46 protein-coding genes are annotated in these 48,461 nt (G+C 65.5%); 13 read left to right on the top strand and 33 right to left on the bottom strand.

The window, feature by feature from the left end; translation table 11 throughout:
• From L995_RS11995 to L995_RS12020, 6 genes are all read left to right on the top strand, one after another.
• Positions 1 to 788, top strand: a 788-nt coding sequence (locus L995_RS11995) for a Bug family tripartite tricarboxylate transporter substrate binding protein (RefSeq protein WP_047471975.1), incomplete at its 5' end; no start/stop codon positions are given.
• A gap of 7 nt (positions 789 to 795) precedes the next feature.
• Positions 796 to 1,824: a 4-hydroxythreonine-4-phosphate dehydrogenase PdxA gene (locus L995_RS12000; RefSeq protein ID WP_047471977.1), complete on the top strand. Its 1,029-nt coding sequence runs from the start codon at positions 796 to 798 to the stop codon at positions 1,822 to 1,824.
• A 28-nt stretch (positions 1,825 to 1,852) separates the two neighbouring features.
• Positions 1,853 to 3,025, top strand: a complete 1,173-nt coding sequence (locus tag L995_RS12005; protein ID WP_047471979.1) for an L-rhamnonate dehydratase — start codon at positions 1,853 to 1,855, stop codon at positions 3,023 to 3,025.
• Positions 3,026 to 3,036: 11 nt separating this feature from the next.
• Positions 3,037 to 3,966, top strand: coding sequence for a dihydrodipicolinate synthase family protein (locus L995_RS12010; RefSeq protein WP_047471981.1), 930 nt, complete (start codon positions 3,037 to 3,039; stop codon positions 3,964 to 3,966).
• A gap of 111 nt (positions 3,967 to 4,077) precedes the next feature.
• The gene (locus L995_RS12015) at positions 4,078 to 4,437 is read left to right on the top strand and encodes a DUF6916 family protein (RefSeq protein ID WP_047471983.1); all 360 of its coding nucleotides are present in this window, start codon (positions 4,078 to 4,080) and stop codon (positions 4,435 to 4,437) included.
• The gene (locus L995_RS12020; RefSeq protein WP_047471986.1) at positions 4,427 to 4,951 is read left to right on the top strand and encodes a GNAT family N-acetyltransferase; all 525 of its coding nucleotides are present in this window, start codon (positions 4,427 to 4,429) and stop codon (positions 4,949 to 4,951) included. The genes L995_RS12015 and L995_RS12020 overlap by 11 nt, the downstream gene beginning before the upstream one ends.
• Here the strand turns inward: L995_RS12020 and L995_RS12025 are convergent.
• Positions 4,938 to 5,309: a DUF6916 family protein gene (locus L995_RS12025; protein ID WP_047471987.1), complete on the bottom strand. Its 372-nt coding sequence runs from the start codon at positions 5,307 to 5,309 to the stop codon at positions 4,938 to 4,940. The genes L995_RS12020 and L995_RS12025 overlap by 14 nt on opposite strands.
• Positions 5,310 to 5,451: 142 nt before the next feature.
• Between L995_RS12025 and L995_RS12030 the strand changes: the two genes are divergently transcribed.
• From L995_RS12030 to L995_RS12045, 4 genes are read left to right on the top strand one after another with little or no spacing between them, the layout of a single operon-like run.
• The gene (locus tag L995_RS12030) at positions 5,452 to 5,925 is read left to right on the top strand and encodes a phage tail protein (protein ID WP_047471990.1); all 474 of its coding nucleotides are present in this window, start codon (positions 5,452 to 5,454) and stop codon (positions 5,923 to 5,925) included.
• Positions 5,925 to 6,416, top strand: a complete 492-nt coding sequence (locus tag L995_RS12035; protein ID WP_047471991.1) for a phage tail protein — start codon at positions 5,925 to 5,927, stop codon at positions 6,414 to 6,416. The genes L995_RS12030 and L995_RS12035 overlap by 1 nt, the downstream gene beginning before the upstream one ends.
• A 5-nt stretch (positions 6,417 to 6,421) precedes the next feature.
• Complete coding sequence (locus tag L995_RS12040) at positions 6,422 to 6,943, top strand: phage tail protein (RefSeq protein WP_047471992.1); 522 nt, start codon at positions 6,422 to 6,424, stop codon at positions 6,941 to 6,943.
• A gap of 8 nt (positions 6,944 to 6,951) precedes the next feature.
• On the top strand, positions 6,952 to 11,550 hold the full coding sequence (locus L995_RS12045; RefSeq protein WP_047471993.1) for an IPTL-CTERM sorting domain-containing protein: 4,599 nt from the start codon (positions 6,952 to 6,954) through the stop codon (positions 11,548 to 11,550).
• 47 nt (positions 11,551 to 11,597) lie between these two features.
• On the opposite strand, the gene L995_RS12050 is transcribed toward L995_RS12045, so the two are convergent.
• Positions 11,598 to 12,890: a hypothetical protein gene (locus tag L995_RS12050; RefSeq protein WP_047471994.1), complete on the bottom strand. Its 1,293-nt coding sequence runs from the start codon at positions 12,888 to 12,890 to the stop codon at positions 11,598 to 11,600.
• On the bottom strand, positions 12,887 to 13,879 hold the full coding sequence (locus L995_RS12055; RefSeq protein ID WP_047471995.1) for a Bug family tripartite tricarboxylate transporter substrate binding protein: 993 nt from the start codon (positions 13,877 to 13,879) through the stop codon (positions 12,887 to 12,889). Before L995_RS12055 ends, L995_RS12050 begins: the two co-directional genes overlap by 4 nt.
• Positions 13,880 to 14,030: 151 nt before the next feature.
• Here L995_RS12055 and L995_RS12060 point away from each other — a divergent pair, with 151 nt between their 5' ends.
• Positions 14,031 to 14,942: a LysR family transcriptional regulator gene (locus L995_RS12060; RefSeq protein WP_047471996.1), complete on the top strand. Its 912-nt coding sequence runs from the start codon at positions 14,031 to 14,033 to the stop codon at positions 14,940 to 14,942.
• Between the two features lie 51 nt (positions 14,943 to 14,993).
• Entirely contained in the window at positions 14,994 to 15,713 is a 720-nt protein-coding gene (locus tag L995_RS12065; RefSeq protein WP_016451304.1) for a Crp/Fnr family transcriptional regulator, read from the top strand.
• Positions 15,714 to 15,748: 35 nt separating this feature from the next.
• Here the strand turns inward: L995_RS12065 and L995_RS12070 are convergent, their stop codons facing one another.
• The 3 genes from L995_RS12070 to L995_RS34330 form a co-directional block, all read right to left on the bottom strand.
• The gene (locus L995_RS12070) at positions 15,749 to 17,020 is read right to left on the bottom strand and encodes an amidohydrolase family protein (RefSeq protein ID WP_047471997.1); all 1,272 of its coding nucleotides are present in this window, start codon (positions 17,018 to 17,020) and stop codon (positions 15,749 to 15,751) included.
• Between the two features lie 101 nt (positions 17,021 to 17,121).
• The gene (locus L995_RS12075; protein ID WP_156136049.1) at positions 17,122 to 18,177 is read right to left on the bottom strand and encodes a fimbrial protein; all 1,056 of its coding nucleotides are present in this window, start codon (positions 18,175 to 18,177) and stop codon (positions 17,122 to 17,124) included.
• Between the two features lie 121 nt (positions 18,178 to 18,298).
• The gene (locus L995_RS34330; protein ID WP_231574414.1) at positions 18,299 to 18,484 is read right to left on the bottom strand and encodes a hypothetical protein; all 186 of its coding nucleotides are present in this window, start codon (positions 18,482 to 18,484) and stop codon (positions 18,299 to 18,301) included.
• A gap of 25 nt (positions 18,485 to 18,509) precedes the next feature.
• Here L995_RS34330 and xth point away from each other — a divergent pair, with 25 nt between their 5' ends.
• Positions 18,510 to 19,286 (top strand): exodeoxyribonuclease III, encoded by a 777-nt coding sequence (gene xth / locus L995_RS12080; RefSeq protein ID WP_047472000.1) that lies wholly within the window; start codon positions 18,510 to 18,512, stop codon positions 19,284 to 19,286.
• Between the two features lie 15 nt (positions 19,287 to 19,301).
• On the opposite strand, the gene L995_RS12085 is transcribed toward xth, so the two are convergent.
• The 27 genes from L995_RS12085 to L995_RS12215 form a co-directional block, all read right to left on the bottom strand.
• Positions 19,302 to 20,114, bottom strand: coding sequence for a hypothetical protein (locus L995_RS12085; RefSeq protein WP_227472451.1), 813 nt, complete (start codon positions 20,112 to 20,114; stop codon positions 19,302 to 19,304).
• Positions 20,115 to 20,257: 143 nt separating this feature from the next.
• Positions 20,258 to 21,826: a nitrogen regulation protein NR(I) gene (gene ntrC / locus L995_RS12090; protein ID WP_047472001.1), complete on the bottom strand. Its 1,569-nt coding sequence runs from the start codon at positions 21,824 to 21,826 to the stop codon at positions 20,258 to 20,260.
• 45 nt (positions 21,827 to 21,871) lie between these two features.
• Positions 21,872 to 22,948 (bottom strand): nitrogen regulation protein NR(II), encoded by a 1,077-nt coding sequence (glnL, locus tag L995_RS12095; protein ID WP_016447543.1) that lies wholly within the window; start codon positions 22,946 to 22,948, stop codon positions 21,872 to 21,874.
• 30 nt (positions 22,949 to 22,978) lie between these two features.
• The gene (locus L995_RS12100) at positions 22,979 to 23,482 is read right to left on the bottom strand and encodes a hypothetical protein (protein ID WP_047472003.1); all 504 of its coding nucleotides are present in this window, start codon (positions 23,480 to 23,482) and stop codon (positions 22,979 to 22,981) included.
• A gap of 180 nt (positions 23,483 to 23,662) precedes the next feature.
• Entirely contained in the window at positions 23,663 to 25,078 is a 1,416-nt protein-coding gene (glnA, locus tag L995_RS12105) for a type I glutamate--ammonia ligase (RefSeq protein ID WP_016447544.1), read from the bottom strand.
• A gap of 225 nt (positions 25,079 to 25,303) precedes the next feature.
• Positions 25,304 to 26,122 carry a competence/damage-inducible protein A gene (locus L995_RS12110; protein ID WP_047472004.1) on the bottom strand — a complete coding sequence of 273 codons (819 nt, stop codon included), beginning with the start codon at positions 26,120 to 26,122 and terminating at the stop codon, positions 25,304 to 25,306.
• Positions 26,119 to 27,018, bottom strand: a complete 900-nt coding sequence (locus L995_RS12115; RefSeq protein ID WP_016447546.1) for an EI24 domain-containing protein — start codon at positions 27,016 to 27,018, stop codon at positions 26,119 to 26,121. Before L995_RS12115 ends, L995_RS12110 begins: the two co-directional genes overlap by 4 nt.
• A 15-nt stretch (positions 27,019 to 27,033) precedes the next feature.
• Positions 27,034 to 28,014 (bottom strand): sterol desaturase family protein, encoded by a 981-nt coding sequence (locus tag L995_RS12120; protein ID WP_013801177.1) that lies wholly within the window; start codon positions 28,012 to 28,014, stop codon positions 27,034 to 27,036.
• Positions 28,015 to 28,053: 39 nt separating this feature from the next.
• On the bottom strand, positions 28,054 to 28,872 hold the full coding sequence (locus tag L995_RS12125; RefSeq protein WP_047472006.1) for a polysaccharide deacetylase family protein: 819 nt from the start codon (positions 28,870 to 28,872) through the stop codon (positions 28,054 to 28,056).
• A complete protein-coding gene (locus L995_RS12130; RefSeq protein ID WP_047326700.1) occupies positions 28,872 to 30,143 on the bottom strand; it encodes a YncE family protein in 1,272 nt (423 codons plus the stop codon). The genes L995_RS12125 and L995_RS12130 overlap by 1 nt, the downstream gene beginning before the upstream one ends.
• A gap of 152 nt (positions 30,144 to 30,295) precedes the next feature.
• Positions 30,296 to 30,820 carry a phosphoribosyltransferase gene (locus L995_RS12135; protein ID WP_047472007.1) on the bottom strand — a complete coding sequence of 175 codons (525 nt, stop codon included), beginning with the start codon at positions 30,818 to 30,820 and terminating at the stop codon, positions 30,296 to 30,298.
• 43 nt (positions 30,821 to 30,863) lie between these two features.
• Complete coding sequence (locus L995_RS12140; protein WP_016451293.1) at positions 30,864 to 32,240, bottom strand: adenylosuccinate synthase; 1,377 nt, start codon at positions 32,238 to 32,240, stop codon at positions 30,864 to 30,866.
• A 39-nt stretch (positions 32,241 to 32,279) separates the two neighbouring features.
• Positions 32,280 to 33,428, bottom strand: coding sequence for an ATP phosphoribosyltransferase regulatory subunit (locus tag L995_RS12145; RefSeq protein ID WP_047472008.1), 1,149 nt, complete (start codon positions 33,426 to 33,428; stop codon positions 32,280 to 32,282).
• A gap of 201 nt (positions 33,429 to 33,629) precedes the next feature.
• On the bottom strand, positions 33,630 to 34,520 hold the full coding sequence (hflC, locus tag L995_RS12150; RefSeq protein WP_016447552.1) for a protease modulator HflC: 891 nt from the start codon (positions 34,518 to 34,520) through the stop codon (positions 33,630 to 33,632).
• Positions 34,521 to 34,532: 12 nt separating this feature from the next.
• Positions 34,533 to 35,927 (bottom strand): FtsH protease activity modulator HflK, encoded by a 1,395-nt coding sequence (gene hflK / locus L995_RS12155; RefSeq protein WP_016447553.1) that lies wholly within the window; start codon positions 35,925 to 35,927, stop codon positions 34,533 to 34,535.
• Positions 35,928 to 35,998: 71 nt separating this feature from the next.
• Positions 35,999 to 37,213 (bottom strand): GTPase HflX, encoded by a 1,215-nt coding sequence (hflX, locus tag L995_RS12160; protein WP_016447554.1) that lies wholly within the window; start codon positions 37,211 to 37,213, stop codon positions 35,999 to 36,001.
• A 67-nt stretch (positions 37,214 to 37,280) separates the two neighbouring features.
• Positions 37,281 to 37,532, bottom strand: coding sequence for an RNA chaperone Hfq (gene hfq, locus L995_RS12165; RefSeq protein ID WP_012206813.1), 252 nt, complete (start codon positions 37,530 to 37,532; stop codon positions 37,281 to 37,283).
• Positions 37,533 to 37,634: 102 nt separating this feature from the next.
• Entirely contained in the window at positions 37,635 to 38,981 is a 1,347-nt protein-coding gene (der, locus tag L995_RS12170) for a ribosome biogenesis GTPase Der (RefSeq protein WP_016447555.1), read from the bottom strand.
• A 15-nt stretch (positions 38,982 to 38,996) separates the two neighbouring features.
• Positions 38,997 to 40,154 carry an outer membrane protein assembly factor BamB gene (gene bamB, locus L995_RS12175; protein ID WP_016447556.1) on the bottom strand — a complete coding sequence of 386 codons (1,158 nt, stop codon included), beginning with the start codon at positions 40,152 to 40,154 and terminating at the stop codon, positions 38,997 to 38,999.
• A 20-nt stretch (positions 40,155 to 40,174) separates the two neighbouring features.
• Positions 40,175 to 40,858: a YfgM family protein gene (locus L995_RS12180; RefSeq protein WP_016447557.1), complete on the bottom strand. Its 684-nt coding sequence runs from the start codon at positions 40,856 to 40,858 to the stop codon at positions 40,175 to 40,177.
• A 70-nt stretch (positions 40,859 to 40,928) separates the two neighbouring features.
• The gene (gene hisS / locus L995_RS12185; protein WP_212646543.1) at positions 40,929 to 42,188 is read right to left on the bottom strand and encodes a histidine--tRNA ligase; all 1,260 of its coding nucleotides are present in this window, start codon (positions 42,186 to 42,188) and stop codon (positions 40,929 to 40,931) included.
• 184 nt (positions 42,189 to 42,372) lie between these two features.
• On the bottom strand, positions 42,373 to 43,656 hold the full coding sequence (ispG, locus tag L995_RS12190) for a flavodoxin-dependent (E)-4-hydroxy-3-methylbut-2-enyl-diphosphate synthase (protein ID WP_047472013.1): 1,284 nt from the start codon (positions 43,654 to 43,656) through the stop codon (positions 42,373 to 42,375).
• Between the two features lie 2 nt (positions 43,657 to 43,658).
• Complete coding sequence (locus L995_RS12195) at positions 43,659 to 44,630, bottom strand: RodZ domain-containing protein (RefSeq protein ID WP_047472010.1); 972 nt, start codon at positions 44,628 to 44,630, stop codon at positions 43,659 to 43,661.
• Entirely contained in the window at positions 44,623 to 45,483 is an 861-nt protein-coding gene (pilW, locus tag L995_RS12200; RefSeq protein ID WP_174538864.1) for a type IV pilus biogenesis/stability protein PilW, read from the bottom strand. The genes L995_RS12195 and pilW overlap by 8 nt, the downstream gene beginning before the upstream one ends.
• A 28-nt stretch (positions 45,484 to 45,511) precedes the next feature.
• On the bottom strand, positions 45,512 to 46,636 hold the full coding sequence (gene rlmN, locus L995_RS12205) for a 23S rRNA (adenine(2503)-C(2))-methyltransferase RlmN (protein WP_017404144.1): 1,125 nt from the start codon (positions 46,634 to 46,636) through the stop codon (positions 45,512 to 45,514).
• Between the two features lie 92 nt (positions 46,637 to 46,728).
• Complete coding sequence (gene ndk, locus L995_RS12210; RefSeq protein ID WP_016447563.1) at positions 46,729 to 47,154, bottom strand: nucleoside-diphosphate kinase; 426 nt, start codon at positions 47,152 to 47,154, stop codon at positions 46,729 to 46,731.
• Between the two features lie 124 nt (positions 47,155 to 47,278).
• A partial coding sequence (locus tag L995_RS12215) for a pseudouridine synthase (protein ID WP_047472012.1) occupies positions 47,279 to 48,461 on the bottom strand: 1,183 nt, incomplete at its 5' end.

Below are 48,461 nucleotides of genomic sequence, written 5' to 3' on the forward strand. Positions count from 1 at the left end.
CCGCGTTGATCGTGGAAAACCGCCCCGGCGTCTCCAACACCCTGGCCGTGGACATGACGGCCAAGTCCACGGACGGGCACACCATGGTGATGGGCGTGGTCACGGCCCATGCGATCGCCCCGCACCTGCTCAAGCTGGGCTACGACAGCAACCGCGACCTGGTGCCCGTGGCCTATGTGGGCGCAGTGCCCAATGTGCTGGTGGTGGGAAACAACCTGCCCGCCAACTCGGTGCAGGAACTGGTCGCCCTGGCCCGCAAGGAGCCCGGCAGGATCAACTTCGCCAGCAGCGGCACGGGCAGCACCCAGCACATCGCGGCCGAGATGTTCAAGGACGCGGCCGGCATTGAACTGACCCACGTGCCCTACAAGGGCAGCGCCGCCGCCCTGGTGGACCTGGTCAGCGGCCAGGTGCAGATGAGCTTTGACACCATGCCTTCGGTGATCGGCCAGATCAAGGCCGGCAAGCTGCGCCCGCTGGGCGTGACGTCGCCGCGCCGCAACGCCCAGCTGCCCCAGGTGCCCACGCTGGCCGAGGCCGGCCTGCCCGGCGTGGAGATAGGCGCCTGGTACGGCATCTACATGCCAGCGGCCACACCCCGCGCCGTGCAGGCCCGGGTGCACGACGAAGTCAACAAGGTGCTGGCCATGCCCGAGACGCGCACGCGCCTGGAGGCCGTGGGCGCCGAGCTGCAGCCCATGGGCCAGGCGGAGTTCATTGCCTTGCACAACGCAGAGTACCAGCGCTTTGGCGAAATCATCCGCAAGAACCACATCAAGATCGACTGAGCCGCACATGCCCGCATCCGAACTTCCCGTCGTCGCCCTGACCCTGGGCGATCCCGCCGGCATAGGCGCCGAACTGATCGCACGCCTGCTGGCGCGGCCCGAGGCCATGCAAAACGCCAACATCGTGCTGGCCGGCGACCCCTGGCTGTGGCAGCAGGGCCAGCGCATCGCGGGCCTGCAGGTGGCCACCACACCCATCGCCAGCATGGCCCATGCACGTGGCCGCACCGATACCGCCCTGCCCGCCTTCCTGGCCCTGGACACGGTGGCCCCCGATGCCGTGCACCAGAGTCGTGCCGAAGCCGCAGGCGGGCGCTCGGTGCTGCAGGTGCTGGACCTGTGCATGGACGCGGCCCAGGCCGGCCAGATCGACGCCATCTGCTTTGCGCCGCTCAACAAGCAGGCCATGAAGCTGGGCGGCCTGCGCCATGAGGACGAGCTGCACCACTTTGCCGAGTACCTGGGTGTGAGCGGCTATTTCTGCGAATTCAACACGCTGGGCGATCTGTGGACCTCGCGCATTTCGTCCCATGTGCCGCTCAGGGACGTGGCCGGCTATCTGAGCCAGGAGCGCATCGCCCAGGCGGCCGAGCTGATCTACCGCGCGCTGCTGGCCAGCGGCATGGCGGCCCCCAAGGTGGCGATTGCGGGCTTCAACCCGCACAACGGCGACGGCGGCACCTGCGGGCGCGAGGAAATCGACATCATCGCGCCGGCCGTGCGCGCGCTGCAGGCCCGCGACTGGCCCACGCCCGACCCGTTCCACGGCCCCTTCCCGGCCGACACCATCTTCCTGAAGGCCCAGGCGGGCGAGTACCAGGCCATCGTGACCATGTACCACGACCAGGGCCAGATCGCCATCAAGCTGCTGGGCTTCTCGCGCGGCGTGACCGTGCAGGGCGGCCTGCCGATCCCCATCACCACGCCGGCCCACGGCACGGCCTATGACATCGCGGGCCAGGGCCGGGCCAGCGTGGAGGCCACCTGGCAGGCCTTTCTGATCGCCTGCCGCATGGGCGCCGCGCGCCTGTCCTGACTGACTTCACTCCCCCGCCCTCACCATCATGAAAATCAAATCCGTCCGCGCCCGCGTCTACGAGTGGCAAGGCAAGACCGTGCCGCCCCAGGGCAACTTCTGCTCCAACGCCATGGACCTGCTCTATGCGCCGCAGGAAACCATGTCCACCTTCCGCTTCCATTCCTGGACGGTGGTGGAGATCGAGACCGATGACGGCACCGTCGGCCTGGGCAACGTGGCGCTGGCGCCGCGCATCGCCAAGGCCATCATCGACGAGTACCTGGCGCCCCTGGTCATCGGCCACGACCCGTGGGACTACGAATACCTGTGGCAGCGCATGTACCGCGCCACGCACGCCTGGGGCCGCAAGGGCGTGACCATGGCCGCCATCTCGGCCGTGGACCTGGCCATCTGGGACATCCTGGGCAAGAGCGTGAACAAGCCCGTGTTCAAGCTGCTGGGCGGGCGCACCAAGGAAAGGATTCCCTGCTACTACAGCAAGCTCTACCGCACCGACCTCAAGGCCATGCAGCAAGAGGCGCAAAAATTCCTGGACCAGGGCTTCAAGGCCTTCAAGATGCGCTTCGGCTACGGCCCGGCCCATCTGCAGGAAGGTGTGCGCGAGAACCTGCGCTCGGTCGAGGCCGTGCGCGAAGTCATAGGCTACGACTGCGACCTGATGCTGGAGTGCTACATGGGCTGGAACCTGGAGTACGCCAGGCGCATGCTGCCCAAGCTGGAGAAGTTCGAGCCGCGCTGGCTGGAGGAGCCCGTGATCGCCGACGACATCGACGGCTACGCCGAACTCAGCCGCCTCACCAGCATTCCGATCTCGGGCGGCGAGCACGAGTTCAGCCTCTACGGCTTCAAGCAGCTGCTCGACAAAAAGGCCGTCAGCGTCGTGCAGTACGACACCAACCGAGTGGGCGGCATCACGGCCGCGCACAAGATCAATGCGCTGTGCGAGGCGTTCAGCGTGCCCGTCATCCCGCATGCGGGCCAGATGCACAACTACCACCTGACCATGAGCACGCTGGCCTCGCCCATGGCCGAGTACTTTCCCATCTTCGACGTGGAAGTGGGCAATGAGCTGTTCTGGTACATCTTCGACGGCGAGCCCGTGGCCGAGAACGGCTTCCTGCAGCTCAGGGACGATGTGCCGGGCCTGGGCCTCACGCTCAAGACCGAGTACCTGGACCAGTTCCGCATCGTCGAATGAGGGAGCACGCCATGCCCGGAGTTTCTCGGCCGCGCTACAGCGGCATCTTTCCCGTGGTACCCACCACCTTCCACGAGGACGGCACGCTGGACCTGGCCAGCCAGAGGCGCTGCCTGGACTTCATGATCGACTCGGGCGTGGATGGCCTGTGCATCCTGGCCAACTTCTCCGAGCAGTTCCTGCTGGCCGATGACGAGCGCGAGATCCTCACGCGCACGGCGCTGGAACATGTGGCGGGCCGTGTGCCCGTGATCGTCACCACCACGCACACCTCATCGCGCGTGTGCGCCGAGCGAAGCCGCCGCGCGCAGGACATGGGCGCGGCCATGGTGATGGTCATGCCGCCCTACCACGGCGCCACCTTCCGCTTCGGCGAACCCCAGATCCAGGGCTTCTTCCAGGCCGTGTCCGATGCCATCACCATTCCCATCATGGTCCAGGACGCGCACGCCGCAGGCACGCCGCTGTCCCCCGCCTTCCTCGCGCGCATGGCCCGCGAGATCGAGCAGGTCTGCTACTTCAAGATGGAAACCGCAGGCGCCGCCGGCAAGCTGCGCGAACTCATCGCCCTGGGCGGCGAGGCCATCGAAGGCCCCTGGGACGGCGAGGAAGGCATCACCCTTCTGGCCGACCTGGAGGCCGGCGCCACGGGCTCCATGACGGGCGGCGGCTTTGCCGACGGCATACGCCCCATCATCGAAGCGCACAGAAACGGCGACCCCGACACCGCATTCGCCCTCTACCAGCGCTGGCTGCCGCTGATCAACCACGAAAACCGCCAGGCCGGCTTCCTGGCCGCCAAGGCGCTGATGAAGGCCGGCGGCGTGATCGCCTGCGACGCGCCGCGCGCGCCCTGGCCGCCCATGCACCCCGAGGTGCGCCGCCAGCTGCTGGACATTGCGCGGCGGCTCGATCCGCTGGTGCTGCGCTGGGGGCGCTGAGGGATTGGGTTGTTGGGGGCGCATTAGAGGGGCACCAGAGGGCTGCAGCCGCCTGCGCATGGGCTATGCTGCCGCTCTGCCTGCCCAGCCCCAATGAATCGACTGCCGCCCATGTCCGCCACCTCTTTGCCCCCTTCCGACTTCGAGCTGGACGACGCGCTGTATGCAAGAGTCCTGACCTGGAGCGACGCCCAGGCCCTGGCCCAGCAGACCGTGAGCTTCTTCACGGCGGAGGGCGAGCGCACCATCGGCATCGATATGCAAGTGCTCGGCGCAACGCAGACATCGGCCGACACGCCCGGCATGCTGCAGTTCTCCCTGGTGTTTCGCGGTCCGCGCCAGCCGCAGCTGCCGCAGCGCACTTACCGCGTGCGCCATGCACAGCTCGGTGACTACGCCATCTTCATCACGCCCATTGCGCAGTCGGCAGGCCATGTCGATTACGAGGCCTGCTTTTCCCATGCCATCTGAGCCGTTCGTGCCCGAGCTGCCGCCGCTGAATCTGGAGGATGTGCGGCTGCGCCTGGCCGAAGAAGCCGACTACGCTTTTCTCCGCGCCCTGTACCGCCAGGTACGCGCTGCCGAACTGGCGCACGTGCCCTGGAGCGAAGCTGAAAAGCATGCCTTCTGCGATTCGCAGTTCGCTTTGCAGGACCAGCACTACCGCAAGCACTACGCACACAGCGCGTTTTTCGTGATCGAGAGGGCAGGTCTGCCTATAGGCCGGCTCTACCTCAATCTCGCACCCGGGCCGTTGGGAGTGATGGACATCTCGCTCGACGCCGCTGTTCAAGGCCAGGGACTGGGCACGGCCCTCATGCAATGGCTGGCCGGCTGGGCAGATCAAGAAGGGCGCGACATGCAGCTGTTCGTGGAAGCCAACAATCCAGCCCGGCGCCTGTATACGCGCCTGGGCTTTGTCGAGCAGGACCAGGAAGGCATCTACCTGCGCATGCGCAGGACCGCGGCGCTCAGCCGCGGTTGAACACGGCTTCCAGCAGACCGCCTTGCGCGTCGCTGGGACTCAGGAAAACAGCGTGGCGTCCCAGAGCCGGGTGAGCGATTTCCCAGGTGTTCTGTGGCAAGGCACCAGGGCGGGACAACTCGAACAGTGCGCTGAAAGAGCGGTCGCCCTGCAGTGTGTGCGGCAGCGCTGCCAACGAAACCAAACGTAACTCGGAAACTTCTCCTGCTACCGAGAAGCTATGGCCCAGCAGCGGCTGAAAGTGGCTGCGGCGCAACTCCATGCCAGCCGCACAGGCGATCACTGGAATCCCGGAAACGGCCGCTGCAGCGGGCAAGGCCCCAGCAACCTGCATGAAAGCACGGCGTCCTGTCTTCATCGTGGCCCTTCCTGCCAAAGCAACGGCAGCGAAATATTTTTGCCGCACAACAGGTTGGCATACTAAACTATTTTGCAATTATTAACGTTTTCTAACTTCACCCCACTTTGCCATGGCTCAACCCTATGTTGGGGAAATCCGGATGTTTGCCGGCAACTTCGCGCCATCAGGCTGGATGTTCTGCGAAGGGCAGCAAATGCCCATCTCGGAATACGAAACCCTTTTCACTCTGATCGGCACGACATACGGCGGTGATGGCCAAAGCACGTTCGCCCTGCCAGACATGCGTGGCCGCATCCCCCTGCACGCAGGCAACGAATTCACGCTGGCACAGGCCGCTGGAGTCGAAGAGGTCACGCTGACCGTCAATCAGATTCCAGCCCACACGCACGGCGTCCCCGCGTCCTCCGGCACCGGCTTTCTGGCCTCGCCCGCCGATGCGGTGTTTGCCAAGCACAGGGATCACAAGGCCTTTGCGAACGGTGCCCCCGCTACGCCCATGGCGGCCTCGATGGTGGGCGCGGTCGGTGGGTCACAGCCGCATACCAATATGCCGCCCTATCTTTGCGTGAACTTCATCATCTCGCTGTTCGGCATCTATCCCTCACCCACCTGATGTCTACCCCTTTTCTCGGAGAGGTTCGCGTCTTCTCCTTCAACTTCGCCCCCAAAGGCTGGGCCCTTTGCAATGGGCAATTGCTGCCCATCAACCAGAACCAGGCACTGTTCTCGCTGCTGGGCACCACCTACGGTGGCAACGGGCAGACCAACTTTGCACTGCCCGACCTGCGCGGCCGCATGCCCATGCACATGGGGGCCGGCCATACGCTGGGGGAGAGAGCAGGCGAGCAAGCCCATACCCTGACCCTGCCAGAGATACCGCAGCACAGCCACGCCATGGCCGCTTCCGGCACCACGGGCCAGGCGACATCGGGCAACGGCAACCTGCCTGCAGCGGCGCGCGGCCACTATGCGCAAAGCGGCAATACGAGCATGCCCGCCCTGTTGGCCAATGTGGGCGGCAGCCAGCCACACCTCAATATGCCGCCCTATCTGGCACTGAGCTTTTGCATGGCCATGCAAGGCCTCTTTCCTTCTCAGACCTGAAGACCATGTCCGATCCCTTCGTCGCCGAAATCCGCCTTGGCGGGTTCAACTTCGCACCCAAGGGCTGGGCCTTTTGCGATGGTCAGCTCCTGCCGCTTTCTCAGAACACGGCGCTGTTTTCCCTGCTGGGAACAACCTATGGTGGCGATGGAAAATCCAATTTTTCTCTTCCCAACCTTCAAGGGCGCATGCCCATGCATCCAGGCCAGGGACCGGGGCTGTCCTTGCACGATCTGGGCGAAACCGGTGGTACTGAAACCGTGACGCTGCTGGAATCGGAAATTCCCAGGCACACCCATCAGGCCCTGGCTGCTTCGCCCGCAGATCCCGCCGTGGCAAGCCCGGCCGGCGCAACCCTGGGCGCTGCACCGACGCGCCCCTACATCGCGCCAGCCTCCAACACCTCTGCGGTCACCATGGCTCCCCCTCAAGCTGCGGGCGGCAGCCAGCCACACAACAATCTTCCGCCCTTCCTGGTCATGAATTTCATCATCGCCTTGCAGGGCGTCTTTCCCCCTCGGAGCTGAGTACACCTATGCGCAGTTCCATTGCGGCCCTGACCCTGTTGGCCTTGACCACGGGGGTCCAGGCCGCCCCCCTGGTCCAACGCGAATTCTCCGGCAGGGACAACCGCTTCATAGAGATACCCGGTGCCGGCTTTCGCGCCATGGCCGCAGGCAAGCGCATCAGTTTCGATGCGCAAGGCATGAGCATCGACCTGCCCGGCCAGATCAACGGCGTGCAAGGCCGGTCGGTGGCCGCATCCGGCGTGGCCCGGAGTCTGAGCCTGCGCCCGGATTCGCGCCTGCGCTACAGCTTCGAGAACGGGACCATGTCGACGCCGCAGGGCATGCAGCCTTCGCCCACGCTCTACCACTGGCTGGTCGGCGAAGCCGCGCAATGGCGCACAGGTCTGCGCAGCTTCGGTGCGCTGGGCTACCGCAGTGTCTGGCCAGGCATTGATGCCGTTTTCCAGGGCGAGCCCGGCGGTCTGAAGTACCAGTTTGAACTGGCTCCTGGTGCCGATGCCGCACAGGTCTGGCTGCGCGTGGAAGGTGCGACGGATGCACGCATCCTGCCCACGGGAGCGCTGCAGTGGAGCATAGGCAACGACCTTTTCACCGACGATGCACCGCTGGTTTACCAACCCCGGGGCAATGGCCGCGTGGACGTGCCCGCCCGCTATCGGCTGGAGCAGGTGGACGCCACCACCTGGCGCGTGGGCTTTGAGCTGGGCAGCCATGACAAAGGCCTGCCGCTGGTCATCGATCCGGCCTGGACCGGCTACTCGGGCCTGGTCGGAGGCAACTCGGCCGACCAGGTCAACGCCGTGGCACGAGACAGCGACGGCAACACCTACGCCTGTGGCGTGACGCAATCGTCCGACCTGCCCAACGCGGGCAGCAGCAAAGGTGGCGAGGATGCCTTCGTCGTCAGATTCGATCCCAAGGGTGTCCCCATGAGCGTCACTTATGTGGGCGGATCGGAAGACGACGCCTGCAACGGCCTGGCCGTGGACATACAAAACCGCATCCACCTGGCGGGCAGCACGGAATCCACCGGCTTCCCCCTGCTTGGCACAGATGCCAACCAACGCTTTCGGCGCAGCAAGAGCACGACGGATAGGGATGCCTTCGTCATGCGCCTGGCACCAGACGGTGCCGGCATTCTGTATTCGGGCCTGATTGGTGGAACGGGTGACGATCAGGCCAATGCCCTGGCTCTGGACACCCTTGGCCGGGTCTATGTGACCGGATTCACGGAAGGCAAAGGCTTTCCTGCCGTGAACGGACCGCAGCTCAACCACGGCTCCGGCCCTGCGCAGTCAGAAATGCGGGATGCCTTCGTGGCCCGCATCGACGCTTCAGGCAGCGGGCTGGAGTACGCCGGATACATCGGCGGCGACGGCGGCGCCGACATCGGATATGCCATTGCCGTGGACGGCACCGGCGCGGCCTATGTGGCTGGCGCGACCGACTCTGTCTCGGGGATGCCGGGCGCCACGGGCCTCAGGACACAAATCAATTCGCGCGCCATCGATGGATCAGACGGCTTCGTCGCCAAGATCCGGGCCGACGGCAGCGCCTTCGACTACTTCACGCTGCTGACAGGCTCGGGCGCCGGTGCGGACCGTGCACTGGCCCTGAACCTGATGTATGACGGCTCACTGCTCGTGGGCGGGGAGACCGGGTCCGACTACTTTCCCGCCGACAACAGCGGACGGCGCCAGGGCCTCGGGCCGCAGATCGCGCGCAGCACCGGCATGGACGGCTTTGTGCTGCGCCTGAATGCATCAGGAGACCAGGTGCTGGACGCCACCTACCTGGGTGGCAATGGCTACGACAGCGTGGAAGGGCTGGCCAGCGACGGCAGGAGCTGGTTCGCCACGGGCAGCACCAACAATGGCGCAGGCTTTCCCGTCAAGGCTCAAAGCGGCCTGTCCACCACGCCAGGTGGCAAGCAGGACGGCTTCCTGGTCAGCGTCGCAACCAACAATCCGAACAGCTGGGACTATGCCGGGTTCCTGGGCACCTCGGAAAACGAGGCCATGCGCAGCCTGGCCGCAACCAATGTGCAGGGCAGGACCCTTCTTTCCGTGGGCGGCGCCACCACCACATCGGGCACCAACGGCCTGACCAACCCTGCGAACAGCGCCCTCAGCGCAAACGAGAGCCTTTCGAATGGTCTGGTATTTCGCATTGATCCTTTCGGCCCACCTGCGGCCATGGCGGTGCTCACTGGCTCTCAACAGTCCACCCGCATCCAGCAGCCTTTTGCCACGCCGTTGTCGGTCAAGGTCACCGACATCGACGACCAGCCGCTTGCCGGCATCATGGTGGACTTCAATGCGCCTGCCGCATCGGGGCCATCCACGACCTTTGCCACAAGAACCTCGGTCACGACCAACGCCCAGGGCATCGCATCGCTGAGTGCCACGGCCAACCTGTTCGCCGGCAGCTATACCGTGACGGCGCAGGCAGGGGCGGCCAGCACCTCGTTCTCGCTGACCAATGACAAGAGCCCGCAGGCTGCACTGACGGCAAGTGCAGCACTCCAGACCCTGCCCTATGCCAGCACCACCACGCTGAGCACCAACGGCGGCTCTGGCGCAGGCGCCATCAGCTACGCCGTAACCGCAGGCGCGGCCTATTGCGCCCTGTCAGGCAACACGGTCACAGCCACGGCCGTGGGCGATTGCACCGTGACGGCGACCAAGGCGGGAGACGCCAGCTACCTGGCCGCCACGACCACCGTGGACATCTCGGTGATCAAGGCCCAGCAGCCTGCTCTGACGGCGACGGCAACGCCCAGCACGCTGGCGGCCTTCAGCACGGCCGCGCTGTCAACCAGTGGCGGCGCAGGGTCCGGCGCCGTGGGCTTTTCCATCACGGATGGAGCCGCCTTTTGCTCCGTCAACGGCAACACGCTCACTGCGGAAGGCACGGGCACCTGCACAGTGACCGCCACCAAGCTGGGCGATGCCAACTACCAGGACACGCTGGCCACCACCGTGGTGACCGTGACCCCTGCAGCCCAGGTCACCCTGAGCGTGCAGTCCACGCCTTCGACCCTGACCTTCGGCGCCACGGCAACCCTGGCGACCACTGGGGGTTCGGGCAGCGGCGCCGTCACCTACGCCGTGACGGGTGGTGCCCAGTTCTGCGCGGTGACCGGCAACCAGTTGAGTGCCATTGGCGCCGGCAGTTGCACCATCACGGCCACCAAGGCTGGCGACATCAACCACCAGGCCATCAGCGCCAGCACCACCGTCATCGTGGCCAAGGCTGGACAGACAGCACTGTCGGTGCAGGCCAGTCCTGCAGCCATCAGCTTTGGCGGCATTTCGCAACTGAGCACCACGGGCGGCTCGGGCACCGGCGCCATCGGCTTGAGCGTCGCGGGCCCCTGCAGCATCGCGGGCTCCACGCTCACCGGCCTGGGTGTCGGAACCTGTACGGTCACGGCCACCAAGGCAGCGGATGCCGACCATGAAGAGGCCACGGCCAGCACTTCGGTGACGGTGTCACAGGCAAGCCAGGTGGCCCTGTCCGTGGTGGCATCACCCGCCAGCATTCCCAAAGGCGACTCCAGCACGGTCACCGTCACTGGCGGCAGCGGCAGCGGTGTGCTCACGCTGGCGCTGACGGCAGGCGCTGGCAACTGCACGCTGTTCGGCAACACCGTCACCGGCACGGCCGTAGGCAGCTGCACGGTGACGGCGACCAAGGCGGCCGATGCCAACCATGCACAGGCCACCGGCTCGGTACAGATTGCAGTCGGCAAGGCAATCCAGAACATCACCTTCGATTTCTCGTCCCTGCGTTATCTGAGCCCCCAGGCCCTGTCGCTGGCAAACGCCGCCGCAACCAACTCCAACCTGCCGATCAGCTTCAGCAGCCTCACTCCTCAGACCTGTGTGGTCACGGGCACCTCGCTGCGGCTGATGCGCACGGGAGATTGCACGCTGCAGGCCAGCCAGGCCGGCGATGCCGAGTACGCCGCGGCAACGCCCGTGAACCAGACATTCACGATCACCCTGCCCCCCCACTCTCTGAGCACCATCACCGGTACCGTGGGCGGAACGACGGTCTCAGCAGAGATTGCTGCGGGAAGCCCATGGGTGTTCACACCCATGGGAACAGGCCCGGCGCAGACTGCGGGCTTCATCCCGCTGCAGGGGCACATCAGGTCACCTGCCGACGCACCGCCTGCCAATCTTCAGTTCCCGCTGGGCCTGTTCGATTTCGCTGTCCACAACGGTGCGCCGGGATCCACGGTGAGCATCAAGCTCACGTTCCCGAACAATCTGCCCCGCAATGCACAGTACTGGAAGTACGGCCCCACGTCCGACAACGCAACGCCGCACTGGTATCACTTCACCGGCGCGCAGTTCAACGCCAGCGACAACAGCGTGACGCTGACGATTGAGGACGGCAGGAACGGCGATGACGACCTGGATGTGAACGCCTTCATCAGTGACCCGGGTGGCGTGGCCGTGCTGGCCGCCGCTGCCGGCGGCAGCCCCGCGGCCATTCCCACGCTTTCGCAATGGGGCCAGTGGACGCTGGCAGCGCTGATGCTGAGCGTCGCAGCCCTGGCCGGACGCCGCACGCGAATGCGCAAGCCGCGCTGAGTCCTACACGGTAGCCGGGGCTGCTCACGCGCCCCCGACTACCCGAGTCAAGCCTGCACGATCCCCGACACATCCAGCACATACATCTGCCGCTGGTGCTCGTGCACGGAGTCGATGCAGACCTGGCGCCCGTCACGGCTCCAGCGCGGGTGCAGGTCGCAGCGGTTTTCCTTGCTGAGATCGGGAGAGGCGTAGAAGCTGCCCAGGTCGTGGCGCTCGCCCGTGTGCATGTCGTACAGGAACAGGAAGCGCTCGTGCGTGCGGTCGTCGGGATAGGTATCGCTGAGCAGCCAGCGCGTGTCCACGGGCGAGAAGCTCATGTGGCCGTTCTCCACCAGCACGCCTGCGCCCACCACCTGCACGTCACCGCCCTCCACATCGTCATAGAGGTGATAGTGGATCTCCCCGGCATGCGGGCCCCACACAATGATGTGGCTGTCGTCCCGCCATAGCGGATGCGAGATCTGGTATTCGGACTTTTCGTAGTCGAACGTGCCCACGGCCATCGGGTCGAAGTCGTCGGCCAGCTGGGGCAGCGGATGGTCCGAGCATTCGAGCAGGCGCATGTCGGACCCGTCGGGCGCCATGGTGATGAGGCGGTGCAGAAAGCAGGTTTCGTCCTTGACGCGTTCGGTCCAGCGGTGCAGGAAAAGAATGCGCGAGGAAGACGGGTTGACCTCGATATGGCTGACCCAGTGGATGGCCTTGTCCATCGATGTACGGTGATGAAAGGCCTTGAGCCGCGCATAGCTGGCCAGCAGCCTTGCCTCGCCCGTCGCGACCTCCATGCGCCAGATGCCGTCGTCCTCGGGCGCCAGGGGCAAGGCGAAGGGACCACCCTCTTCGCTGTAGCCAATGGTTTCGTGCGTGATGTAAAGGCGACGGTAGTCCACGCACAGCGCCCAGGCGCTGCTGGGCGCCACCACATAGACGGGCATGGGCAGGGTGCGCCGCTCGCCGCTGTCCACATCGATGACCACGGAGCCGAACCCCGGATAGCGCCCCCCGGAATCTGCCGTCCTGTCGTTGTGGATCAGTTGCCGGCCCGCCAGCCCGTCCAGCCACTGCAGCTGGCTGCCCATCTGCCAGTTCCAGGCGCCGGTCTCGCCCACGGCGTGGAAGCGGTCGCCGTTTTCGGTATCGAAGTAGCCGATGGACGCCCGCGCCTGGGGCGTGAGGTACTGGTCCATCCACGGCGTTTGCTGCGCCAGCACCAGGCGATTGCTGCGGTCCCAGCTGGACTTGTTGTAGTAGCCGAAGAAGTGGTGCTGGCGGCCATCGCCCAGGCGGCGGCAGGGGACGAAGGATGCGGGGGGGTTCGAAGTCATGGAGTGTTTCATTGGGCAGAGATGTGACCTTCGGCGATCACGCGGTCCCAACGCTGCTTTTCGCGGGCAACGAAGGATTGCGCCTCAGGCAGGCTGTTGGCGACGGCGCTCATGCCCTGCTCTTGCAGGCCCTTGCGGAACTCGGGCGTGGCCACGACCTTTCGGATGTCGTCATTGAGCTTTTTGACGATGGCCTCGGGCACCTTGGAGGAGACGGCCACCGTGGTCCAGGAGGTGGCCACATAGTCCTTGAGCCCGGACTCGGCCGCCGTGGGCACGTCCGGCAGGGCCGCCAGGCGCTGGCTGCCCGTGACGGCCAACGCCTTGAGCTTGCCGCCGCGTATGTGCGACAGCACCGTGGGCGGGTTCTCGAACATGAGCTGGATCTGGCCGCCCAGCAGGTCGTTGAGCGCGGCCGAGCTGCCGCGATAAGGCACGTGCACGATAGGCGCGCCCGCCTGCAGCTTGTACAGCTCGCCCATCATGTGCACGGACGAGCCCACGCCGGCCGAGCCGAAGTTGACCGTGCCAGGCGCCTTTTTGGCCAGCGCCGTCAGCTCGGCCAGGTTGCTGGCGGCAAGGCTGGGCGTGGCCACCACCACATGCGGCATCTCGGCCAGCACGGTCACCACGCGCAGATCCTTTGCGGGGTCATAGGCCAGCTTGCCGTACACGCCATAGGCGGCATGCAGGCCGATGGAGCCCACCATCAGCGTGTAGCCGTCGGCCGGCTGATCGGCCACATATCGGCCTCCCAGATGACCGCCCGCGCCGGGCTTGTTTTCCACCACCACCGGCTGGCCCCAGAGCCGGCTCAGGCGGTCGGCCAGCATGCGTGCCTGCACGTCGGAGCTGCCGCCTGCAGTGAACGGCACGATGATGCGCAGCTGCCGGCCGGGCTGGGGAAAGCCGTCCCGTGCCTGGGCGGCTGCCGGCACCATGCCCGCCACGGCGGCGGCGATTACTGCGGCGGCCGTGCGACGTGCTGTTGTCTTGTTCATGGAATCCTTTCGACGGCGCTGCCGCGCCTGGGCAATCGATGCAATGGAGGCAGTGTAGAAAGCCTGTCATCTTTGGAAAAATGCATTTTTTCGTGGCCTCTATACAGAAAAGATATACATTGCCAGCCACCCCGAGCAGGACCGAATCGCCATGTCCAGACCCCTGAGCGCCCGAGAGATCGAGGCCTTCCGTGCCGTCATGCAGACCGGCACCACCACGGCCGCCGCGCGGCTGCTGCACACCACGCAGCCTTCGGTCAGCCGGCTGCTGGCCCAGATGCAGGCGGCCGCAGGGCTCAAGCTGTTCGACATGCACAAGGGCCGGCTGCGCCCCACGGCCGAGGCCGTGGAACTGTTCGCCACCGTGCAGCAGCATTTCCTGGGGCGCGAGCGCATAGAGCGCGACCTGGCCGCACTGCGCCAGTCCGGCGCCGGCACGCTGCGCATAGGCTGCACGCCGGCCCTGGGCCTGAGCGTGATCCCGGCCGTGGTGCGCAGCTTCGCGCAGCGCTACCCGGGCACCCACATCAGCCTGCAGACCCTGGGCTCCACGCCCTTGCGCGAGGGCCTGCTGCATGGCCACTTCGACCTGGTGGTCAGCACCATGGCGCTGAGCACGCCCGAGCTGGATGCCACCGTGCTGCACCGCAGCCGCGCCGTCTGCGTCATGCACCCGGACCATGCGCTGGCCACGCGCACGCGGCTGCATGTGCGCGACCTGCAGGGCCAGCTGCTGCTGACGCTCAACGCCGATGACGACATCTACCTGCAACTGCGCAGCACCATGCAGGAGCAGGGCATAGAGGCCGGCTCCACCATGGAGACCACCTACTCCTCCACCATCTGCAGCCTGGCTGCACAGGGGCTGGGGCTGGGCGTGGTCAACCCCTACGTGGCCTCGGTGTTCGCGCGCGACCTGCGTGTGCTGCCACTGCATCCAGCCTGCGCGGTGGAGGTGGTGCTGGCCCTGCCGCCCCAATACGCGCCCACCGAAAGGGCTGACTGCTTCGTGCAGTTGCTGCGCGAGCAATTGCACGCCTATCCGCAGGCCCGCACGCCCTAAAATTGCGGCCGATTGGAGACAAGCGGTTTGCAAACGAGTACCCACGAGCCCATGCTCACCCCCGCCGAGCGCGAGGCCATCAATTCCGGCCAGTGGTTCTGCAGCCTTTCGCCCTCGCTGCGCCATGACATCCTGCGCCAGACCACGGTCCGGCGGCTCAAGGACGGGGCACTGATCTATGCACGCGGCGATGTGCCGCACAGGTGGTATGCCTGTGCGCAGGGCGCCGTGCGCATGAGCTCGACCAGCCTGTCGGGTCGGCAGACCACGCTGGCCTATGTGGAGCCGGGTGCCTGGTTCGGTGCCATGTCCACCTTTCTTGACGAGCCCCGCACGCGCGATGCCTATGCCCACGGCGACACCACGCTGCTGTGCGTGGACAAGGAGAGCTTTCACGCCATCCTGGCCACGCATGTGGAGTTCTACGACGCCCTGCTGCGCCTGCAGGCCCACCGCATACGCCAGACCTACGGGCTGGTGGAAGACCTCAACACCCTGCCCCTGCGCGCACGCCTGGCCAAGCAGTTGCTGCACCTGTCGCGCAGCTACGGCACACAGGTGCTGGACGACCCGCGCGAGCTGCGCATAGGCCTGCAACTGGTGCAGGAGGAGCTGGCCCAGTTGCTGGGCGCCTCGCGCCAGCGCGTGAACCAGGAGCTCAAGCGCATGGAGCGCGACGCCTGCATTCGCGTGGAAGCCCAGGGCCTGGTGGTCAGGGACCTGGTGGCCCTGCAGACCATCGTGCGCGAGGCCAGCCTGGCCGGCGCCTGAGGCCGGCGCCAGCGCGCCGGCGGTTCAACGCCGGTTCAGCGCCGCCAGTCGATTCTTGCCGGGCGGCCCGGCAGATGCAGCGCAGCCGTTGCAGCAGGCGCCTCGGCCAGCAACCGGCCCTTGCGGAACACCTTCAGGCGCGTGGCGCGCAACCGTATCGCCTCGGCCGCATCGCGCGCCTGCAGCAGCACGAAGCTGGCATCGCAGCCGACCTCGATGCCATAGCCGTCCAGGTGCATCACACGCGCCGCGCGCGTGGTCACGGCGTCGAAGCAGTCGCGCATGCCGTCCTGGCTGGTCATCTGCGCCACATGCAAGCCCATGTGGGCGACCTCCAGCATGTCGCCCGAGCCCATGCCGTACCACGGGTCCATCACGCAGTCATGGCCGAAGGCCACGTTGACGCCTGCGCCCAGCAGCTCGGGCACGCGCGTCATGCCGCGGCGCTTGGGATAGCTGTCCTGGCGGCCCTGCAGCGTAATGTTGATCAGCGGATTGGCAATCACGGCCACGCCGCTTTCTGCGATCAGCGGCAGCAGCTTGCTCACGTAGTAGTTGTCCATGCTGTGCATGGAGGTGCAGTGCGAGCCCGTCACGCGGCCCTGCATGCCCAGGCGCTGCGCCTCGAAGGCCAGGGTTTCGATGTGGCGCGACAGCGGGTCGTCGGACTCGTCGCAGTGCATGTCCACCAGCAGGCCGCGCTCGGCCGCCAGCTCGCACAGCAGCCTGACGCTGTCGGCACCCTCGGCCATGGTGCGCTCGAAGTGGGGAATGCCGCCCACCACGTCCACGCCCTTGTCCAGCGCCCGCCGCAGGTTGGCGACGCCGCCGGGCGAGCGCAGCACGCCGTCCTGCGGAAACGCCACCAGCTGCAGGTCGATATAGGGAGCCACCTGGCGCTTGACCTCCAGCAACGCATCGACGGCCAGCAGGCGGGCATCGCTGGTATCCACATGGCTGCGGATGGCCTGCAGCCCCTTGGCCGCCGCCCAGTCGCAATACTCCAGCGCGCGCGAGATCAGCGCCTCGGCCGTGAGCAGCGGCTTGAGCTCGCCCCACAGCGCTATGCCCTCCAGCAGCGTACCGCTGCGGTTGACGCGCGGCAGGCCGTGGCTCAGCGTGGCATCCATGTGGAAATGCGGATCGACGAAGGGCGGCGACACCAGTTGGTGCTGTGCATCGATGACCTGATGGGCGGGCGCCGAAAGACCGGCCGCGACCTCGACGATGCGCCCGCCCTGCACGGCGATGGACATGTCCTGGCGGCCGTCTGGCAGCGTGGCGTGAATGACGAGTAGATCAAGCATCTGCGTATTCTGCGGGCATGGCCGCACACCCGCAGACTTGCCTGACCACGCTGAATGGCCTGCCAGCGGTCAGACCGAAAGCGCAAGGGATCAGGGGGGAACTACTGGCAGCTGATGGTGAAGGTCGCCGCCGCATTGGCACTGCCTATGGTCACGTTCTCTTCGGTCTTGACATAGCGCGCCGTCAGCGGGATATCCAACCGCGCCTGCCCGTAGGCAACAGCCCCTGCAAACCATTGATTCCTGTTGCCGGCGGCATTGGAGTCCGGGCCAAAGCCCAGTATCTGGTCATCCTTGCGGATCTGCACACCCACACCTTTTGCCACCGAGGTTTTGGACAGGGTCAGAGCATTGCCGATATTTCCAGGATTTGCCACATCCGTAAGCGTGACATAGGCGTTGGTCAACGAACCTGGGATGCCGCCCTTGCACAACAACGAGATGAGGAAGGAGCGGGGAGCACCGGTTGAGCCGATTGAGATGAGTTTTTGAGTGACAGTCTGGGCCATGCGCACGGGCTCCGGCGCCTGTGGGGTACAGGTGGGCACCTTGGGCCGGACGACGACGGGCGAGGAAAAGTTGTATTGAGCGAGAATCTGGCCAAATGCATTATTCGCGCGTTCGTACAGGAAATCGCTGTCCAGCACGCCACCTGCAGTGATATCGCCATCTGCGGTCTTGATCAACTCAACTGTGACATCGATAAGTGGATATGCAAAAGATCCGGGGTGATTGGAATACCCCAAACCACTTACAGGCGCAGCACCATATCTAGTCGAAACCCTCATGCCAATACCCTCGACTGTCGTCGGATATATATTATTGACTGGTGTAGATTTACCTAAAATATAGCCCGTGACCGATGGAACACAATTCATCAATCTAGCGCCAAGCCCATTACTTATTACCGCTACAGCGGTTTTTGAGTAAATCACCGTATTCTTGGCCACATTGGAATTGAATTCTGGAGGATTGAAATTACTGAACACATACTTGAAATAGCCTGACCCATCAGTTGCATTTTCAATTGCGCATGCGGACCATGCGGAGGTGGCCATCATTGCCAAAATAAATATCATGACAGCCTTGTTTATTCTGCAAAAAGCACCTATGAATATATGCATTTTGAATACCTCCGGATAATGAAAAAATTCCAAGGCCGCATTTCCTTGGCAAATTTTCAATCGTAGACACCTTTCATCCGAGATGAAATCAGATCAATCTGATTCAAGGTCTGCCCGGTGCCATGAAGGTCGTGGCGAGGCAGGCCCCATCACGTCAACAGCCCCGCATGCCGATATGCTGGCCGAAGCCAGGGCTGACAGCCGCGCTGCCGAATCGCCTGAAAAACACCCAAGCGCAATCGCGCATCAAAATAGGGGCTGACTGCTGCGGCAAGGGCATGATTTTTCGGGTGAACAGGCTGGCAACCGCCACAAGAGCAACCATCGAAAAATCACGCAATCATTTGATTTAATTGGATTTATTTATGCAAATCGCCACCTGGAACGTCAACTCCCTGTCCGTGCGCCTGCCGCAGGTGCTGGCCTGGCTGCAGGCCAATCCTGTCGATGCGCTGGCGCTGCAGGAACTCAAGCTCACCGACGACAAGTTTCCGCTGCAGGCGCTGCAGGAGGCCGGCTACCACGCGGTCAGCCATGGACAGAAGACCTACAACGGCGTGGCCTGGCTGACGCGCACGCCGGTGCACGACGTGGTGCGCAATATCCCGGGCCTGGATGACGAGCAGGCACGCATCATTGCCGCCACCCTCGATGCCGAAGGCGGCCCGGTGCGCCTGATCAACGGCTACTTCGTGAATGGGCAGGCGCCGGGCACAGACAAGTTCGCCTACAAGATGCGCTGGCTGCAGGCGCTGCAGGACTGGGTGAAAAGCGAGATGGCAGCCCATCCGCGCCTGGTGCTGGTGGGCGACTTCAACGTGGCGCCCGAGGACCGCGACTCCTACGATCCCATCGGCCTGAAGGACACGATCCACCACACGGTGGAAGAGCGCACGCATTTCCAGGCGCTGCTGCAGCTGGGCCTGACCGATGCCTTCCGCATGTTCGACCAGCCCGAGAAAAGCTATTCGTGGTGGGACTACCGGATGCTGGGTTTCCAGAAGAACCGGGGCCTGCGCATCGACCACATCCTGGTCAGCGAGGCCTTGCGTCCCAGCGTCACCGCCTGCATCGTGGACCGCGCGCCGCGCAAGAACCCTCAGCCCAGCGACCATGCGCCGGTCGTCGTGACATTGGGCTAGTCTTTCAGACTTGCGCTACAGCATGTAGCGGCGCAGCCAGTGGATGGCCTCGATATGGCCGCGCAGCATCAGGGACTGGCGGTGGAGAATCTCGCTGAGCGCCCTGGGCAGGCGTGCCTGCTCGGCGGCCTCATAGGCGCTCAGCCATTGCTGCTGGCAGGACTCGGCCTGGTCCAGCACGTAGTCCGCGCCCTCTTCCCTGCCCAGCAGCCCGTCCCAGAAGGCGTTGCGACGCAGTGCGGCACGGCTGTCGCGCACGGGCAGCACCACGCCGCCGTTGGCGTCGATGGCGCGTTCCAGGTCATCGACCAGGACCTGGCTGGCATTGAAGTGGCGCGCCAGTACCTGGCCTATCAGTCCCTGGGGCATGGGATCCATGCATTCGCCCAACCGGACATGGGCCTGGCGACCCAGGGCCAGCACGGCATTGAGCAGCGCCGTGGTCTGCAGTTCCAGCGTGGAAGCCGCAGGCTGTGCGGGCGTGCGCCGGCGCGCCTGCAGCCAGGAGGCCTCCACGGCCTCACGCACCTGGTTCCAGTGCAGCAGGCTGCCGCCCCGTTCCTGCTCCCAGCGTTCTTCCAGCCGGGCTTCTGCGGACTCGAAATCCTGCTGCGCGTGTTCCGGCGACAGGGAAGCCTTCCAGCCCAGTGCATAGGCGGGCCGGTATTGGTCGTAGCCGCGCCCCGGCACGAAGTACGGCTCCAGGAAATAGCGGTCATGCCAGTACGCATCGACCGGCTCGCCGAGCTTGCGCGGTGTCGATGGGTACATCACGCCCGGGCGGGCGGGTTTGGCCTTTTGCCAGAGGTTGGAGAGGACTGTGGGCACGATAGGTCGGGACGTAGGCCGTTCCAGCGAAGAGGACTCCATTGTCCCAAGCCCGGGCGGCCCGGCCCGTCAGCACCCCGGGCGCCGGCCTGTAGGAGCCGGACCCTTGCCAAGGCAAGGGCCCGGCCGCCCGCCGGCTTGCCTTACTCGAAGGCGTCCTCGTCCATGCCCAGCTCCTGCAGCTTGCGGGTGATGGTGTTGCGGCCTATGCCCAGGCGCTGGGCGGCCTCGACCCGGCGGCCGTGGGTGACGGCCAGGGCCGAGCGGATCAACTGCGCCTCGAAGCGGCGGGACAGCTGGTCCCAGACCTCGCCATGCCCCTGGGCCTGGGTGTGCTCCAGCAGCTGGCGCGCCTGCTGCCCCAGCAGATGCACCCAGTCCAGGTCGGACGTGGCCAGCCCCCCGTCATGCGGCTGGGCCAGCGACGGGGCTGGCATGGCGATGCGGCCCACTCCCTCTTCCGCCACGGCCGGCGCATGCGACAGCATCACCGGTGCGGGCACGCCGGCATTGCCGCCGCCCACGGGTGGCGCGGCCTCGCCCAGCACCTCGGGAGGCAGGTCCTTGACCGAGATGACCTGTGCTGGCGCCATGACGGTCAGCCAGTGGCAGATGTTCTCCAGCTGGCGCACGTTGCCGGGAAAGGCGAACGACTGCAGCCGCTGCATGGCATCGACCCCCATGCGCTTGGGCTCCACGCCCAGCTGCCGCGCGCTTTGCTGCAGGAAGTGGCGTGCCAGCATGGGCACGTCTTCGTTGCGCTCGCGCAGCGCGGGCAGGCGCAGGCGGATGACGTTGAGGCGGTGGAACAGATCCTCGCGGAAGGCGCCGTTGCGCACGCGCTGCTCCAGGTCCTGGTGGGTGGCGGCGATGACGCGCACATGGGCCTTGACGGCCTGGTGGCCGCCCACACGGTAGAAATGCCCGTCCGACAGCACACGCAGCAGGCGCGTCTGCAGGTCGAAAGGCATGTCGCCGATTTCATCGAGAAAGAGCGTGCCGCCCTCGGCCTGCTCGAAGCGGCCGCGCCGCTGGGTCTGTGCGCCCGTGAAGGCGCCGCGCTCGTGGCCGAACAGCTCGGACTCCAGCAGGTCCTTGGGGATGGCGGCGGTGTTGATGGCCACGAAGGGGCCGCCCGCCACGGGCGAGTGCTTGTGCAGCGCGCGCGCCACCAGTTCCTTGCCCGAGCCCGACTCGCCCGTGACCAGCACCGTGACCTGGCTCTGGCTGAGCCGGCCGATGGCGCGGAACACGTCCTGCATGGCAGGCGCCTGGCCCAGCATCTCGGCCTGCAGCGGGGCCTGTGCCTCGGCCACGTCCTCGCGCAGGCTTTCCTCGACGGCGCGGCGGATGAGTTCCACCGCCTTGGGCAGGTCGAAGGGTTTGGGCAGGTACTCGAAGGCTCCGCGCTGGAAGGCCGAGACGGCACTGTCCAGGTCGGAGTACGCGGTCATGATGATGACGGGCAGGCCGGGCTGCTGGGCGCGGATCTGCTCGAGCAGTTCCAGGCCGGAGCCGCCGGGCATGCGGATATCGCTGACCAGCACCTGTGGTGGCTGGCGCGCCGGGTCGCTGGCATCGACATCGGACAGTGCCGTGAGCACGTCGCGCGCCTGAACGAAGCTGCGCGTTGCCCAGCCTTCCCGGCCCAGTGCCTTTTCCAGCACGAAGCGGATGGAAGGGTCATCATCCACGATCCAGATCGGTTTCATTGGTGGTGCTTCCTTCCCTTGTTGCAGTGTTGACTTCCGTGGGCCTCAAGGCAGGGGAATGAGGATGCGGAAATCCGTGCGGCCCGGCTGGCTTTCACATTCGATCAGCCCCTGGTGGCGCTGCACGAAGGTCTGCGCCAGCGTCAGCCCCAGTCCCGAACCGCCATCCCTTCCCGATACCAGCGGATAGAAGATCCGCTCCTTGATGGCATCGGGAACGCCTGGCCCGTTGTCGATCACATGCAATTCCAATGCCAACCGGTAGCGTTGGCGACCAAAAGTTACCTGGCGCGCCACACGGGTTCTCAAAATGATCTCGGCATCGCCGGCAGCGATGCGTTCGTGCAAGGCCTGCGCCGCGTTCTGGACGATGTTGAGCACGGCCTGGATCAGCTGTGCGCTGTCGCCCCGGAACTCGGGAATGGAGATGTCGTAGTCGCGCGTAATGGTCAGCCCTGCAGGATGCTCGACCAGCACCAGCGAACGCACGCGCTCGCAGACTTCGTGGATGTTGACGTCACCGACCTCGTGCGGATGGCGGTGCGGCGCCAGCAGCCGGTCGACCAGCGCCTGCAGACGGTCGGCCTCGTGGATGATGACTTCGGTGTACTCGCGCAGCTCGGGCGCGTCCAGATCCATCTGCAGCAACTGGGCCGCGCCACGGATGCCGCCCAGCGGGTTCTTGATCTCGTGGGCCAGGTTGCGGATCAGCTCCTTGTGCGCCTGGGCCTGCTCGCGCAAACGCTCCTCGCGGTCCTGACGGGCCTGCTGCTCCAGCGGCCAAAACTCCACCAGCACATGGCCGGGCCGCTCGGCCAGGGAAACCGTGACGTGCACAGGAAGCGCATCGCCCCCCACGCGGTGCAGGCTGGCCTCGAAGCGCAGGGCAGCGAAGTCGTTGTCCTGGGCGCCGCGCAAGGCCTTGTCCAGCAAGGCCGGCTCGGTGAAGCAGGCAGCCAGCTCGCTGCCTTCGAGCATGCGGCGCGACAGGCCCAGTGCGTTCTCAAGGGCCGCGTTGGCGAAAAGCACGGCGCCTTGCTCGTCGAGCACGGTCATCAGCGTGCACAGCAGATCAAGCGCCTGATAGGAGGCCGGGGGCGCCGGCCGGTCGTCCTGGATCATGGCCGGGCTCGCATGGGCCGCTCGGGCCCGTCAGTTCTTGGGAAGTCGATCCAGTTCGCGGCGGATGCCGGCGACATCGCCTTCCTGCCGCGAGATGCTGCTCTTGAGCTGCTCGACACGTTCCAGATAGCCCTGGGGATTGCGCAACTCCAATGCGGTGCGCTGGGGATTGCCATCGTTGTACTCCTGACGCAGCTGTGTCAGCTTCTCCTGGGCGCGGGCCAGCTCGCTTTCGAGGATGGTCCGCGCATCGGAGTCGCGGGCCTTCTGGGCGCTGCTGTTGACCTTGGCCGGAGCGGGCGATCCTGCCGCAGGAGCGGCGGAGGTGCGCGGCGCCTGGCCGCCGCCCGAGGCCGCCGGCTTGCTGCCGCCATGGATCACCGTCACATGCCCGCCGTCCACCGGCTTGCAGTCCTTGGCCTTGGCCTGGCTGACGTTGTTGGTGTACTCGTTGCCGCAGCGGTAGATCACGTCCTGGCACCAGGCTCCCACCGACAGCAGGGGCAGCAGCAGTGACACAAACAGTTTCTTCATTCCATTCCCTCGGGTAGCCAGATCGGAAGGGCCCGGCTTGTCCGGGCAAGTATCGCTCCATCTTCCGGGCTGGACGTCATTTCTTGAGCGGGCCAACCCCTTTTGGTTCCGCGCCCAGCATACCCAGGTCCTGGCCGAAAGCAAAAAAGGCGGCTTGCGCCGCCTTTTTGCCGACCCGCCTTACAGCGAGAAGTACATGTCGTACTCGACCGGGTGCACGGCCTGACGGTAACGGGTCACTTCGCCCATCTTCAGCTCGATGTAGGCATCGAGCATGCTGTCCGAGAACACGCCGCCCTTGGTCAGGAACGAACGGTCTGCGTCCAGTGCTTCCAGGGCCTGGTCCAGGCTGTGGCAGACCGTGGGCACCAGCTTGTCCTCTTCCGGGGGCAGGTGGTACAGATCCTTGGTCGCGGCTTCGCCGGGATGGATCTTGTTTTCCACGCCGTCCAGACCTGCCATCAGCAGGGCCGAGAAGCCCAGGTAGGGGTTCATCAGCGGATCGGGGAAGCGTGCCTCGACGCGGCGGCCCTTGGGGTTGGCCACGTAGGGGATGCGGATCGATGCCGAGCGGTTCTTGGCCGAGTAGGCCAGCTTGACCGGAGCCTCGAAGCCGGGCACCAGGCGCTTGTAGCTGTTGGTGCCGGGGTTGGTGATGGCGTTCAGGGCACGGGCGTGCTTGATGATGCCGCCGATGTAGTACAGCGCGAAGTCGGACAGGCCGGCATAGCCGTCACCTGCGAACAGGTTCTTGCCATCCTTCCAGACGGACTGGTGCACGTGCATGCCGGAGCCGTTGTCGCCCGGATAGGGCTTGGGCATGAAGGTGGCGGTCTTGCCGTAGGTGTTGGCCACGTTCCAGATCACGTACTTCATGACCTGTGTCCAGTCGGCGCGCTCCACCAGGGTCGAGAACTTGGTGCCGATCTCGTTCTGGCCGGCGCCAGCCACTTCGTGGTGGAACACTTCGACGGGAATGCCCAGCTGCTCGAGCAGCAGCACCATCTCGGCGCGCAGGTCCTGGGTGCTGTCCACGGGCGGCACGGGGAAGTAGCCGCCCTTGTTGCGCGGACGGTGGCCGCGGTTGCCGGACTCGAACTTGGCGCCGGAATTCCAGGGGGCTTCGTACTCTTCGATTTCGTAGAAGGTGCTGCCGGGTTCGGTGTTCCAGCGCACGCCGTCGAAGATGAAGAATTCAGGTTCGGGACCGAAGTAGGCGGTATCGCCCAGGCCCGAGGCCTTCAGATAGGCTTCGGCACGCTTGGCCACCGAGCGGGGATCGCGGTCGTAGGCCTTGCCATCGCCGGGTTCGATCACATCGCACTGCAGGAACAGCGTGGTCTCTTCAAAGAAGGGGTCGATGTTCGCGGTGGCGGGATCGGGCATCAGTTGCATGTCCGATGCTTCAATGCCCTTCCAGCCTGCCACCGACGAGCCGTCGAAGGCGTGGCCCGAGGTGAACTTGTCTTCGTCGAAGTGCGACACCGGCACCGTGACGTGCTGCTCCTTGCCACGGGTGTCCGTAAAACGAAGGTCCACGAATTTGACCTCGTTCTCCTTCACCATGTTCAACACGTCTGCAACGGTCTTTGCCATCAGATCTCTCCTGCCAATCTGGCTGATCAAAAAAGATAAATACTCTTAAGCAGTTTGCGTGCCAGGCTGCATCCATTGAGTGCATGCCCGCAGACTGGCACCTGCTTGGCGCGCCAGCCCCGTGATTCTGCCGCCTTGCGTGGGCGTTGTGGATGACATTGCAGCCTGGCCCGGCCCGAGTACCCACTCACCAAATCGGTGCAGATTTGGATGAAGGGCCGCAAATCAGATATTGCGCACCAATTCAGGGCCAAGAATTGCACCAAATGAGTGCAAGCCTTCCAGCAGCGTGGGCCAGGCCTTGGTGACGGCACCAGCTTCGCCCTTGACACCAAGTTCTATGTGCCGGCCGTGGTTGGAATCATCCACGCTGGGCAGGCTGAACACCTTGACGCCCGGGTGGTCGCGCTCTATGGCCACCATCAGCGGCGTCAGCGTGGCCTCCATTCCGCCGTAGACGATGACCGAATGCTCCCGCTGCACCGTGCTGTGGAAATGCTTGGCATAGCGCTGCTCCAGCACCCACTCGACCATGGGCCAGGCCATGACCGGGAAGCCGGGCACGAAGTGCACCGTGCCGCTGGCGCCCGAACAGGAAAAGCCCGGGATCTTGTTGTAGACGTTGGGGATGATGCGCGCGCCTTCGGGGAAGTTGCCCATCTGCAGCCGGTGCAGGTTGTCGGCGCGCTGGGGTTCGTAGGGCTTGCCTTCTTCGGTGGCCACATCGCGCATGCGCTCGCGGATCAGGGCCACGGCTTCCGGGTGCAGTGCCAGCGGCACGCCCAGGGCCTCGGCCGCGCATTGGCGCGTGTGGTCGTCGGGGGTGGCGCCTATGCCGCCAAAGCTGAAGACCACGGCCTGCGATGCGAAGGCGCTGCGCAGGGCGTCGGTGATGCGCGCCCTGTCATCGCCCACGTACTCGGCATGGGCCAGGGACAGGCCACGCGCGCCCAGCAGTTCGATCAGCTTGGGAAGGTGCTTGTCGGCACGCTTGCCCGACAGGATTTCGTCTCCGATGATGAGTGCGCCAACTTGAAGGGTCATGTGGTCTTTTCTTGCGGGGTGGGGGGAACAGGGGCTGTGCCGGAGCCTTGCGGCGCGTCGGGAGCGTAGGGAATGATGGGTGCTTCGGGCAGCGCCGGCTCCTCCTCGCGCATGCGCTGCAGCGCCGCCAGGCAGAAATGGGCAAACCACAGCGAGGAGAAGGCGAAGATCAGCGCATAGATCCAGATGGCCACCGGAATCAGTATCCAGAAGGCTGCAACGAAGACCACGCCCGAGGCCCAGACAATGGCCGGAGCCGCCCCCAGGTAGCCACAGACCACGCCCATGAGCATCAGCGCCAGGCGGTGGCGCAGGAACAGGCTGCGGCGTTCTGGCTTGCTGGCGTGGGCAGACAGCGCGTCGAAGGCCATGACGCGGTAGGTCAGCCAGCCCCAGATCAGCGGGGGGATCACCACCACCAGGGGAGGCACGAACCACAATGGAACCGATACCAGCAACGCGATCAGGGCGATCAGCGAGGAGCCGGCCGACCACAGCAGGCTGCCGATCAGGGTGGCACCCTGCCTGCGCTCGAGTGCCGGAAAGCGCCGTTGCGCCACCAGCTCGACCAGGGCCGGCGTCATGAACAGCGCCACCAGCAGCAGCGAGACCACGACCAGCACCGGCGTGACCGAGAGCACGACCAGCACCGGCGCCACCAGCTCGGGCAGCGATTGCACGCCCATCCAGGACCAGACCGTGTGCAGCCAGCCCACGCCCTGCAGGACTCCTTCCGTCCAGACCACGGCATCGGCCCAGAAGAAGTAACCCAGCAGCCAGGCCGTGATGGCCATGAAGAGCAGGGGAAACAGCGACCATGCAATCACCCGCTTATGCAGGCAATACGCCGTCGCACGCCAGAAGGAATCGAGTAGCAAGCCCATGCCGGCAAGCATACCCCGAGCCCAGCCTCAAGCGCGACCCATCAACCTTAGGAACCCACGCCATTGCTGGGCCCAAAAGCCCTGGCCGTAGTCGCGCAGCTGGCCCTGGGCATTGGGCTGGACCTGGTCGCGCACGCCGGTGGGATCGAAGCGCAGCTCGAAATTGGCGGTGCCGAACAGCATGTCCCACCAGGGCAGGAGCACGCCGAAGTTGTTGCCATGCGCCTTCTTGTTGCGCACGGGCGCCATGGGCTCGTGGCCAATGCCGATGGCGTGGTGGCGGCGGTGAAAGCGCGGGCTGATCCACAGCCGCTCGCCGATGGTGCCGAACCAGACGCGTAGGTTGGCATGCTGGAAGCTCTCGCTGAGCTGGGTGAAGGCCACGATGGCCACGAACTGGCCTGGAGCCACGCCGATGAGCTGGGCCACGAGCACGATGATGGTGTCGCGGATCACATCGTCGAGCAGGTGATTGCGGTTGTCGCTCCAGACCGTCATCTGGCGCTGCGAGTGGTGCAGCGCATGCAGCTTCCACCACCAGCCGATGCTGTGCTGGCCCCGGTGTATCCAGTAGTCGAGGAAGTCGAAGGCCAGCAGGTAGATGATCAGGCTGACCCAGGCCAGGTCGGTGACGCCGGGCCACACGCCGTCGAGGTGAAAGCTCGGCAGCCCCCAGACATGCAGGCGGCCCATGAGCTCGTCCCACAGCGGGTCCAGCGTGAAGAACAGGGCCAGCCGGAACAGGCCCAGCCGGTGGACCACGGTGTAGATGATGTCCACGTGGATGGCGCGCCGGTCGGTGACGGGCTCGACGGGCCGCCAGTACTGCAGCGGCGCGATCACGGCCACCATGATGAAGATCTGCAGCAGGCCCACCAGCAGCCAGCCTGTGGCGTCGTAGGCATCCTCCAGCAGGCTGGCCTGTCCCAGCCAAAAGAGCACAGGCTGGACAACGCCCTCGAACAGGCGCTGCTGCGCATTACCGAACCACTGAATCCACCAGTCCACACCACGCTCCCATCGCCCGCCGCGCTGCGCGCGCGGACGTCATGCGAATTTTGCTATCCAATCCCGATAGTCGGGATGCTCCCGCAGCGTGCGGAAACAGAACCCCTGCTTGAGCAGGCCCGTGATCAAAGGTTCCAGCACGGCCGGTGCCCAGGGGTCCTTGCGTGACCAGATGCCCAGATGGGCCAGCAGGATGTCTCCGCTGCGGATGTTCTTGAGCGCCTGGGCCAGCAGCTGCGCATTCGGGTAGCGGTCGCTGGGCAGCTCATCGCCCAGAAAACCCGCGCTGGCCCAGCCCACATGCATGTAGCCCCCCTGCCGCGCGGCATCCAGCAGCGCGGGCGAGGTCTTGCCGCCGGGCGCACGGAACAGCGGCAGAGGCTTGCGCCCGGTGATCTGCTGCAGCCGCTGTGCGGATCGGCGGATCTCGTCGCAATAGCCTGCCGCATCGACCGTGAAGTTCTCGTTGGCGCGAGGCCCTGCCGAAGGGCGCACGCGAAAACCCGTGACCGGCCCGTTCTTCGAGGCGCGCAGATCACCGCGCCAGTACATGTGGTCGTAGGTGTGCGAGGCGAATTCATGGCCTTCGGCAGCGCGCGCGCGCCACCAGGGCGCCCAGGTCTCGCCCAGGCTGCCGTCGCCTTGCTGCGTGCGCTCGTTGGCGGCAAAGAAGGTCACTGGTACGCCATGGCGCTTGAGCACCTCGGCCACCAGGTCGGCAATGCCCATGTGGCCCGTGTCGAACGTCAGGTACACGGTCTTGGCGCAGCCCGTGCCCTGCCCTGCGGCCATCGCGGGGCGCAGCAGGCTGAAGGCGGCGGCGCCAGCCAGCGATTGCGCAAAGAGTCTGCGGTCCATCAGCGCTGCGCGTGGGCCAGTGTCCAGACACCGTGGGGCGACTTGCCGACCTTGACCTGCTGGACCACCTTCTTTTCGACGGTGTCGATCACCGACAGCTTGCGCGCCCAGCGCGAGCTGACCAGCAGGTAGCGGCCGTCGGCGGAAACGTCCATGCAGTCCGGGCCTCCCGGGGCCGGGTAGCTGGCCACGACCTGGTTGGTCTGCATGTCGATCTTGCTGATGGTGTTGGCCACGCGGTTGCTCACATACAGGTGGCGGCCATCGCCGGCGGCACGCATGGCATGGGCGCCAGCGGCTGTCTTGATGCGGGCCACGCTGCGCGGCTCGGGGCCGGTGATGTCGAACACTTCCACGCCATCGCTGCCGGTCAGGCCGATGAACAGCTTGGTGCCGTCCGGGCTGCCATAGAGATCGGCCGGCATGGGGCCGGTGGGCACGCGGGCCTTGATGGTCTGCGTGGCGATGTCGATGGCCACCAGGGCATCGCTGTCCTGCATGGTGGAATAGATGGTCGTGCTCCTGGCATCGATCCAGAGATGGCTGGGCGTCTTGCCCGTGGGCACGCGCTTGACCAACTGCGGGTTCTGGCCATCCCAGCGGTAGATGTCGATGTGGTTGAGGCGGTTGGCCGCCGTGACGAACCACTTCATGTCCGGGCTGAAGCGCAGGTGATAGGGGTCGATGATGTCGCGGATCACGCGCTGCACCTCGCCCGTGCGCGGATCGACCAGGGTCAGGGTATCGCCCAGCGCATTGGCCACGACCAGCGATTTCTCGTCAGGCGTGAGGTAGAGGTGGTGCGGCTCCTTGCCCGTGGGAATGCGGGCCGTCTCCTGCCAGGTGACCGGGTCCACGATGCTGATGTTGGCATCGAGCGAGTTGAGCACGAAGATGGGCGTGGGGCCCTGGGTCTGCGGCGGCGGCGTGACACGCGCAACAGGCGCAACAGGCGCTACCGGGGCAGCAGAGGCCGCAGGCACGGAAGGCGCGGCGGGAACGGCAGCGGCCTGAGCCGATGCAGCCTGCGCCTGGACGGCTGCAGGCGTGGCTGAGGCCGCACGGGCCGATTTGGATCCGGGCAGGGACGCCACGGCCAGCCAGGCCAGCGCACCGCCGCCCACAACCAAAGCCACAGCCGCGCCCAAGCGCCCGACGGAAAGACGTTTCACAAAGCACCACCTTCTGAGAATCTGCGCAGTGTAGCCGCGCCATTCAGCCCTCGGACGCTCTAGGGCATCGGCTTTTGAAGCTGTGCAAAAAACCGACATTTACGCGACGTTGGCCCGAGATATCGCGACAAGCGCGCCAACCCATGACTTGCATCAAGGCATGACGACAACGCATGAAAACGCAGGCCACAACGACAAAGGGAGCCGGTTGGCTCCCTTTGCAGGCAAGGACCTTGAAAGCGCAACGGCTCTCAGATCTTCCACTTTTCCAGGAGCTTTTCGGGACGCAGCGTGTCGTAGTGCTCGAAAGGCTGGTGGATCCAGGGGTTGGTCGGCAGGTAGTCCACCGAGTAGTCAGGCGTGAACGCGGACAGGCCCTTGGTCCAGATCACGGCGCTGCGCAGCTCGGTGATCGGCGGATAGTTGGTCTTGAGCATGGCGATCACGGCATTCAGCGTGTGGCCCGAATCGGCCAGGTCATCGACCAGCAGCACGCGGCCGGCAATCTCGCCCTTGGGCGTGGTGATGAAGCGCGCGATGTCCAGATGGCCCTGCACCGTGCCGGCTTCGGCGCGGTAGGAGCTGGTGGACATGATGGCCAGCGGCTTGTCGAAGATGCGGCTGAGCATGTCACCGGGACGCAGGCCGCCACGGGCCAGGCAGAGAATGGTGTCGAATTCCCAGCCGGACTGGTGCACTTTGATCGCGAGCTTTTCGATCAGTCCGTGGTATTCGTCGTAGCTCACATACAGGTGTTGACCGTCTTCCGTCAGCATGGAATGGCTCCTGGTTCAATCTTGGGGTTCAAACGCCAGCAGTTCACTGGGCGGCGTAGGGGTTTTGCATCAGGATGGTGTGATCCCGGTCGGGGCTGGTCGAAACCATGGCGATGGGCACGCCCGTCACTTCCTCGATGCGCTCCAGATAGCGGCGGGCATTGGCCGGCAGCTTGTCGTAGTCGGTCACGCCCACGGTGGAATCGGTCCAGCCGGGGATGGATTCATAGATGGGCTTGCAGCGGGCGATCTCGTCGGCGCCCATGGGCAGCAGGTCGATCTTCTCGCCATCGAGCTCGTAGCCCACGCACAGCAGCAGTTCCTGCAGGCCGTCGAGCACGTCGAGCTTGGTGATGCACAGGCCCGACAGGCCGTTGACCTGGGCGCTGCGCTTGAGCAGCGCGGCGTCGAACCAGCCGCAGCGGCGCGAGCGACCGGTGGTCACACCCTTTTCGGCGCCCACGGTGCTCATGTGCCAGCCTGGCGTGCCTTCCTTTTCCCAATCCAGTTCGGTGGGGAAAGGACCGCCGCCCACGCGGGTGCAGTAGGCCTTGGTGATGCCCAGGATGTAGTGCAGCATGCCGGGGCCCACGCCCGAGCCTGCAGCCGCATTGCCGGCGACGCAGTTGGACGAGGTGACGTAGGGATAGGTGCCGTGGTCCACGTCCAGCAGCGTGCCCTGCGCGCCTTCGAACAGCAGGTTGGCGCCTTCGGCGTGCGCGGCGTTCAGCTCGCGCGAGACGTCGGCCATCATGGGCAAAAGCTGCTCGGCATGGCGCATGGCTTCTTCGTACACGGCGTCGAACTGGACTTCGCCATCCTTGATGTACGGCTTGAGCGCGTCACCGAAGGTGAAGTTCTTCGAGCCCAGCACGTTGACCAGGATGTGGTTGTGCAGGGCCAGCAGTTCGCGCAGCTTGGTGGCAAAGCGCTCGGGGTACTTGAGGTCCTGCACGCGCAGTGCGCGGCGGGCAATCTTGTCTTCGTAGGCGGGGCCGATGCCACGGCCGGTGGTGCCGATCTTCTCGGTGCCGCCCTGCTCCCGCGCCGCTTCGCGCGCCACGTCCAGCGCCGAGTGGAAAGGCAGGATCAGCGGGCAGGCTTCGGACACGCGCAGGCGGTCGCGCACTTGAACGCCGGCCTTCTCCAGGCCTTCGATTTCCTCGAACAGCTTGGCGGCCGACAGCACCACGCCGTTGCCGATATAGCACTTCACGCCGGGGCGCATGATGCCGCTGGGAATCAGGTGCAGCGCGGTCTTCACACCATTGATGACCAGCGTGTGGCCCGCATTGTGGCCACCCTGGAAGCGGACCACGCCCTGGGCGCTTTCGGTCAGCCAGTCCACCAGCTTGCCCTTGCCTTCGTCACCCCACTGGGTGCCGACCACGACCACGTTGCGACCTTTGGTAGCTTTCATATTCAAATCCGATGAAATCCGAAGAAATTGACAAATGCGTCAGATGGCTTGCACGGCCCACTGCCCGGCAACCTGCACGAGCTCACGGTCGCAGTGGAACTCGTCCACTTCGCTTTCATGGCCTGGCAGCACGCAGACCACGGTCTCGCCCTGCCGGCGCAATGCCGCGATGGCGGCTGCCACCTGGGGATCGTCGCCCCAGGGCGCACGGATGGCAGCCTTGAGCGGGCGCTCGGGCACAACGGCCACGAGCTGCTTGATGTCCAGGCTGAAGCCGGCGGCGGGCCGGTTGCGGCCGAAGACCGCGCCCACCTCGTCATAACGGCCGCCGCGCACCAGCGCGTCGCTGGCACCCGGAACATAGATGGCGAAGCGCGTGCCGCTGTAGTAGGCATAGCCGCGCAGATCGGCCAGATCAAAGCTCACGTTCACGCCTTCCAGGCGCTGGGCCAGCCAGCGCAGCTGGTCCAGCAGAGGCTGCACGCCTGCCGTGCGCGCCAGCAGCTTCTCGGCGCGGTCCAGCACCTCGATGCCGCCGTACAGCTGCAGCAAGGCCATCAGGCCTTCGCGCGAGGCGACGGGGAAGTCCCGGGTGAGGCGCTCGAGTTCGCTCGCATCCTTGGCGGCCAGCGCGGCATGCACGCCGCGCAGCACCTGCATGTCCACCATCACGCCAGCCAGCAGGCTGCGCACGATGCGCACATCGGCCAGATCGACGTTGATGTCGGTGACGCCTGCGCTGCGCAGGCAGTCCAGCGCCAGGTGCAGTGCCTCCAGGTCGGCTTCCATGCCCTGGTGGCCGTAGATTTCGGCACCGAACTGCAGCGGCTCACGCGTGGTGCGGGGGCGGTCAGGGCGGGCATGGACGACGGGGCCGCAGTAGCACAGGCGCGTGAGGCCCTTGCGGTTGAGCAGATGGGCGTCGATGCGAGCCACCTGCTGCGTGGTATCGGCACGCAGACCCATGGTGCGGCCCGTCAACTGGTCGATGAGCTTGCAGGTCTGCAGGTCCAGCGCCTCCCCTGTGCCGGTGAGCAGGGATTCGAGGTATTCCAGCATGGGCGGCATGACCAGTTCATAGCCATAGCCACGTGCGGTATCGAGCAGGCCTCGACGCAATTCTTCGATGTGCCGGGCCTCGGAAGGCAAGACATCGGCGATGTGATCCGGCAGGACCCAAGCAGACATGGAAAAAGGGGGAGGCTGTTAAAAACGTGATTCTACCGGCTGTTGCGGGCCAGCCCAAATTGGGGGTGTCCCAAGGCCCGCGAGGAGCGTTCGGTATTCCGAATCGATTCGGTGTGCGGGCGCCAGCGGCAGCGCAAGAAAAAACGGCGCCCCAACAGGGGCGCCGTGCATGGGCCGGGCCGCGTTGCCGCTCAGGCGTTCTTACTTTCCAGAGCTGCCGCCGTTGCGGTAGGCCTTGAAGAAGTCGGTCTGCGAAGGATCGAGCACAAGCACGTCGCTCTTCTTGGCAAAGCTGGACTTGTAGGCCTCCAGGCTGCGGTAGAACTGCGCGAACTGCGGGTCCTTGCCAAAGGCGTCGGCATAGGTGCGGGCGGCTTCCGCATCGCCCTCGCCCTTGAGCTTCTGGGCATCGCGGTAGGCGTTGGCGATGGTGATCTCGCGCTGGCGATCGGCCTCGGCGCGGATCTTCTCGCCTTCGGCGGCGCCGGTGGAGCGCAGCTCGTTGGCCACGCGCTTGCGTTCGGCCTCCATGCGGCGATAGACCGATTCCGTGATGGTCTCGGCATAGTCCACGCGCGTGATGCGCACGTCGACCACGTCCACGCCCCAGGGCTTGGCGCCGCGCACGGTCTCCAGCACTTCGCGCTTGACGTCGTTCATCAGCGCGTCGCGCTTGCTGGACAGAAGCTCGCGCACGGTGCGGCGGTTGATTTCCTCCTGGAAGGCGTTGCGCACCACGCGGTTGAGCTGCATGGCACCGGCCGACTCATCCAGGCCCACGTTGCGGATGTACTCCGACGGATCGGAGATGCGCCAGCGCACGTACCAGTCGATGACCACGCGCTGCTTTTCGGCAGTGAGCATGGGCTCGGTGTCGGTGCTGTCCAGTGTGAGCAGGCGCTTGTCGATGTAGCGCACGTTCTGGAACGGCGGCGGCATCTTGATGTTCAGGCCCGGCTCGGTGATCACTTCCTTGATCTGACCCAGGGCATAGACCACGCCGAACTGGCGTTGATCGACGACGAACAGCATGGAGCTGAGCAGCGCCAGCGCCAGAAGAATGCTGGTGATGAAAAATCCAACTCGGTTCACTTGGGCTGCTCCTCAGCGTGCTTCGCGGTCACGGCTGCGACTGCTGTCGCGGCTGCGCGCATCGTTCGAAAGGCCGGGAATGGCGGCAGGCGCAGGCGCCTGGGTGCTGGGGGCAGCCGAGCCATCGGCTGCCGGCACATTGCCGCTCACGCCTTGCATGATCTTGTCCAGCGGCAGGTACAGCAGGTTGGAGCCCTGGCGCGATTCCACCAGCACCTTGGTCACGTTGCCGTAGATCTGCTGCATGGTTTCCAGATACATGCGGTCGCGCGTGACCTGGGGCGCCTTCTGGTACTCGGTGAACACCGAGCTGAAGCGCTGCGCATCACCCTGGGCCTGGGCCACGATGCGGGCCTTGTAGCCATTGGCCTCTTCCAGCAGGCGTGCCGCCGAGCCGGCTGCGCGGGGCACCACGTCGTTGGCATAGGCCTGGGCTTCGTTCTTGGCGCGCTCGCGCTCCTGGCCGGCACGCAGCACGTCGTCGAAGGCGGCCTGCACCTGCTCGGGCGGACGCACGCCGCCTTGCTGCAGGTTGATGCCCACGACTTCCACGCCCACCTTGTAGCGGTCCAGGATGGTCTGCATCAGGTCGCGCACGCGCGGCGCGATCTGGTCTCGCTCCTCGGCCAGCGCCGTATCCATCTTCATCTTGCCGACGACTTCGCGCACGGCGGTCTCGGCGGCCTGGACCACGGCCTCGGACGGGTTCTTGCTCTCGAACAGCCAGGCACGCGCGTCGCTCAGACGGTACTGGACGGCGAACTTGATCTCGACGATGTTCTCGTCCTCGGTGAGCATGGCCGACTCGCGCAGGCCCGTGCTCTTGATGATGGTGTCGCGCCCCACGTCGGCCGAGCGGATCTGCGTCACGAACACCAGTTCATGGCGCTGGATCGGGTACGGCAGGCGCCAGTTGATGCCGGCACCCACCGTGCTCTTGTACTTGCCGAACTGGGTGATGACGGCCTGCTGGCCTTCCTGGACGATGAAGATGCCCGTGCCCATCCAGATGATGAAGGCAATGCCGGCAATCAGGCCCACGCCCATGCCAGCACTGCGCATGTCCGGCGGCTGGCTGCCACCGCCATTGCGCACGGGCGGCTGCCCGCGGCCACCGCCCGGCTTGCCCCCGAACAGGCCCGAAAGCTTGCGGTTGAGGTCACGCCACAGCTCGTCCAGATCCGGCGGCTGGCCACCCCCACCCGAGGAGGGACGGTTGTCACGGCTGTCGCGGTTGTCGCGTGCGGGTTCCGCAGGCGGCGGCGCAGCGGGACGGTCGGCATCGGGGCGCGAGGCATCGTCGTTCTTGTCGTCGCCACGTCCCCAGCGCGGATCATTCAGGTTGAACATCCCGCGAAGGCGCTGCGGCAGCATCGCCCAGCGATGGGCGCGTTGTGAAAGATTCATGCGAGAAGTCTCGGTTTCTTCGGTAAAGACAGGGACCCAATCGGCATTTTGCCCAATCAGGGCGCTAGCCCCTAGTATTCGGCGTCCTGCCCAGGGGGCATCGCGCCATCCACCTCCCCTTCGCCCCGCTCTTCACCACCATGCGCTTCGGCGTATTCCGCTTCTGCGCGCAGTGCGTGGTCGGCCAGCAGCTGCCGCAGCTGCGGCAGCCCCTCACCGGAGCGGGCGCTGACAAACACCCGTGAAACAGGTAGCCCGTCAAGCTCGTACTGGTCCTGCAACTGCGCTGGAAGCCGCTCTTCATCGACGGCATCGAGCTTGTTGAAAACCAGTACCAGAGGCACCTCCTGGGCACCGATTTCCTTCAGAACTTTCTGGACTTGTTGGATTTGTTCCGGGAAATTCGGATTGGAGGCGTCAACCACATGCAGCAGAAGATCGGCATCGATCGCCTCCTGCAACGTGGCCTGGAATGCATCGACCAGCCCGTGCGGCAGGTCGCGGATGAAGCCCACGGTGTCCGACAGGGACACCGATTGCCGGGCCTCGTTCAAATACAGCTGGCGCGTGGTCGTGTCCAGCGTGGCGAACAACTGGTCGGCCGCATAGGCCCGCGCCTTCACCAGCGCGTTGAACAGCGTGGATTTGCCGGCATTGGTGTAGCCGACCAGCGAGATGTTGAAGATGCCATGGCGCTCGCGCCGGCGGCGCTGCGTGGCGCGTTGCTTCTTGACCTTCAGCAGCCGCTCCTTGGTGCGCTTGATCGATTCGTCGATCATGCGGCGATCCAGCTCGATCTGCTTTTCGCCAGGGCCGCCGCGCCCGCCGATGCCGCCCATCTGGCGCTCCAGGTGGGTCCAGCGGCGCACGAGGCGCGTGGCCACGTATTGCAGGCGCGCCAGCTCCACCTGCAGCTTGCCTTCATGGCTGCGGGCGCGCTGGGCGAAGATCTCCAGGATCAACAGGGTGCGGTCGTTGACCGGCATCTGCAGATGGCGCTCCAGATTGCGCTGCTGGGCCGGGCTCAGGGCCTGGTCGAACAGCACTTCCTGGGCACCGTGCATCTGGGCGAGCATGCGGATTTCGTCGGCCTTGCCGCTGCCCACGAACAGCGCCGCATCGGGCACCTTGCGCTTGCAGGTCAGGCGTGCAACGGGACGCAGGCCGGCCGTGCCGGCCAGCAGGCCCAGCTCTTCCAACTCGCCATCGAAATGGGGAAAGCCGAAATCCACGCCCACCAGCAGCACTGGCGTTGGCGTGGACCGGTCAAAAGATTCAGAACTCAAGAAAAACCTCTCCCGAAGGGTGAGGAAGCTCCCCGGCTGTGCGGGGAGGCATCAGGGCGCAGCGAGCTCAAGCGCTGGCGTCGCTGCCGGCAGCTTCGGCCGTGGAGAAGTTCACGGCGCGGCCGGGAACAATGGTGGAGATGGCGTGCTTGTAAACCATCTGGGTGACGGTGTTGCGAAGCAGAACCACGTACTGGTCGAAGGATTCGATCTGGCCTTGCAGCTTGATGCCGTTGACGAGGTAGATGGACACCGGCACATGTTCGCGGCGCAGCGCGTTCAGGAACGGGTCTTGGAGGAGTTGGCCTTTGTTGCTCACGATATTCTCCGTGTTCGAAGAGTGTTGTTGTAAACCGACACCTTACCACAGTGTTTTGGGCCCCCTGTCTGCACAAGGGTTTTCCCCAAATTCCGTGGCTTGTTATTTGTCCTTGTCGGCGAAAGGATTATGAGAGGTTTTCAACTCGATCCGCAACGGCGTGCCGACCAAATTGAATTCCTTGCGGAACCGCCCTTCGAGGAAGCGCTTGTAGGCCTCCGTCACATGCTCGAGCGAATTGCCGTGTATGACGATGACCGGCGGGTTCATGCCGCCCTGGTGCGCGTAACGCATCTTGGGTCGGTAGATGCCTGTCTTCTTGGGCGTCTGGAACTGCACGGCTTCCATCAGCAGGCGCGTGAGCACCGGCGTGGGCATCTTGCAGGTGGCTGCCTTGTGCGCCTGGATGATGGAGTTCCACAGCGGACCCAGGCCCTGGCGCTTCTCGGCCGAGATGAAGTGCATGGGAGCGAACTTCAGGAAGGACAGGCGCGTCTCGATCGAGCGCTCCAGCATCTGGCGCTGGTAGTCGTCCACCGCATCCCATTTGTTCACGGCCAGCACCACGGCGCGGCCGCTTTCCAGCACGTAGCCGGCAATGTGCGCATCCTGATCGGTCACGCCCTGCGTGGCATCGATGAGCAGCAGCACGACGTTGGCGCTCTCGATGGCCTGCAGCGTCTTGACGACGGAGAACTTCTCGATGGCCTCGAACACCCGCCCCTTGCGGCGCAGGCCTGCTGTGTCGATGAGTTCGAACTTCTGGCCGGCGCGCTCGAAGGGCACGGAGATGGCATCGCGCGTGGTGCCCGGCATGTCGAAGGCGACCAGTCGCTCCTCGCCCAGCCAGGTGTTGATCAGCGTGGACTTGCCGACGTTGGGGCGACCGGCCACGGTGAGGCGGATGGGCTTCTGGGCCACATCGTCGAAGGGGTCGTCTTCCTCGGGTTCGGGCAGGTTGAGCTGGCCCAGGGCCAGGTCGACCAGGCCGCGCACACCCTGTCCGTGCGCGGCGGAAACCGGCAGCACTTCGCCCAGGCCCAGTTCGTAGAACTCGGTCAGCTGCACGCCTTCCTTCATGCCCTCGGCCTTGTTGGCCACGAGCACGCAGGGCTTGCCCAGGCGGCGCAGGTACTTGGCGATGTCATGGTCCTGGGCAGACATGCCCAGGCGCGCATCGACGACGAAGACCACGACGTCTGCCTCGGCCACGGCCTGCTGCGTCTGGCGCGCCATCTCCTTGAAGATGCCGCTGGATGCATCAGGCTCGAAGCCGCCGGTGTCGATCACGATGTATTCGTGCTTGCCCTGGCGGCCCTGTCCATAGTGGCGGTCACGCGTGAGGCCCGCGAAATCCGCGACGATTGCATCCCTCGACTTGGTCAGCCGATTGAACAGCGTCGATTTGCCCACATTGGGTCGCCCTACCAGGGCAATAACTGGCTTCATTCCCGAAAATACCTATCAATCCGGCCGGAAGCCGTACACAGTTCCGCTGCGGCTTACCACCACCAGCGTATTGGCAGCCGATACCGGGGGCGAGGCCACACCGGAGTCGTCCGTCTTCAATCGTGCCAGCGCCTGTCCGTCCGTCTTGGACAGCAGGTGCACCACACCATAGTCATCACCAAACACCACCGAACGGCCCAGCATCAACGGCGCCGTCAGGCGGCGGTGCTGCAACTGGTCGATGGACCACACGCGCGAGCCGTCGCCGCGGCGCCAGGCCTGGACGGTGCCATTGCTTTCGGCGCCGAACACGGTCTCGCCATCGCCGTCGATGCCGTCGGCACCCTTGGACGGCTGGGTCCAGCGCACCGATGCATTTTGCGTATCCACACAGCCCACGGCAGCCTGGAAGGCGCGCGCGCAGACGCTGTCGCCGACACGGCTGACGCGGCCGACGAGGTCCACCAGGCGCTCCACGTCATTGGTGCCGCGCGGGCTGGCCAGCGGGGCCTCCCAGCGCACGGCACCCGTGTCGGGATCGATGCCCACCATGCGGCCCGACAGGCCGGCCACCAGGGTGTTGCCCACGGCGATCAGAACGCCGGGCTGGCGCAGCACCAGCGGTTCGCCAGGGCGCTGCGCGGTCCACAGCTTGCGGCCATTGGCGGCATCGAATGCGGCCAGCGAGCGGTCGGCCGCCAGCACGAAGACGCGGCCGCCCGCCACCAGCGGCGGCGTGTAGGCGGCTGCGGGCAGCGGCTGCTTCCACAGCTGCTTGCCTTGCGAGTAGACGATGACCTGGTTGCTGCGCGTGAGCACGGCCTGGCGCTGGGCGTCGCCGCCCACGCCGGCAGTCAGCGGCTCGCCAACGGTGAAGCGCGACAGCTGGCTGCCATTGCGCGCATCGAGGGCCGTGACGCTGCCGTCCTTGGCCGCGATCAGCAGCGTGTCACCCTGCACATGGATGTCGGTGGCCAGTGGCACTTCGGCGCCCAGCTTGGCCGTCCAGGCCTGGTGCACTGCCAGCAGGCCGGGGTTGGCCCCCAGTTCCTTGGGCTTGGGCTTGGTGTCGCTGCTGAACCACGAGGAGACCGTGGAGCAGCCGCCCAAGGCACCGGCCAGCAGGCCCAGAGCCATCCAGCGCGCAACGCCACGCGGGCGCGAGATTGCCATCAGTTGATCTGCCGAAGTTTTCAAGGTTGCTTCTCCGAGGTCGAAGTCTTGGCCTGTGCCAGCACGGTGGGCGTGGCGCCCAGGGCGTTGAGCTTGAATTCGATCAGGCGTCCGTAGTCCACGCCCTTGTCCAGGAGCGCATGGGCGCGCTGGTAGGCGTCGATGGCCTCGGCCGTCTTGCCCTGGGCCGCAAGAATGTCGCCGCGGCGGTCGGCCACGATGCCGGCGAAGGATTCGGGCATGCTGCCATCCAGCGCCTTCAGGGCTTCGTCGTACTGCTTTTGCTGCTCCAGCACGGCGCTCAGGCGCAGCTTGGCCAGGGCCTTGTAGCCTTCGTCGCCCTTGTCGGCCACCCAGGTCAGGGCTGCCTTGGCATCATCGAGCCTGCCTTCGTCCACTGCAGCCTTGGCCAGCAGCAGGCCGGCCTGGGCTGCCTGCGTGGTGCCGGCGTACTTGTCCTTGAGATCGGCAAAGGCCTGGCCGGCGCGCGCCGCATCCTTGCCTGACAGCGCCACATCGACGGCATGCGCCAGAGCGGCAGCCTGGGTGGCCTGGCGCTTTTCCCAGTACTGGTAGCCATTCCAGCCGGCAAAGCCGACAAAGATGACCACGAGCACACCCGTGATCAACGTGCCCCAGGTATTCCAGAAATGCTTGAGCTGCTCTATCTGCTCTTGTTCTTCGAGATCGAAATGGTTTGCCATGAATCGCCTGTGTCGCCTTGTGTATGGAGGACGCCGCTGGAGCGGTGGCCTGGAAAGCTGCGGATGACGGTCAAACCGCCGATTGTAGGGTGGCAGCCCATTGGGCCGCATCGGCCAGGGCTTGCTGCACCTGCTGGCCCGTGCCGTCGCGCAGCGACTTGACGGTGACCAGGCCCTGCTGCAGCTCGTCGGAGCCGAAGATCAATGCGAAATGCGCGCCACTGGCGTCGGCCTTCTTGAACTGCGACTTCATGCTGCCCAGGCCTTCGGCGCTGGCCGCATGCATCTGCACGCGCACGCCGGCCTCGCGCAGTTGCTGCAGGGTGCGCAGGGCCACGGGCATGGCCGACACGTCGGGAACGATGGCGTAGGCGTGCAGCGTGGGCGCGGGGATGTCGGCGCCCAGCTCCTTGACGAGCTCCAGCACGCGCTCCACCCCCAGCGCCCAGCCCACGGCCGGCGCGCTCTTGCCGCCCACCTGTTCGATCAGGTAGTCGTAGCGGCCGCCGGCGCAGATGGTGCCCTGCGCACCCAGCATGTCGGTGATGAACTCGAACACCGTGAGGTTGTAGTAGTCCAGGCCGCGCACCAGGCGCGGATTCACGGTCCAGGGCACGCCATTGGCGTCCAGGATGGCCTTGAGTCCGTCGAAGTGGGCCAGCGAGCCCTCGCCCAGGAAGTCCAGCAGGCGCGGCGCCCCGTTGACCATGGCCTGCATAGCGGGATTTTTGGTGTCCAGCACGCGCAGCGGGTTGCTGTACATGCGGCGCCTGGCCTCTTCGTCCATCACGTCCTGGTGCTGCTCCAGGTAGGCGATCAGGGCCTGGCGGTGGGCCTGGCGCTCCTCGGGCTGGCCCAGGCTGTTGATTTCCAGGCGCCACTGCGTCAGGCCCAGCTGTTTCCACAGGGAGACGGCCAGCAAAATGAGCTCGGCATCGACATCGGGGCCGGCAAAGCCCAGGGCCTCGGCACCGATCTGGTGGAACTGGCGGTAGCGGCCGCGCTGCGGGCGCTCGTGGCGGAACATGGGGCCCATGTACCACATGCGCTTGCCGCCGTCGTACAGCAGGTTGTTTTCGATGGTGGCGCGCACCAGGCTCGCCGTGCCTTCTGGGCGCAGCGTCAGGCGCTCGCCATTGAGCTTGTCCTCGAAGGAGTACATCTCCTTTTCGACGATGTCCGTCACCTCGCCGATGCCGCGCACGAACAGTTGCGTGTGCTCGACGATGGGCGTGCGCACGTTGCGGTAGGCAAAGCGCGCCATCAGCTCGCGCACCTGCGCCTCCAGCCATTCCCAGCGAGCGGACTCGGCGGGAAGAATGTCGTTCATGCCTTTGACGGCGGAGAGTTTTTCGGGTTTGGCCACGTTGTTCTCGTTCGATGAATGCTCGGAAACAGGAGCGGACCCCGCCTTTTGCGCTCCATGCTCCCACGCGCATCCCGCGTTAGACCCCATGAAACAAAGCGTGGTGTGCTATCTATTTTGCAATAACTGCAATGCCTGGCGCAGCCGCTCAGGCGGGTGCGGCAGCGGTGGTGCCATAGGTGCGCGCCACATAGTCTTCGACCAGGGTCTGGAATTCCTCGGCAATGCGCTCGCCGCGCAGCGTCAACGCCTTCTCGCCGTCAATGTAGACGGGGGCAGCGGGCGCCTCGCCCGTCCCGGGCAGGCTGATGCCGATGTTGGCGTGCTTGCTCTCGCCAGGGCCGTTGACGATGCAGCCCATCACGGCCACCTTCATGGCCTCGACGCCGGGGTACTTCATGCGCCACAGCGGCATCTGGCCGCGCAGGTAGTCGTCGATGCGCTTGGCCAGCTCCTGGAAGGTGGTGCTGGTGGTGCGGCCACAGCCAGGGCAGGCCGTGACGCTGGGCACGAAAACGCGCAGGCCCAGGGCCTGCAGGATTTCGGAGGCAACCACCACTTCCTGCGTGCGCGCCTCGCCGGGCTGGGGCGTGAGCGAGACGCGGATGGTGTCGCCAATGCCTTCCTGCAGCAGCACGGACAGCGCGGCGGCCGAGGCCACCGTGCCCTTGGTGCCCATGCCGGCCTCGGTCAGGCCCAGGTGCAGCGCATAGTCGCAGCGCTGCGCAAGGGCCCGGTAGACCGAGATCAGGTCCTGCACGCCGCTGACCTTGCACGACAGGATGATGTTGTCGCCGTTCAGCCCCATGGACTCGGCCAAGCGCGCGGAATCGACGGCCGAGGAGATCAGCGCCTCGAACATGACCTGGCGCGTATCCCAGGGCTGGGCGCGGCGCGAGTTCTCGTCCATCAGGCGCGCCATCAGCTCCTGGTCCAGCGAACCCCAGTTGACACCGATGCGCACGGCCTTGTCGTAGCGGGCTGCCGCCTCGATCATCTGGCCGAACTGCCTGTCCTTTTTCTCGCCCTTGCCGACGTTGCCGGGGTTGATGCGGTACTTGGACAGCGCCTCGGCGCAGGCCGGGTATTCGGTGAGCAGGCGGTGGCCGTTGTAGTGGAAGTCGCCCACCAGAGGCACGTACTCGCCCATGCGGTCGAGCTGCTCGCGGATGTAGGGCACGGCAGCGGCTGCCTCGGGCGTGTTGACGGTGATGCGCACCATCTCCGAGCCGGCCTGGGCCAGCTGGCGCACCTGTATGGCCGTCTCGACCGCGTCCACCGTATCGGTGTTGGTCATGGACTGCACGCGCACAGGCGCATCGCCGCCCACGGTGACGACATTGTTGCGCCAGACCACGCGGGCCTGGCGGGACTTGCGCGGCAGCGGCGAGGCAATCGCTATCGGCTGCTGCGTGGATAGGAAATCTTGCACGGTCACTTCACCTCAAAGCGGGCCACGTTGTCACGGGTGGTCTTGGCCACTTCCAGCAGCTCACCACGGACGCGCACTTCGGTGCCGCTGGCATTGCCGACGATGACAGACAGCGGCAGCGCACCTTCAGCGCCAACCGACTCACCTGCCGCCAGCGTCTTTTGCAGCACCACGCGGCCGTTGGCATCCTTGACCTGCACCCACGATTGTGCGCTGGCCTTCATGACCAGCACGCCACCAGGCGTTTGCGCGGCCTGGGTTGCAGGAGTCGCCGCTGCGGCATCGGCGGGCACATCGCCAGGCACGCCGGCTGCGGGAGCCGCTGCTGCAGGCGCCTGGACGGCTGGCGTGGCTGCAGGCGCTGCAGGTGCTGCAGGCGCCGCCCCTTCGGAGGCTGGCGCCGTCACTGCGGGCGCCACAGGCTCCTGGGCAGCCACGGGCTCGGACACGGTTGCGGCCGGCGACACCAGGGCAGCGGCGTCGGAAGAGCCGGCCTGCGGCTCCTCGGCATCGCCTTCGTGCTTGGGCAGGAAGTACACGGCGGCGGCGGCCGCCAGCAGCAGCAGCACGATGATGGCGACCTTGCGCGAACCGTTTTCGCGGCCCAGCGGTGTTCCGGTGGCCTTGAAGGAGCGCTCCTTGAACGTGGCATTGATGCTGCCGCGATCATCGGCCAGGCTCTTGAGCTGGGTGCGCGGCAGCAGGGCCAGCACCGAGGCCGAGTCCACGCGCAGCGTGCGGCAGACGCTTTGTGCCAGGGCCCGCATGAAGACATGGTCCTGGAAGGCGGCATAGTCATCCGCCTCCAGGGCCTCCAGCTTGGGGGCCGGCACCTTGAGCGCCGCCGCCAGTCCGGCCAGCGACAGGCCTGCCGCCTCGCGCGCCTGACGCAGCAGCGTGCCCGCCGTCATGGAAGTTTTGGCGTTCTCGCCTTGCGTACCTGCTTCGTCATGCACCGCCAACACCTCACTCATTGAATGCTCCACGCTCGTAGGCCAGCCATTGGCGGGACTCCGGGAAGCGCTGGTGCAGCTGGTCGGCCAGCTGCCGCATCGCTGCAGATTGCTGCAGCGCCCTCTCTATCTTGATGCCCAGCCACAGGCTTTCCGCGTTGGACTGGGGGCTGCTGTTGAGGCGGCGGATGTAGAACTGCGCCCTCTTGGCGTCGCCCCCCTGCAGCATCACATTGCTCAGGTGATAGGCTATCACCGGGTTGGCGGCGTCGAGTTCATAGCCCTTGAGCAGCGCCTGCTGGGCCTCGACCAGCAGACCGGCCTGCTGCAGGCACAGGCCCTTGGCCATCCATGTCTTGGGACGCTCCAGGTAGCCGGGCTGGGCCAGTGCCTTGTCCAGCCATTCCTGGGCCTGCACATACTGCTTGCGCTGGCACAGCAGCCATCCGTAGTTGTGCTGCAGGTCACCGTCCTGGGGGCGCAGCGACATGGCCTTGCGCAGGCTGGCATCGGCCTGGTCCCAGTCCTGGTTGCGCATGTAGATCAGGGCCAGCAGTCCATAGCCATCGGCGGAACCGGGGTCGGAGGCCAGCGCCTGGTTTACCTCTTCCAGGGCCACATCGATGCGGCCGGCCTGGAAGTAGGAAGCCGCCAGCTCCAGGCGAATGGCCGCGCGGCGACGGGGATCGACCTCGGCGGCCGAGGCCATCGAAGCATTGGAGACGGACGAAGCATTGCCGGAGCCTGAATTCGCCGAAGGCACCAAAGGTTGCTTGCCGGCGCAACCGGCCAAGGCAAGGACCAGCACCGGCACTGCCCAGCGCATGCATCCACCGATACCCCCCGATCGCAGCCGCCGAGCCACTGACTTCATGAACTGTCCCTTTGTTCCGTAGGTCCTCTCAAGGCATCTGCTTGAGAACAATGGTGCGCTGCTTTGCCATGCGCTCGGCAGCGCGCGTGCGGTCCTTGACATCGCCAGCCAGCTGTCCGCAGGCTGCGTCGATGTCGTCGCCACGTGTCTTGCGCACCGTGGTCACAATGCCGGCATTGCTCAGCAGGCTGGCGAACTCCGTCACCCGCGCTGCAGGTGAACGCAGCAGGCCCGAGGCCGGGAAGGGGTTGAACGGAATCAGGTTGAACTTGCACCAGCTGCGGCCGTCGCCACGTGCGCGGACCAACTCTATCAGTTGGCGCGCATGCTCGGGCTGATCATTGACGCCATCGAGCATGCAATATTCGAACGTGATGAAATCGCGCGGCGCGAACTCCAGGTAACGCTCGCAGGCATCGAGCAGCTCGTGGATGGGGTACTTGCGGTTCAGCGGCACCAGCGGGTCGCGTAGCTCGTCGTTGGGCGCATGCAGCGACACGGCCATGGCCACGGCGCAGTCCTGCGACAGCCTGTCGATCATCGGGACCACGCCCGAGGTGGACACGGTCACGCGGCGGCGCGAGAGGCCGTAGCCATGGTCATCCAGCATCACGCGCAGCGCCGGCACCAGGGCCGTGTAGTTCTGCAGCGGCTCGCCCATGCCCATCATCACCACGTTGGAGATGACGCGCTCGCCACCCGTGCCCAGGCGCTTGCGCAGCGCATGCTCGGCATACCAGAGCTGGGCCAGGATCTCGCCCGTGCTGAGGTTGCGGCTGAAGCCCTGGTGACCCGTGGAGCAGAAGCGGCAGCCCACGGCACAGCCGGCCTGGGACGACACGCACAGCGTGCCCCGGTCATCTTCGGGAATGAAAACGGATTCGACGGCATTGCCGCCCCCCACGTCGAACAGCCACTTGACCGTTCCATCGGCAGACACATGCTCGGTCAGAACCGGCAGGGCCGTGATGTGGGCACGCGCCTTGAGCTTTTCGCGCAGGGACTTGGCCAGATCGCTCATCTGGTCGAAATCGCTGGCGCCTCGCTGGTGTATCCAGCGGAACAGCTGCGTTGCGCGGAAACGCTTCTCGCCGAGCTGTTCGCAATAAGCGGCCAGTCCGTCGAGATCAAAATCTAGCAAATTGGTATTCATGTCGGCAGGCCGGTGCCACGCCGCTCTCGGCTCTTCCGCGGCAGGCATGGCCTGCACCGGACAGACCATGACGGCCGCGGAAGACGCGGGGATCAGCGCGAGTAGACGTTCATGCCGGGGAAGAAGAATGCCACTTCCACGGCTGCAGTTTCAGCGGCGTCAGAGCCGTGCACGGCGTTGGCGTCGATGCTGTCGGCGAAGTCGGCGCGGATCGTGCCCTTCTCAGCCTTCTTGGGGTCGGTGGCGCCCATCAGTTCACGGTTCTTCAGGATGGCGTTCTCGCCTTCCAGGGCCTGGATCATCACGGGGCCGGAGATCATGAAGTCCACCAGGTCCTTGAAGAAGGGACGCTCCTTGTGGACGCCGTAGAACTGCTCGGCTTCGCCGCGCGACAGGTGCACCATCTTGGCGGCGATGACCTTCAGGCCGGCGGCCTCGAAGCGAGCGTAGATCTGGCCGATCACGTTCTTGGCAACGGCGTCGGGCTTGATGATGGAAAGAGTGCGTTCGATGGCCATTTGAATGGTTCCTAATCAGGGTTACTATGGATTTTTGTCAATTGGACAAAACCGTTGATTCTAGCTGTGCCATCAAAGTCCTTGATGACATGGTGCTGCCAAAGGGGAGGCTGACCGCCGTATTTCAGCGGCGCCCTCCCGGCTTGCGCTTGGCGTTCTGGCGTGCACGCGACAGGCTGTCGGAGCCGATGTAGCCCACCGATGTACGCATCGGATCGGGCTGCTGGCTGCCACCTGTCTTGCCCCGCCCGCCTGCACCGCCCTGCCCTCTGCCCTGCCCGCCGTCCGCCTTGCCACCCTTGGGAGCGGGCTTGGCACGCGGGCCGTCCAGCATGGCATTGGGTGCCGGGCGATTGCCGTCGAAATAGCGGCCGCCGCCTTCGCGGCGGACGGTGTTGCGGTCGGCCGGGCCACCACGGCGGCCTCCGGCCGGAGGCTTGGATGCAGCAGGCGCACGCGCCTGCATGCCTGCCGCGGAGGCCAGGGACTGGATGTCGGCCTGGTCCAGCTCCACCCAGGCGCCGCGCTTGAGGCCGCGCGGAAGCACCATGGCGCCATAGCGGATGCGGATCAGCCGACTCACGGCATGGCCCACCGCCTCGAACATGCGGCGCACTTCGCGGTTGCGGCCTTCGGAAATGGTCACGCGGTACCAGCAGTTGGCGCCTTCGCCGCCGCCATCCTCGATCGAGCCGAAGGCGGCCACGCCGTCTTCCAGCTGCACGCCATCGGTCAGGCGCTGCTTTTCTTCCTTGCTGAGCGCGCCCAGCACGCGGGCCGCGTACTCGCGCTCCAGGCCGAAGCGCGGGTGCATCAGGGAGTTGGCCAGCTCGCCCGAGCTGGTGAACAGCAGCAGGCCTTCGGTGTTCAGGTCCAGGCGGCCAACGGACTGCCATTTGCCATGCTGCAGGCGCGGCAGCTTGCGGAACACCGTGGGGCGGTTCTGGGGATCGTCGTGCGTGACGACTTCACCCACGGGCTTGTGGTAGGCGATGACACGCGCCGGCGGCGGATCGATGCGAAAGCGGATGGGCTGGCCGTTGACCTTGATCTGGTCGCCGAACTGGATGCGCTGGCCCACGTGGGCAGGCTCGTTGTTGACCGAGATGCGGCCTTCAAGAATGAGCTGCTCCATTTCAAGGCGCGATCCCAGCCCGGCCTGGGCCAGCACCTTGTGCAGCTTGGGCGAATCGACCTGGGGCAGCAGTACGCGCTTGGCAGGCTTGGCATCGTCGCGCTCTTCGGCGGCGTCGAGCTCGCCCGAGATGACGTCCGCAAAACCGTAGCCTTCGGCAGACCCTACGCGG

Origin of the sequence: Delftia sp. ZNC0008 (assembly GCF_000799035.1) — a bacterium.
In the GTDB taxonomy this organism is placed as follows: Bacteria; Pseudomonadota; Gammaproteobacteria; order Burkholderiales; family Burkholderiaceae_C; genus Comamonas; species Comamonas tsuruhatensis.

Excerpts from the sequence above, each read along its gene's own strand:
- L995_RS12125 (WP_047472006.1), bottom strand. The coding sequence starts at position 28,872 with ATGGACCGCAGACTCTTTGCGCAATCGCTGGCTGGCGCCGCCGCCTTC.
- L995_RS12025 (WP_047471987.1), bottom strand. The coding sequence starts at position 5,309 with ATGAAGACAGGACGCCGTGCTTTCATGCAGGTTGCTGGGGCCTTGCCC.
- hisS (WP_212646543.1), bottom strand. The coding sequence starts at position 42,188 with ATGAACGACATTCTTCCCGCCGAGTCCGCTCGCTGGGAATGGCTGGAG.
- rlmN (WP_017404144.1), bottom strand. The coding sequence starts at position 46,636 with ATGAATACCAATTTGCTAGATTTTGATCTCGACGGACTGGCCGCTTAT.
- L995_RS12065 (WP_016451304.1), top strand. The coding sequence starts at position 14,994 with ATGCTCACCCCCGCCGAGCGCGAGGCCATCAATTCCGGCCAGTGGTTC.
- L995_RS12055 (WP_047471995.1), bottom strand. The coding sequence starts at position 13,879 with ATGAACAAGACAACAGCACGTCGCACGGCCGCCGCAGTAATCGCCGCC.
- hflK (WP_016447553.1), bottom strand. The coding sequence starts at position 35,927 with ATGAATCTTTCACAACGCGCCCATCGCTGGGCGATGCTGCCGCAGCGC.
- L995_RS12035 (WP_047471991.1), top strand. The coding sequence starts at position 5,925 with ATGTCTACCCCTTTTCTCGGAGAGGTTCGCGTCTTCTCCTTCAACTTC.
- L995_RS12020 (WP_047471986.1), top strand. The coding sequence starts at position 4,427 with ATGCCATCTGAGCCGTTCGTGCCCGAGCTGCCGCCGCTGAATCTGGAG.
- xth (WP_047472000.1), top strand. The coding sequence starts at position 18,510 with ATGCAAATCGCCACCTGGAACGTCAACTCCCTGTCCGTGCGCCTGCCG.
- L995_RS12110 (WP_047472004.1), bottom strand. The coding sequence starts at position 26,122 with ATGACCCTTCAAGTTGGCGCACTCATCATCGGAGACGAAATCCTGTCG.
- bamB (WP_016447556.1), bottom strand. The coding sequence starts at position 40,154 with ATGGCAATCTCGCGCCCGCGTGGCGTTGCGCGCTGGATGGCTCTGGGC.
- L995_RS12145 (WP_047472008.1), bottom strand. The coding sequence starts at position 33,428 with ATGTCTGCTTGGGTCCTGCCGGATCACATCGCCGATGTCTTGCCTTCC.
- glnA (WP_016447544.1), bottom strand. The coding sequence starts at position 25,078 with ATGGCAAAGACCGTTGCAGACGTGTTGAACATGGTGAAGGAGAACGAG.
- L995_RS12000 (WP_047471977.1), top strand. The coding sequence starts at position 796 with ATGCCCGCATCCGAACTTCCCGTCGTCGCCCTGACCCTGGGCGATCCC.
- L995_RS12135 (WP_047472007.1), bottom strand. The coding sequence starts at position 30,820 with ATGCTGACGGAAGACGGTCAACACCTGTATGTGAGCTACGACGAATAC.
- glnL (WP_016447543.1), bottom strand. The coding sequence starts at position 22,948 with ATGATCCAGGACGACCGGCCGGCGCCCCCGGCCTCCTATCAGGCGCTT.
- L995_RS12115 (WP_016447546.1), bottom strand. The coding sequence starts at position 27,018 with ATGCTTGCCGGCATGGGCTTGCTACTCGATTCCTTCTGGCGTGCGACG.
- pilW (WP_174538864.1), bottom strand. The coding sequence starts at position 45,483 with ATGAAGTCAGTGGCTCGGCGGCTGCGATCGGGGGGTATCGGTGGATGC.
- L995_RS12030 (WP_047471990.1), top strand. The coding sequence starts at position 5,452 with ATGTTTGCCGGCAACTTCGCGCCATCAGGCTGGATGTTCTGCGAAGGG.
- L995_RS12040 (WP_047471992.1), top strand. The coding sequence starts at position 6,422 with ATGTCCGATCCCTTCGTCGCCGAAATCCGCCTTGGCGGGTTCAACTTC.
- L995_RS12015 (WP_047471983.1), top strand. The coding sequence starts at position 4,078 with ATGTCCGCCACCTCTTTGCCCCCTTCCGACTTCGAGCTGGACGACGCG.
- L995_RS12045 (WP_047471993.1), top strand. The coding sequence starts at position 6,952 with ATGCGCAGTTCCATTGCGGCCCTGACCCTGTTGGCCTTGACCACGGGG.
- L995_RS12100 (WP_047472003.1), bottom strand. The coding sequence starts at position 23,482 with ATGAAGAAACTGTTTGTGTCACTGCTGCTGCCCCTGCTGTCGGTGGGA.
- L995_RS12010 (WP_047471981.1), top strand. The coding sequence starts at position 3,037 with ATGCCCGGAGTTTCTCGGCCGCGCTACAGCGGCATCTTTCCCGTGGTA.
- L995_RS12050 (WP_047471994.1), bottom strand. The coding sequence starts at position 12,890 with ATGAAACACTCCATGACTTCGAACCCCCCCGCATCCTTCGTCCCCTGC.
- L995_RS12070 (WP_047471997.1), bottom strand. The coding sequence starts at position 17,020 with ATGCTTGATCTACTCGTCATTCACGCCACGCTGCCAGACGGCCGCCAG.
- L995_RS12180 (WP_016447557.1), bottom strand. The coding sequence starts at position 40,858 with ATGGCAAACCATTTCGATCTCGAAGAACAAGAGCAGATAGAGCAGCTC.
- L995_RS12140 (WP_016451293.1), bottom strand. The coding sequence starts at position 32,240 with ATGAAAGCTACCAAAGGTCGCAACGTGGTCGTGGTCGGCACCCAGTGG.
- L995_RS12130 (WP_047326700.1), bottom strand. The coding sequence starts at position 30,143 with ATGTCGGTTTTTTGCACAGCTTCAAAAGCCGATGCCCTAGAGCGTCCG.
- der (WP_016447555.1), bottom strand. The coding sequence starts at position 38,981 with ATGAAGCCAGTTATTGCCCTGGTAGGGCGACCCAATGTGGGCAAATCG.
- L995_RS12005 (WP_047471979.1), top strand. The coding sequence starts at position 1,853 with ATGAAAATCAAATCCGTCCGCGCCCGCGTCTACGAGTGGCAAGGCAAG.
- ntrC (WP_047472001.1), bottom strand. The coding sequence starts at position 21,826 with ATGAAACCGATCTGGATCGTGGATGATGACCCTTCCATCCGCTTCGTG.
- L995_RS12195 (WP_047472010.1), bottom strand. The coding sequence starts at position 44,630 with ATGAGTGAGGTGTTGGCGGTGCATGACGAAGCAGGTACGCAAGGCGAG.
- ndk (WP_016447563.1), bottom strand. The coding sequence starts at position 47,154 with ATGGCCATCGAACGCACTCTTTCCATCATCAAGCCCGACGCCGTTGCC.
- L995_RS12060 (WP_047471996.1), top strand. The coding sequence starts at position 14,031 with ATGTCCAGACCCCTGAGCGCCCGAGAGATCGAGGCCTTCCGTGCCGTC.